This is a genomic window from Streptococcus vicugnae (genome assembly GCF_016461705.1).
GTDB classification, from domain to species: domain Bacteria; phylum Bacillota; class Bacilli; order Lactobacillales; family Streptococcaceae; genus Streptococcus; species Streptococcus vicugnae.
Genome location: NZ_JAEMHW010000001.1, coordinates 1 through 57,671 on the forward strand (window position 1 = coordinate 1; position 57,671 = coordinate 57,671).

General features: G+C 36.4%; 63 protein-coding genes, 2 tRNA genes, 3 pseudogenes and 1 other annotated feature (1 of these 69 running past the window's edge). Of the genes and pseudogenes, 10 read left to right on the forward strand and 58 right to left on the reverse strand.

Annotated elements, in window-relative coordinates:
* Window positions 1-297: 297 nt before the first annotated feature.
* From JG537_RS00005 to JG537_RS09775, 7 genes and pseudogenes are all read right to left on the reverse strand, one after another.
* Window positions 298-522 (reverse strand): hypothetical protein, encoded by a 225-nt coding sequence (locus tag JG537_RS00005; RefSeq protein ID WP_132869777.1) that lies wholly within the window; start codon window positions 520-522, stop codon window positions 298-300.
* Window positions 523-569: 47 nt separating this feature from the next.
* Window positions 570-842: a hypothetical protein gene (locus tag JG537_RS00010; protein WP_132869778.1), complete on the reverse strand. Its 273-nt coding sequence runs from the start codon at window positions 840-842 to the stop codon at window positions 570-572.
* Window positions 842-1,175 (reverse strand): annotated as a pseudogene (locus JG537_RS09650) (ParA family protein); the annotation flags it as partial. The gene JG537_RS00010 and the pseudogene JG537_RS09650, both read right to left, overlap by 1 nt.
* Window positions 1,155-1,640 (reverse strand): annotated as a pseudogene (locus JG537_RS00015) (virulence factor); the annotation flags it as partial. The pseudogenes JG537_RS09650 and JG537_RS00015, both read right to left, overlap by 21 nt.
* Before the next feature lie 13 nt (window positions 1,641-1,653).
* Window positions 1,654-2,301 (reverse strand): hypothetical protein, encoded by a 648-nt coding sequence (locus JG537_RS00020; protein ID WP_132869779.1) that lies wholly within the window; start codon window positions 2,299-2,301, stop codon window positions 1,654-1,656.
* A gap of 2 nt (window positions 2,302-2,303) precedes the next feature.
* On the reverse strand, window positions 2,304-2,606 hold the full coding sequence (locus JG537_RS00025; RefSeq protein ID WP_132869780.1) for a DUF5592 family protein: 303 nt from the start codon (window positions 2,604-2,606) through the stop codon (window positions 2,304-2,306).
* A 184-nt stretch (window positions 2,607-2,790) separates the two neighbouring features.
* A complete protein-coding gene (locus JG537_RS09775) occupies window positions 2,791-2,919 on the reverse strand; it encodes a hypothetical protein (RefSeq protein ID WP_277997075.1) in 129 nt (42 codons plus the stop codon).
* Window positions 2,920-3,058: 139 nt separating this feature from the next.
* Here JG537_RS09775 and JG537_RS09655 point away from each other — a divergent pair, with 139 nt between their 5' ends.
* The 8 genes from JG537_RS09655 to JG537_RS00060 all read left to right on the forward strand — a co-directional run bounded on the left by JG537_RS09655 (window position 3,059) and on the right by JG537_RS00060 (window position 8,013).
* Entirely contained in the window at window positions 3,059-3,421 is a 363-nt protein-coding gene (locus JG537_RS09655) for a hypothetical protein (protein WP_246454246.1), read from the forward strand.
* Window positions 3,372-4,688, forward strand: a complete 1,317-nt coding sequence (locus JG537_RS00030) for a hypothetical protein (RefSeq protein WP_246454247.1) — start codon at window positions 3,372-3,374, stop codon at window positions 4,686-4,688. Before JG537_RS09655 ends, JG537_RS00030 begins: the two co-directional genes overlap by 50 nt.
* Window positions 4,689-4,693: 5 nt before the next feature.
* The gene (locus tag JG537_RS00035) at window positions 4,694-5,212 is read left to right on the forward strand and encodes a hypothetical protein (RefSeq protein ID WP_199542283.1); all 519 of its coding nucleotides are present in this window, start codon (window positions 4,694-4,696) and stop codon (window positions 5,210-5,212) included.
* A gap of 142 nt (window positions 5,213-5,354) precedes the next feature.
* On the forward strand, window positions 5,355-5,798 hold the full coding sequence (locus tag JG537_RS00040; RefSeq protein ID WP_246454248.1) for a hypothetical protein: 444 nt from the start codon (window positions 5,355-5,357) through the stop codon (window positions 5,796-5,798).
* Complete coding sequence (locus JG537_RS00045) at window positions 5,791-6,360, forward strand: hypothetical protein (protein ID WP_199542285.1); 570 nt, start codon at window positions 5,791-5,793, stop codon at window positions 6,358-6,360. The genes JG537_RS00040 and JG537_RS00045 overlap by 8 nt, the downstream gene beginning before the upstream one ends.
* Window positions 6,353-6,916 (forward strand): hypothetical protein, encoded by a 564-nt coding sequence (locus tag JG537_RS00050; protein ID WP_199542286.1) that lies wholly within the window; start codon window positions 6,353-6,355, stop codon window positions 6,914-6,916. The genes JG537_RS00045 and JG537_RS00050 overlap by 8 nt, the downstream gene beginning before the upstream one ends.
* Entirely contained in the window at window positions 6,909-7,454 is a 546-nt protein-coding gene (locus JG537_RS00055; protein WP_199542287.1) for a hypothetical protein, read from the forward strand. Before JG537_RS00050 ends, JG537_RS00055 begins: the two co-directional genes overlap by 8 nt.
* A complete protein-coding gene (locus JG537_RS00060) occupies window positions 7,447-8,013 on the forward strand; it encodes a hypothetical protein (RefSeq protein ID WP_199542288.1) in 567 nt (188 codons plus the stop codon). Before JG537_RS00055 ends, JG537_RS00060 begins: the two co-directional genes overlap by 8 nt.
* Before the next feature lie 114 nt (window positions 8,014-8,127).
* Here the strand turns inward: JG537_RS00060 and JG537_RS00065 are convergent, their stop codons facing one another.
* The 46 genes and pseudogenes from JG537_RS00065 to JG537_RS00285 form a co-directional block, all read right to left on the reverse strand.
* Window positions 8,128-8,568, reverse strand: coding sequence for a single-stranded DNA-binding protein (locus tag JG537_RS00065; RefSeq protein ID WP_132870011.1), 441 nt, complete (start codon window positions 8,566-8,568; stop codon window positions 8,128-8,130).
* Window positions 8,569-8,710: 142 nt separating this feature from the next.
* Window positions 8,711-9,031, reverse strand: a pseudogene (locus tag JG537_RS00070) (cysteine peptidase family C39 domain-containing protein); the annotation flags it as partial.
* Window positions 8,979-9,509: a modification methylase Sau96I gene (locus tag JG537_RS00075; RefSeq protein ID WP_199542289.1), complete on the reverse strand. Its 531-nt coding sequence runs from the start codon at window positions 9,507-9,509 to the stop codon at window positions 8,979-8,981. The pseudogene JG537_RS00070 and the gene JG537_RS00075, both read right to left, overlap by 53 nt.
* A 20-nt stretch (window positions 9,510-9,529) precedes the next feature.
* Window positions 9,530-9,712 (reverse strand): hypothetical protein, encoded by a 183-nt coding sequence (locus JG537_RS00080; RefSeq protein WP_099421067.1) that lies wholly within the window; start codon window positions 9,710-9,712, stop codon window positions 9,530-9,532.
* A 190-nt stretch (window positions 9,713-9,902) separates the two neighbouring features.
* A complete protein-coding gene (locus JG537_RS00085; protein ID WP_199542291.1) occupies window positions 9,903-10,556 on the reverse strand; it encodes a glucosaminidase domain-containing protein in 654 nt (217 codons plus the stop codon).
* Window positions 10,557-10,679: 123 nt separating this feature from the next.
* Window positions 10,680-12,440: a 1-deoxy-D-xylulose-5-phosphate synthase gene (locus JG537_RS00090; RefSeq protein ID WP_199542293.1), complete on the reverse strand. Its 1,761-nt coding sequence runs from the start codon at window positions 12,438-12,440 to the stop codon at window positions 10,680-10,682.
* Window positions 12,441-12,607: 167 nt separating this feature from the next.
* Window positions 12,608-14,464 carry a bifunctional homocysteine S-methyltransferase/methylenetetrahydrofolate reductase gene (locus JG537_RS00095; RefSeq protein ID WP_199542295.1) on the reverse strand — a complete coding sequence of 619 codons (1,857 nt, stop codon included), beginning with the start codon at window positions 14,462-14,464 and terminating at the stop codon, window positions 12,608-12,610.
* A 13-nt stretch (window positions 14,465-14,477) separates the two neighbouring features.
* Complete coding sequence (gene metE / locus JG537_RS00100; RefSeq protein WP_199542302.1) at window positions 14,478-16,712, reverse strand: 5-methyltetrahydropteroyltriglutamate--homocysteine S-methyltransferase; 2,235 nt, start codon at window positions 16,710-16,712, stop codon at window positions 14,478-14,480.
* A 270-nt stretch (window positions 16,713-16,982) separates the two neighbouring features.
* Complete coding sequence (locus JG537_RS00105; RefSeq protein ID WP_199542304.1) at window positions 16,983-18,911, reverse strand: PTS fructose transporter subunit IIABC; 1,929 nt, start codon at window positions 18,909-18,911, stop codon at window positions 16,983-16,985.
* Window positions 18,908-19,819 (reverse strand): 1-phosphofructokinase, encoded by a 912-nt coding sequence (pfkB, locus tag JG537_RS00110; protein WP_199542306.1) that lies wholly within the window; start codon window positions 19,817-19,819, stop codon window positions 18,908-18,910. The genes JG537_RS00105 and pfkB overlap by 4 nt, the downstream gene beginning before the upstream one ends.
* Entirely contained in the window at window positions 19,816-20,568 is a 753-nt protein-coding gene (locus tag JG537_RS00115) for a DeoR/GlpR family DNA-binding transcription regulator (RefSeq protein WP_277997071.1), read from the reverse strand. The genes pfkB and JG537_RS00115 overlap by 4 nt, the downstream gene beginning before the upstream one ends.
* Window positions 20,569-20,733: 165 nt before the next feature.
* Complete coding sequence (locus JG537_RS00120) at window positions 20,734-21,735, reverse strand: NAD(P)/FAD-dependent oxidoreductase (protein WP_199542308.1); 1,002 nt, start codon at window positions 21,733-21,735, stop codon at window positions 20,734-20,736.
* Window positions 21,736-22,248, reverse strand: a complete 513-nt coding sequence (locus JG537_RS00125) for a GrpB family protein (protein ID WP_132869417.1) — start codon at window positions 22,246-22,248, stop codon at window positions 21,736-21,738.
* A gap of 60 nt (window positions 22,249-22,308) precedes the next feature.
* The gene (trmD, locus tag JG537_RS00130) at window positions 22,309-23,037 is read right to left on the reverse strand and encodes a tRNA (guanosine(37)-N1)-methyltransferase TrmD (RefSeq protein WP_132869419.1); all 729 of its coding nucleotides are present in this window, start codon (window positions 23,035-23,037) and stop codon (window positions 22,309-22,311) included.
* Window positions 23,027-23,545, reverse strand: coding sequence for a ribosome maturation factor RimM (gene rimM / locus JG537_RS00135; RefSeq protein WP_132869418.1), 519 nt, complete (start codon window positions 23,543-23,545; stop codon window positions 23,027-23,029). Before rimM ends, trmD begins: the two co-directional genes overlap by 11 nt.
* A gap of 85 nt (window positions 23,546-23,630) precedes the next feature.
* A tRNA-Glu gene (locus JG537_RS00140) sits at window positions 23,631-23,702 on the reverse strand.
* A 26-nt stretch (window positions 23,703-23,728) separates the two neighbouring features.
* A tRNA-Gln gene (locus JG537_RS00145) sits at window positions 23,729-23,800 on the reverse strand.
* A gap of 260 nt (window positions 23,801-24,060) precedes the next feature.
* Window positions 24,061-24,309 (reverse strand): KH domain-containing protein, encoded by a 249-nt coding sequence (locus tag JG537_RS00150; protein ID WP_003065320.1) that lies wholly within the window; start codon window positions 24,307-24,309, stop codon window positions 24,061-24,063.
* A gap of 17 nt (window positions 24,310-24,326) precedes the next feature.
* Window positions 24,327-24,599, reverse strand: a complete 273-nt coding sequence (gene rpsP / locus JG537_RS00155) for a 30S ribosomal protein S16 (RefSeq protein WP_199542315.1) — start codon at window positions 24,597-24,599, stop codon at window positions 24,327-24,329.
* Between the two features lie 136 nt (window positions 24,600-24,735).
* A complete protein-coding gene (locus tag JG537_RS00160; protein WP_199542316.1) occupies window positions 24,736-25,485 on the reverse strand; it encodes a class I SAM-dependent methyltransferase in 750 nt (249 codons plus the stop codon).
* 145 nt (window positions 25,486-25,630) lie between these two features.
* Complete coding sequence (locus JG537_RS00165; RefSeq protein ID WP_199542317.1) at window positions 25,631-26,755, reverse strand: tyrosine-type recombinase/integrase; 1,125 nt, start codon at window positions 26,753-26,755, stop codon at window positions 25,631-25,633.
* Between the two features lie 775 nt (window positions 26,756-27,530).
* Complete coding sequence (locus JG537_RS00170) at window positions 27,531-28,220, reverse strand: cell surface protein (protein ID WP_246454249.1); 690 nt, start codon at window positions 28,218-28,220, stop codon at window positions 27,531-27,533.
* A 6-nt stretch (window positions 28,221-28,226) separates the two neighbouring features.
* Complete coding sequence (locus tag JG537_RS09660; protein ID WP_246454250.1) at window positions 28,227-28,394, reverse strand: hypothetical protein; 168 nt, start codon at window positions 28,392-28,394, stop codon at window positions 28,227-28,229.
* Window positions 28,395-28,460: 66 nt separating this feature from the next.
* Window positions 28,461-28,967: a hypothetical protein gene (locus JG537_RS00175; RefSeq protein ID WP_199542318.1), complete on the reverse strand. Its 507-nt coding sequence runs from the start codon at window positions 28,965-28,967 to the stop codon at window positions 28,461-28,463.
* 48 nt (window positions 28,968-29,015) lie between these two features.
* Window positions 29,016-29,810: a CHAP domain-containing protein gene (locus JG537_RS09805; RefSeq protein WP_343068208.1), complete on the reverse strand. Its 795-nt coding sequence runs from the start codon at window positions 29,808-29,810 to the stop codon at window positions 29,016-29,018.
* A gap of 48 nt (window positions 29,811-29,858) precedes the next feature.
* On the reverse strand, window positions 29,859-30,257 hold the full coding sequence (locus JG537_RS00185; RefSeq protein ID WP_199542319.1) for a hypothetical protein: 399 nt from the start codon (window positions 30,255-30,257) through the stop codon (window positions 29,859-29,861).
* A 187-nt stretch (window positions 30,258-30,444) separates the two neighbouring features.
* Window positions 30,445-31,104, reverse strand: coding sequence for an MIP/aquaporin family protein (locus JG537_RS00190; protein ID WP_199542324.1), 660 nt, complete (start codon window positions 31,102-31,104; stop codon window positions 30,445-30,447).
* 364 nt (window positions 31,105-31,468) lie between these two features.
* A complete protein-coding gene (locus tag JG537_RS00195) occupies window positions 31,469-32,059 on the reverse strand; it encodes a TVP38/TMEM64 family protein (protein ID WP_199542326.1) in 591 nt (196 codons plus the stop codon).
* An 86-nt stretch (window positions 32,060-32,145) separates the two neighbouring features.
* Window positions 32,146-33,375: an ABC transporter permease gene (locus tag JG537_RS00200; RefSeq protein WP_199542328.1), complete on the reverse strand. Its 1,230-nt coding sequence runs from the start codon at window positions 33,373-33,375 to the stop codon at window positions 32,146-32,148.
* A 12-nt stretch (window positions 33,376-33,387) separates the two neighbouring features.
* Complete coding sequence (locus JG537_RS00205; protein WP_199542330.1) at window positions 33,388-34,098, reverse strand: ATP-binding cassette domain-containing protein; 711 nt, start codon at window positions 34,096-34,098, stop codon at window positions 33,388-33,390.
* Window positions 34,099-34,112: 14 nt separating this feature from the next.
* A complete protein-coding gene (locus JG537_RS00210; protein WP_199542332.1) occupies window positions 34,113-35,327 on the reverse strand; it encodes an efflux RND transporter periplasmic adaptor subunit in 1,215 nt (404 codons plus the stop codon).
* A gap of 205 nt (window positions 35,328-35,532) precedes the next feature.
* Window positions 35,533-38,712 carry a carbamoyl-phosphate synthase large subunit gene (carB, locus tag JG537_RS00215; RefSeq protein WP_199542334.1) on the reverse strand — a complete coding sequence of 1,060 codons (3,180 nt, stop codon included), beginning with the start codon at window positions 38,710-38,712 and terminating at the stop codon, window positions 35,533-35,535.
* A gap of 107 nt (window positions 38,713-38,819) precedes the next feature.
* Window positions 38,820-39,908, reverse strand: coding sequence for a carbamoyl phosphate synthase small subunit (locus tag JG537_RS00220; protein WP_132869727.1), 1,089 nt, complete (start codon window positions 39,906-39,908; stop codon window positions 38,820-38,822).
* 72 nt (window positions 39,909-39,980) lie between these two features.
* Window positions 39,981-40,907, reverse strand: a complete 927-nt coding sequence (locus JG537_RS00225; protein ID WP_199542335.1) for an aspartate carbamoyltransferase catalytic subunit — start codon at window positions 40,905-40,907, stop codon at window positions 39,981-39,983.
* Window positions 40,908-40,910: 3 nt separating this feature from the next.
* Window positions 40,911-42,143, reverse strand: a complete 1,233-nt coding sequence (locus tag JG537_RS00230) for a solute carrier family 23 protein (protein WP_199543585.1) — start codon at window positions 42,141-42,143, stop codon at window positions 40,911-40,913.
* Between the two features lie 61 nt (window positions 42,144-42,204).
* The gene (gene pyrR, locus JG537_RS00235) at window positions 42,205-42,726 is read right to left on the reverse strand and encodes a bifunctional pyr operon transcriptional regulator/uracil phosphoribosyltransferase PyrR (RefSeq protein WP_039696718.1); all 522 of its coding nucleotides are present in this window, start codon (window positions 42,724-42,726) and stop codon (window positions 42,205-42,207) included.
* A gap of 284 nt (window positions 42,727-43,010) precedes the next feature.
* Window positions 43,011-43,907 carry an RluA family pseudouridine synthase gene (locus JG537_RS00240; RefSeq protein ID WP_199542336.1) on the reverse strand — a complete coding sequence of 299 codons (897 nt, stop codon included), beginning with the start codon at window positions 43,905-43,907 and terminating at the stop codon, window positions 43,011-43,013.
* Window positions 43,891-44,364, reverse strand: a complete 474-nt coding sequence (lspA, locus tag JG537_RS00245; protein WP_199542337.1) for a signal peptidase II — start codon at window positions 44,362-44,364, stop codon at window positions 43,891-43,893. Before lspA ends, JG537_RS00240 begins: the two co-directional genes overlap by 17 nt.
* The gene (locus JG537_RS00250) at window positions 44,361-45,278 is read right to left on the reverse strand and encodes a LysR family transcriptional regulator (RefSeq protein ID WP_199542338.1); all 918 of its coding nucleotides are present in this window, start codon (window positions 45,276-45,278) and stop codon (window positions 44,361-44,363) included. The genes lspA and JG537_RS00250 overlap by 4 nt, the downstream gene beginning before the upstream one ends.
* A gap of 148 nt (window positions 45,279-45,426) precedes the next feature.
* Window positions 45,427-45,720: a 50S ribosomal protein L27 gene (gene rpmA, locus JG537_RS00255; protein ID WP_004232221.1), complete on the reverse strand. Its 294-nt coding sequence runs from the start codon at window positions 45,718-45,720 to the stop codon at window positions 45,427-45,429.
* A gap of 21 nt (window positions 45,721-45,741) precedes the next feature.
* Window positions 45,742-46,077 carry a ribosomal-processing cysteine protease Prp gene (locus JG537_RS00260; protein ID WP_132869772.1) on the reverse strand — a complete coding sequence of 112 codons (336 nt, stop codon included), beginning with the start codon at window positions 46,075-46,077 and terminating at the stop codon, window positions 45,742-45,744.
* A 12-nt stretch (window positions 46,078-46,089) separates the two neighbouring features.
* On the reverse strand, window positions 46,090-46,404 hold the full coding sequence (rplU, locus tag JG537_RS00265; RefSeq protein WP_004232223.1) for a 50S ribosomal protein L21: 315 nt from the start codon (window positions 46,402-46,404) through the stop codon (window positions 46,090-46,092).
* Window positions 46,405-46,439: 35 nt separating this feature from the next.
* Window positions 46,440-46,515, reverse strand: a sequence feature (ribosomal protein L21 leader region).
* 71 nt (window positions 46,516-46,586) lie between these two features.
* Window positions 46,587-47,144, reverse strand: a complete 558-nt coding sequence (locus tag JG537_RS00270; protein WP_132869771.1) for a GNAT family N-acetyltransferase — start codon at window positions 47,142-47,144, stop codon at window positions 46,587-46,589.
* A complete protein-coding gene (locus tag JG537_RS00275) occupies window positions 47,135-48,340 on the reverse strand; it encodes a CapA family protein (protein WP_132869770.1) in 1,206 nt (401 codons plus the stop codon). Before JG537_RS00275 ends, JG537_RS00270 begins: the two co-directional genes overlap by 10 nt.
* A gap of 225 nt (window positions 48,341-48,565) precedes the next feature.
* A complete protein-coding gene (gene thiI / locus JG537_RS00280; protein WP_199542339.1) occupies window positions 48,566-49,780 on the reverse strand; it encodes a tRNA uracil 4-sulfurtransferase ThiI in 1,215 nt (404 codons plus the stop codon).
* A 41-nt stretch (window positions 49,781-49,821) separates the two neighbouring features.
* The gene (locus tag JG537_RS00285) at window positions 49,822-50,967 is read right to left on the reverse strand and encodes a cysteine desulfurase family protein (RefSeq protein ID WP_132869053.1); all 1,146 of its coding nucleotides are present in this window, start codon (window positions 50,965-50,967) and stop codon (window positions 49,822-49,824) included.
* A 196-nt stretch (window positions 50,968-51,163) separates the two neighbouring features.
* Between JG537_RS00285 and JG537_RS00290 the strand changes: the two genes are divergently transcribed.
* Window positions 51,164-51,616: a DUF6556 family protein gene (locus tag JG537_RS00290; protein ID WP_132869054.1), complete on the forward strand. Its 453-nt coding sequence runs from the start codon at window positions 51,164-51,166 to the stop codon at window positions 51,614-51,616.
* Window positions 51,617-51,682: 66 nt separating this feature from the next.
* Window positions 51,683-52,930: a bifunctional folylpolyglutamate synthase/dihydrofolate synthase gene (locus JG537_RS00295; protein ID WP_199542340.1), complete on the forward strand. Its 1,248-nt coding sequence runs from the start codon at window positions 51,683-51,685 to the stop codon at window positions 52,928-52,930.
* A gap of 30 nt (window positions 52,931-52,960) precedes the next feature.
* On the opposite strand, the gene JG537_RS00300 is transcribed toward JG537_RS00295, so the two are convergent.
* The 5 genes from JG537_RS00300 to aroB form a co-directional block, all read right to left on the reverse strand.
* The gene (locus JG537_RS00300; RefSeq protein WP_074481606.1) at window positions 52,961-53,878 is read right to left on the reverse strand and encodes an L-lactate dehydrogenase; all 918 of its coding nucleotides are present in this window, start codon (window positions 53,876-53,878) and stop codon (window positions 52,961-52,963) included.
* Between the two features lie 92 nt (window positions 53,879-53,970).
* Window positions 53,971-54,309, reverse strand: a complete 339-nt coding sequence (locus JG537_RS00305; protein WP_020916975.1) for a YlbF/YmcA family competence regulator — start codon at window positions 54,307-54,309, stop codon at window positions 53,971-53,973.
* An 11-nt stretch (window positions 54,310-54,320) separates the two neighbouring features.
* Entirely contained in the window at window positions 54,321-55,427 is a 1,107-nt protein-coding gene (locus tag JG537_RS00310) for a prephenate dehydrogenase (RefSeq protein WP_132869056.1), read from the reverse strand.
* A gap of 81 nt (window positions 55,428-55,508) precedes the next feature.
* The gene (gene aroC, locus JG537_RS00315) at window positions 55,509-56,675 is read right to left on the reverse strand and encodes a chorismate synthase (protein WP_074481604.1); all 1,167 of its coding nucleotides are present in this window, start codon (window positions 56,673-56,675) and stop codon (window positions 55,509-55,511) included.
* 1 nt (window position 56,676) lies between these two features.
* Window positions 56,677-57,671 carry the 3' portion of a 3-dehydroquinate synthase gene (gene aroB, locus JG537_RS00320; protein WP_132869057.1) on the reverse strand. 73 nt of this gene lie beyond the right edge of the window, so 995 of the gene's 1,068 nt are visible here — the last part of the coding sequence; its start codon lies beyond the right edge, outside the window; the stop codon is at window positions 56,677-56,679.

Here is a 57,671-nt window from a genome sequence, read left to right on the forward strand (position 1 = left end):
AATAGTAAAACGAACATATTCAACCTCAACTTATTATTTTAATTTACTCAATTATAACATATAACAAAAGACTAGCCTAAAAAGGTCAATTTTAGTGCTAGTCTTCTTTTAGTTTTGCTAACTCTTGATTCTACAATTAAGCCTTACTTTTGTGCTCGCTTGCTTTTGTGGCTTTCATCAAGAAGCCAGTAAAGACTTTATCATCTCATTTTGGTGACGCTCTGTTAGATCACCTTTTATTCGATTTTCTTCTAAAACTAGTTACAATTTTGTCACCGATTACCGCTCCAATAGGAATCAGAATAAATCCCCCCACAAGCTATCCGCAATAAAGGAAAAATCACCTGTTAAATGAACACCAATGGCAATTAACACAATTGGAAGAAACAAGAATGGGGCAAAATAAAGAGCTAATAAACCAATAACCAGAAGGAAAGCCATGCTTAATCCAATTGTCTTATAGAAGACATAAAAGGCTATCGCTACAATGAGCCACCAAAAGGTTTGAACGAGTTTTTTAATGAAACAAAAGTAATCATAGCTTTTATCCTTTCTCCTTAATCAAGAAGTTATTTTTTTAATTTACGTTGCATCTTCTCCCACTCTTTAATAATCAAGCTTTCCAGGTAATCAGAAGCCGATTTAGCGCCATGATACGCAACTAAATCTTCCAATTTCTCATAACGGACGTCCTCATGCAAGGCAAAGGGGTAACGTCCTTTTTTAGCATAACCTTTTGGCGCTGATTGAGCCGCCCCTTTGCGGGATCTAGCGACAGATCGCTCCTTTTTAGGCCCTTCCTCAAAAGCATCCCTCAGCTGAGCAAAACGATTTTCAGTCATTAATGATTATCTCCTTCTAAAACATCTAAGATATGCTGATAGACATATGTGATGTTGTCGTAAAAATTCTGGTGTTTTTCTTGTGCTTTTGGAGTCATCTGCTGCTACTGTTCAAAAACACTTTGGTCATAAACAAGACTCTTAGCCAATAGTTCTTTATAGAAGATCGTTCCAAGATAAGCAGGATCTTCTTCCATAACAGCTAAGAATTGTTAGCGGTATCAGAGACATGGTTGCCAAACAATTTGATGTTATTGCCAATGATGTAAGGTGTTGCTGTCACATAGTTTTTCGAGTAATAACATCAATCGCTTCACTTTTAATGTCATCTACCTTACGAAAGAGTTCCTCTTTTGTTGAGGCAGAGACATAGACCCGAACATACATGCCTAACATGGCAATGTTCTTCTTGCGAATATCACGGTCCAACTCCTGAAGGTCTTTGATTTCATCCAGCTCTTGTTGGTTATCTGTTACCTTACTATTTCCTGTGATACGAGTGGATTTTTCCTCAATAGACTCCTTAATCTCTTGTTTTAGTTCTTTATTACTCTCCCGATACCAAGCTAAAAAGGCTCGGGTCCCTGGAATGAGTAACAATTCTGACAGCACAAAACGGTCCAATTCTTCTGACGGGTACTCATAAAACAAGAGAGCCGTATGATAACCGTCTCCACTGCCCCAATAGCGATCATGTCTGAAATCAATATTGCCTTGGGGTTGAACACGACTTAAAAAAGCTAAATCGTATCCCGCTGCTTTTAGTTGACGTTGGCATTTTTGGGATAATGTTGACATCAAGTTCTCCTCTCTATACCTTTTCATTCATGTTGTTGTACTGTTTGATGATTTGTTCTTTTTTAGCAACACTAATGTCCTGTGGAACAAAGTCATTATTCCCATAAATTTTAGCTTTGCGAACCAGCTCATCCATTTCAAATGTGCTTGGGGCAAACAGCCATAAGATAAACTCGGTATTGTAAATTTCTTGTTGAATAGACTCTTCGACCTGCATATTGTTATGAAGCAATTGTTCTCGGTCCTCCAGTTGACCATAACGGCGAGACGTTGGAGAAAGTTTTGCTTTTTCTTGATGCACCAAGCTCAAATGATGCCGTAAGTCCGCAATCTGAGTGGTTGTATCTGTTGGTAAGGTCGTCACCTCAATTTGAACGTTGGTATTAAAATCGGTAATCCATTTCTCGAAGTTATCTAACGTACGGTTAACCTCGTTATAGGAGAGAGACCCCAGGTCTTTACCAGAAATCTCCATCAACTGCAGGTAGCCGTAATCAACCAATTCGATGTAAGCCTTATGATTATTGATGATATTTTTAACATCAAGTAATTCAACAGCAGAATGCAGGTCATAATAATCTTGTGTTTGGTGTTTGCTTGGTTGAAATCGTCCTAAAGGGCGCTTAACGTCTTCTGAAGAAGTTACTTGTCTAATCGCCACGGTTATTTCCCTCCCCTCTGATAGTTAATACTGGTATAGCGTTTCCGACGGCGTCTAAAGAAGAGCACCATGCTGTGCCAATTTTTCTTGCCACCATTGGTTGGTAAGACCAGATATAAACACATGAGTGGCGTCAGTAAAATAAAGGCAATCATTTGAGGCCACTGATTCGTAGGAAATAGTCGCATCCCAAAGGTTATAGCAGCAACCGCTGAACCTCCAATAAAGATAAAATCAACAATGAATAAGCCAATAATTTTAATTCGTGCCCGAATATCACGAGGCACGCCATATTTTTCGGTCATAGAATGTCTCCTTTACTAGTTGATAAGTTTATCGTAAGGAATAATCAAAAATCGTGCTCTATAGGGACAACTCAATTCCTTATTCAAAAAGTTATATAATTTTTGAGTTAAGATTACTTTAAGATTTCTTTAATTCATGGTATAATACAAAAAATTTAGAAGGGAGACTTATGAAAAGTAAACATTACCAAGCTTTAGGAATTGCCTTATTCAGCAGTTTAGTGTTACTGACACCACAAGTAAAGGGTGTCGCAGCAACAGCTTCTACAGAGGCTGTTGTAGCTTCATAATCATCAACGTCAACTGAAGTCACAACAAACTACACTGATGATAGTCAACTAAACCAAGCTATCTCTGAAGCAACAACTGAGGGAATAACTGCTGTTGAAACCGAAACGGAGACCTTTGAGAATACACAAGAAGCTCAGGCTAACTATGCTGAGCAAACAGAAATGGTTAAAGAGGTCACAAAGGATTATCAAGAGGCTAAAGCCACTTATCAAAAGGCTGAGCAAGATTATCAAAACTACCAAAAGCAAGAGCAGGTTTATCAAAATGAACTAGTTAAGTATCAGGAGTATGAAAAGAAGGTCCAACAATATAACGTTGATCAAAAAACGTATAATCTAGCTAAGGCTCGCTATGATGAAGACTATAATACCGCTTTAGGAAATACTAATAAAACGGGGTACCTTCCTGAAGTTTTGGCTCAAAACCTCATTTTTCGTTCCGAGCCAAATGCTACTCAAACCTTTACAGGTAACATTGCCAACTACAACGGTTACGCCAGCACAAGCGTCAACGACCACAGATAGCCCAGTGGCAAAAACTCAAAAGAAATCCCAAACTTCTCAGAAAAAAGACTGGTTTGGAGAAAATACGGGGATTATAGATACCGCTAAAAATAGTCCACAACAGACAGATTTAATAAGTTTTATCCAGGACATTGGACAAAAAGCTAAGAAAAAATATGGCAATGATTACAATAAAATCAATAGGGATATTGCTTTAACATTAGCATCTCCTTCATATGGAGATGACACTCTTCAAAACTTTTTCAGTACATTTAAAGATTCAATGTTCGCTGTCCCAGACAATATAAAAACTACAATCCGTGACAACCACTCTGATGGAAAAATTGATTTTGCCCATATCATGACGACGCTTGCTTCTTTGGAAGACCAGAAAGTCTCTGATAACTTAATAAAGCATATAGCTTCTCGATCTTTTTTCTTAGATTTTTTACAATATAGTCAACCAGTAAGCAAATTCATCAATAATTATTATCAACGAAACATTATTCTTGAGCAGAATTCGTTACTCGGAGATATATTAACGACCATGCCAGAGTCTGATATTTATACCGATATGGATGCGATTATCCTCGCTAGACATCCTAAGTATAAAAATTTACCGTTAGACGAACGCATCCTTGCTTATTATAATCAAGAAAACCTAGATGACAAGCGGAAAGATCTCTTTTTAGAAGTCTATGGAATGAATCAAGGTAAAGATAAAAATAAAGGTGAAGCCCAACTAGCATCCTTTATGGAAATTGTTGCTAGTTTCCTAACAGTTGGTGGTATCGGTGCTTTAGTTTATTCTGTGGGTAAAAAGAAACATCAAAATATTGGTAACAATATTCAACAATTGGATACTGTACTCTATGACGGTAATCTTGATAAGTTCCGTAAACACCCACTCAAAACAGCGAGCGCTGCCATTGCTAAAACTGTTGAGAAAAAGGTGGTTAAACCAATTGCCAAGACCGTTCAAAAAATCAATAACAAAGTCATTAAGCCTGTCGTACAGACTGTTAAGAAAACAACCGCTAAGGTCGTTAAGGCAACTAAGACTTTTGTGACTAAAACAGTCCCTAAAGCAGTGAAAAAAGTCGTTCAAAAAGTAACCACTACTGCTAAAAAGGCTGTTGAGATGGTGAAGAAAGTAACTCCTCAACCTGTCAAGAAAGTGGTCAAAAAAATAAGCCAACCTGTTAAAAAAGTCGTGAAGAAAGCTGCGCCTAAGAAGAAAGCTGCACCTAAAAAGAAAGCTACGCCTAAGAAAAAGAAAAGGAGATGAGTGACATGTCAAAAAAATGGTTTGCCATTCCAGTAATCTTACTAGCTCTATGGGGCTGTTACACTGTCAGTTTTAACCTTGTTAGACACTCAGGATACTACGCACAGCACCTTCCACATAAGAAAGGGACGAATCCAGAATTGATTTTTACCCTTAAGCATCTCTATTATCTTGAAAAGCCTGATCATTCAAACTTAAGGTATGACTATGATGGTAGTAATACAATTATAGTAAATGAGGAATATTTTATTGATAACCATCAGGATCCTAAAATTCTTTTATCGAGAGCTAATTCCAACTCTACTTCTACTTCTTACCAATTTGATAATAAGGGACAGTTTATAACTAAAAGAATCATTAATCGAACTACCAGTAAATCTCAACATAGTGAATCATCTGAAAGCAAAGAAGAAGCCATGGCCTATGTCGAACGTGCCATAAGACCAATTCTTGATGTACAACCTAAACCAAAACATAATCTTCAGTGGTTGTTTAATCTGATTTATCAAAGGAAATTTCAATAAACGAGAGTAATAAGAAATGAAACGTAAAAAAACACTTAGACAAATACTTCTTACACTATTAATAGTCTTTGTCCTATCGCTATATGGATTTATTTATGTTAGTCAGAATCTAGCAACTTATTGCATATACTATGTTAAACACATGCCTCAAATTCATGATAAGGACACTAACCCTGAGATGGTGGTTATCCTAGACAATTTAGATTATTGGGGAGAATCCACTATTCAAGGATTGAGATACGATACGGATGGTCATAACTCAATCATCAAAGACAGTTCCTATATATTAAGGCAAAGTTACGGTGATGATAAAATGGGATATGAAGTAGGTTTTTTGCAGGGATACAATAGTGAATATTATAGAGCCTATCAATTTGATAAAAGTGGTAAATTTTATAGTTACTATTATCAAAAAGCTGATATATGGAAAGATGTTTATGATAAAAGTGATATAAGAAAACAAGAGGCACAAAGATATGTTGATGAGGTTATCAATCCCATTGTCGAAAAAATGGAGGTAAAACCTAAAGTCAACTTGCAATGGTTATTTAACAAAAAATATCAAGAAAGATTCTCAGATGAATAACAAACTCATGGTAAAAGTTTGGATTACCATATTAGCTACTGCTATCATCCTTTTAGGAGTTGGAGCTATTTATATCCACGATAATCTATCCACTTACTTCATCTATTATGCTAAACATATTCCCCACGCAGAAGGGACTAATCCCGAGATGGTCTTTATTCTGGAACATTTAGACTCAATGGGAGAATCAACTATTGAAGGATTAAGATATGATACAGACGGAAATAATTCAATTATAAAGGAAAACATACTACTGCTAACTCAGGCTCCAGATAGTATTTATATTCAATATGCGGTTATTCCTAAAGATGCCAGTAGACAAGGGAAGGAAAACTATCGAACATATTACTTTGGACCCAATGGTAGGTTTTATAGTTACTATTATCAAAAAGCTGATACTGGGAAAGATGTTTATGATAAAAGTAATATAAGAAAACAAGAGGCACAAGGATATGTTGATGAGGTTATTAATCCTATTGTAGACAAAATGGAAGTAAAACCTAAAGTCAACTTGCAATGGTTATTTAACAAAAAATATCAAGAAAGATTCTCAGATGAATAACAAACTCATGGTAAAAGTTGGGATTGCCATATTAGCTACTGCTATCATCCTTTTAGGAGTTGGAGCTATTTATATCCACGATAATCTATCCACTTACTTCATCTATTATGCTAAGCATATCCCCCATGCAGAAGGGACTAATCCCGAGATGGTCTTTATTCTGGATCATTTAGACGATATGGGAGAATCCTCTATTAAAGGATTGAGGTATGATACTGATGGATATAATGCTATCATTAAAGATGATTCATTTTCTGTAAGGCAGGGGGCCTTTATCACCTCCGCTAAATATGAAGTCTCAATCTACAAAGGTACAGATGAAGAGATGTACCGCCTATATTTTTTTGATAAAAGTGGTAAATTTTATAGTTACTATTATCAAAAGGCTGATGTATGGAAAGATGTTTATGATAAAAGTGATATAAGAAAACAAGAGGCACAAGGATATGTTGATGAGGTTATTAATCCTATTGTAGACAAAATGGAAGTAAAACCTAAAGTCAACTTGCAATGGTTATTTAACAAAAAATATCAAGAAAGATTCTCAGATGAATAACAAACTCATGGTAAAAGTTTGGATTGCCATATTAGCTACTGCTATCATCCTTTTAGGAGTTGGAGCTATTTATATCCACGATAATCTATCCACTTACTCCATCTATTATGCTAGACATATTCCTCATGCAGAAGGGACTAATCCCGAGATGGTCTTTATTCTGGATCATTTAGACTCAATGGGAGAATCAACTATTGAAGGATTAAGATATGATACGGATGGTTATAATGCTATCATAAAAGACGGAAATTTCAGTTTAAGAAATAAGTCTTTTGATAATTCGGCTCAGTATGAACTTTCTTTTCATGAAGATTACCACACCTATCTTTTTGATAGAAGTGGAAAGTTTCTTTCTTACTGGCACTTAGATGAAGATGATGAAGGGGTATACGAGAAAAGTGAAGTAAGAAAAAGTGAAGCACAAGGATATATTGATGAGGTCACTAATCCTATTGTAGAAAAACTGGAGATAAAACCTAAAGTTAACCTACAATGGTTATTTAACAAAAAATACCAAGAAAGATTCTCAGATGAATAACAGAACCATGGTAAAAACAGGGATTGCTATATTAGCTATCGCTATCATCTTTTTAGTAAGTGGATTCGTTTATATCCAGCATAATTTATCAACTTACTGTATTTATTACGCTAAGCATATTCCTCATACAGAAGGGACTAATCCCGAGATGGTCTTTATCCTGGATCATTTAGATGACATGGAAGAATCAACTATTGAAGGATTAAGATATGATACGGATGGAAATAATTCAATCATAAATGAAAAAAATTCACTAATATTGATTCAATCATCAAGTAGTGAATCTGTGCAGTATGAAGCCCATGCCGAAGGTACATATGAAGAATATTATCGAACTTATCAATTTGATAAAAGTGGTAAATTTTATAGTTACTATTATCAAAAGGCTGATGTATGGAAAGATGTTTATGATAAAAGTGATACAAGAAAACAAGAGGCGCAAGGATATGTTGATGAGGTTATTAATCCTATTGTAGACAAAATGGAGATAAAACCGAAAGTCAACTTACAGTGGTGGTTCAACAAAAAATATCAAGAAAGATTTACATTAAATAATTAGTTCATCATATAATAAAACTATTTTTCTTTTAAGAGATATGATAGAATAAACTAAGCGATAAACTTTAACACAAAACTAGCAACCTCATCTGAGATTGCTAGTTTTTTCTATATTCTAAAACGGTTCATCCACATCGACTGGAACAGCTTGAAACGGTTGAGATTGTTGTTGCTCCAGTTGCGCAAAGACGGTTTGTTGACTTTGGCGTCGTTTTTCAGCTACCGTTTTGTTTTCTAAAAAAGTAATACCAGCAATTTGGGCTGGAGCAAGATACTGATGAGTTCTGCGCTGACCATTTTTATCAGTATAAACACGTTGAATAATCTCTCCTTTAATCAAAATAGGTGAAACTTTTGACAAGGTTTGTGCCATCATCTCAGCTTGTTTTCCATAGATTTGAACTGGAAAGAAAGTTGGAATTGGTCTTTGTTGATCATCTAATAAACTAGAGTCACAAACAAAATCAAATTTGAAACTGATATGCCCATTTGCGGTTCTTCCAACCGCATCATCTGGAATATTGGCCACACGAGCATTTGCAATAAATTTTTGCATAAAAGCAACTCCTTTCTTTATAAAAAATCGCTTCACCTGCCTCTAGCAACAAGTCATCAGGGAGAGTAAATCATTTGTTTGTACGGTTAGAAAGATGACTTGCTGATAGAAACAGGCAAAGCCTGTTTTAATAAAGTATTATTTAAATATCTGTGATTTTGACAAATGGATTTCCTAACCCACGAGTATCCACACTTTGCGTACTTTGTTCATTCCAAAGTGAGACAATTGGATACCAACCGTTATTGGCTGAATTGTATGGGTTGTAAACATAAGTATTTCCATTTGAATAGCCTTTAAGAACAATCTCATGGCTTGTTCCCCATCCCCACGGAGAGAATTTGTCTTGTTGAACGGCAGCTACCACATGATACCCTTCTTTAAGAGCACTTGTTAAGGCAGCTGAGGAATTAAGAACAGTCGGTGTCAAGCCCCATTGACGAGAGGCAACCAAGATACCATCTTTTAGGAAGTGATGTCCCAGGTAAATAATAGCCATCACTTAAATCTAACTTTAAATAAAACTCAGTTTCCACCGTCTGAATATAGTCGCTTCGATTCCAATGATTCCTCAAAGTTTGATAGGCAATCGACACTCTTTTTTCAATATCACGAAAACTAAATCCCAATTTTAAATAATTCGCTACAATCTCATCTATGTGTTCTTTAGAGATTTTAGTCTTTGGTCGTCTGAAATATCTATCTTTTCTATTGTCTTCTTGCAAACTAAGTTGATATTGAATATAGAGTTTTCTCATCTCTTCAATTTTTAATTGCCATTTTTTAGAATACGGCTGATCTGAGTATTTATTTCTTAACTGATGCACAGACTCTTTGAACTTCATCTGAACGACGTCAAACTCCCCAAGATCGGTAAAGGGATCAATAAAGCCAAGCGACTCGCTGTTGAGTAATTCTTCATATAAATGATTCTTTTTCATTAGTTTCACTCTCCTATAGATCAAGTTGAATTTTCAGCAAATATTGATTCAAATAAATTCAACTGAACCACGACATTTGAATCATGTGTGTCAGGAAAATCAGACTTTTGAAATTGCACTATTTCATCATGAATTTGATCATGGTCAATCACTTCAAAAATTTCTAACGTTTCAATATCCATGACAATTTCTAAACCATTCATGTAAAAAATTCTCCTTTCGTAAAAAATTTAAGAGAACAAAAAAAGAGAACAGATTTCTCCGTTCTCTATATTTTTATTATAAATTATTTTTGATTCTAAAAACTCTTACTCTTACCACTTACCTTTGAACTTTGAAACAATACTGACAATTCTTTTCATCAATCAAAAAAGCATACTTTTAATAAGATTATCAACTGTCATAGATGGTCAAATCATATTCTGAAATAAGCTGATTTAATTTGCTACCATAGGACGTATCTGTGGCATAAGCTCCAGTTAATGCTGCTGTAGCATCTTGATAAGAAGCGGTTTGTGATTTGTGCACTCCAGCGTACAAATCTTTTTGAAGAAAAAGCGCATAATCTTGCAACGATTCTTCCAAACTGCCATACGAGCGAAACTGCGCATCAATCCTATAATCATTCCCACTGCCATCATCTTCCCAGGTTTGCATTGTCACTGTTTGCCCATTATAATCACCTTTGATTCCAAAGAAATTATAATAAGGTGGCTGACTCAGTCCTGACTGACCGCTATTTGATTCCAAAATAGCTTGCGCAATCATAACTGAAGCATAAAGATCATTTTGAGCAGCTATTTGACGAGCTGATTCACCGATTGTTTGAATAAATGATATAGTCGTCATGTCTTGTGATGATTGACTCGTATCAGCAGAAGCTGGCTGAGCTTCATCTTGTGAATGATAGGCATAAAGAAGCAAGGTCGAACAAGCTAAAAATGCTAGAAAACTCATACCATACAAAACTGAACTGGGTAGACTTTTCCGACGTCGTTTTCCACTAACTTTTCTTCTCTTCCTTTTTCTTACACTTGCCAAATACAATACAGTCCTTTCAAAAAGTCACCTCTCAGTATAACAAATTTTCACCAAAAAAGAGACTCTTAGCCATCAAAGATTCCAACTCATAAAAAGGACCTGAGACAAGTATGCCCCAGGCTAATGTTATTAATCTAAAACCTTGATAATATTTTTGACGATATTGTCAACAGTGATACCATTTTCAGCTAAAAGTTCTTGAGCATTGTAGCGATCGTGGAAGGCTTTTTCAACACCATAGTTTTGAACTTTAAGGTCAGCATCACCAAGATAGCTTGCGACCATTTGACCGTAACCACCTTCAAGGACACCATCTTCCAAAGTTACAACAACTTGGTGGTCAGATTCCAAACTATCAAGTAATTCTTCATCTAGTCCAGTGATAAATTTTGGATTAACAATTGTTGCTGTAATGCCATGTTTGGCAGCCAACTCTTTAGCTACTTCCTCTGCTAAAGCATAGAAATTACCAAGTCCAAAAATCGCAACTTTGTTACCATTTTGAGTCACTTGGTTTTTATTAAGAATTGAATAATCTGTTGTGTCCACAAGACCAGTTTCACGAAGTGGACCAACTGGGATGCGGATAGCTACCGGATGTTCATTTTGCTCAACAGCCCAATCAAGCATAGCTAAATGTTCTTCTTTGCTAGTTGGCGCAAGATAAACCACATTTGGAATATGTGCTAAAAATGGAATATCAAAGAAACCCAGATGACTTTCGTCATTCATCGCACTAACTGACGCTGAGTAAACCAAGGTTGTCACCGGAAGATTATTCAAAGCGATGTCATGTGACCACTGGTCATAAGTGCGTTGCATAAATGGTGCTGCTACGTACCAGATTGGTTTTGCACCGTTTTTTGCCAACCCAGCTGCCATAGTTGCTGCTTCTTCCTCAGCAATTCCGACATCAACAAATTGTTTTCCAGCTTGTTTACGTTGGTCTTGATTCAACATAAACATTGGTGTGCCAGCATTGACAGCAACTACTGTTGAATCATTTTTAATCTTATCTAAAACAAAGCTAGTTGTGATGCTATTATATGTTTCAGAAGTATTTGAAGCTCGAAGATATTCTCCTGTTTCAGGATTATATGGTCCACCCGCATGGAAAGCTTCGCGATTTTCTTCCATGAATGACACACCATGACCTTTTTGTGTATGAATATGTAGCAAAACAGGGTGATTAGCATCTTTAACTTCTTCAAATAAAGCAATTAATTGGTCGAGATCATTTCCCGCATCAAGATAATAGTAATCAAAACCAAGAGCTTTGAAAAGATTATTGTCAGCTTGACCCTTGCTTTCACGTAAATCACGAAGAGCTGTGTAAATACCACCAGTTGGATTAACGGCGATTGATTGCTCATTATCATTAACGATGACAATGGTATTTGTCCCTTCTGTTGCGATTTGGTTTAACCCTTCGTATGCCATACCACCTGAAAGAGAACCATCGCCAATGACAGCCACAACATTGTAGACTTCATCTTTCAAATCACGCGCTTTAGCCACACCAGAAGCAAGTGACAATGACGTAGAAGTATGCCCAATGGTGAAAAGATCGTGTTCACTTTCTTTAGGATTTGTATAACCTGACACATCATCATAGTGTGCTGAATCAAGAAAAGCTTGCGCACGCCCAGTTAACATTTTATGAACGTATGATTGGTGTGACACGTCAAAAATGAATTTATCTACTGGTGAATTAAAGACATAGTGCATAGCAACTGTCATTTCAACCATGCCAAAGTTTGGTCCATTGTGTCCGCCATGCTGACTTGTTTTTTCAAGAAGCGCTTGTCGTGCTTCATCAACAACACGGTGCAAATCTTTACGAGATAATTGTTTTAAATCTTGTGGTAATGAAATTGTTTCAAGTACCATAAATTCTCCTTTTATTCAAAAATCATCATTGAAAGATTTCTTAAAAGGAAACTTTCAAGAAATCCTCCACCTTTTTCAAGTATTCTTATCATACACCCTGGAGTTAACTCTAAGTCAAGCAAAAAAATAAAATTTTAGACAAAAAAAGAGAGATAGATATTATCTCTCTAAGGTATTATTTGGTTTTGTTGTTCAACTTTTTGATGGATATAATCAATTAGTTCAACCGTTAAATCATAGCGCATAAATGGTGTAATGAGGTAAATTCCGTTAAAGAATTCTAAAGCGTGGTCAATTAATACCTTACTCTCTTCTAATGCTAGACGTTGACATTTTTCCTTATCATCTTTCACTGCTTCTAATTTAGCTAAGAAGTCATCTGATAATTGAATACCAGGAACTTCATTGTGAAGGAAAACGGCGTTATTGTAGCTAGTAATGGGCATAATTCCAACAAAAAATGGCGTTTCATAATCTCGTGTTAAATCCGCTAGATTTTCAATAATTTCACTGTTAAAAATAGGCTGTGTAATAAAACAATCGGCTCCAGCAGCAATCTTTCTCTCAATCAAACGACCGCAACGTGATAGATTTTTGACATTAGGATTGAAAGCCGCAGCTGCTGTAAACGTTGTTTCTTTTTTAATACTGGCACCACTGTAGCCTTTTCCTTTGTTGAGTTGCTTAATCAACTCTAATAGTTTAAAGCTAGTGGCATCGTATACGCTGGTTGCTCCCGGAAAATCTCCTATCTTAGATGGGTCCCCTGTAATCGCTAATACCTGATGAAATCCCAACACATCCATCCCCAAAAGACGTGATTGAAGTCCAATCATATTATGATCACGACAAGATAAATGCAGCAAAAATGGCGTTGAAATCTCATCTTTTAAAAGCGAAGCAATGCTCACATTACAAATTCGAGTTTTTGCTAAAGAATTATCTGCCAAGGTAATAGCGGATATCCCCGCCTCATCTAATGCTTTTACCCCTTCAGTAAACTTTTTAATATCAAGCGTTTTTGGTGGGTCAAGCTCAACTATAATGGTCACTTTTCTTTTGACTTTGTCAACGATTGTTTCTGACTGCTTAACTGCTTTAATCAGCTCTGCTTCTTCAACCATTGGCGTAACGAATTTTCGAGTAACTGGTTTTAAACCTTTAATAGCTCGTTTGACTGCTCTGATGTGGTCAGGAGTTGTTCCACAACAGCCGCCAATCAAACGTGCGCCTTCTGCAACAAGCAGCTCTGCGCTTTTTCCAAAATAATCTGCATTCTGGCTAAATCCATACTGCCCACTGCCATTGTCATCAACGAAAGATAACAAACTAGCATTTGGATAAACAGCTAAATAAGATTGGGCAAAAAGAGGTACTTGTTTCAGAGATTGAATCATATGATATGGTCCCAAGTGACAATTCAATCCCACAACATCTGCCCCAAGCATGACAAGTTTACCAAAGATTTCGACCAAAGGACGACCATTTTCAGTAATTCCAGCTTCATGAAGAGAAATATTAGTAATAATCGGTAAATCCGTCAAAGGCCTAACTGCTTTTAAGACCTCGATAATTTCTTCTTCATCATAATAAGTTTCAAATAAAAGGCCATCAATGTCATTAGTTTCAAGTAGATAACCGACCTGTTCCAATGTTTCTTGAATGATTTCATCAAGTGTTAATTCACATTGTTTAAGACCTCTGAGTGCCCCAACCGTTCCCAAAACAAAGGTATCCTCACCAGCTGCTTGTCTAGCAATTCTGACACCGGCTTGATTGATTTCTTTGACTTTATCATCATAGCCATATCCATCCAGTCGGTGTCGCTTAGCTGCATAGGTGTTTGTCTGAATGACATCAGCACCAGCGTCAATATAAGCTTTATGAATCGCTAAAACTTTTTCTGGATGCGTCAAATTATAAGCTTCGTAACAATTATCAAGACCATTAGCGTAAAGAAGAGTTCCCATAGCACCGTCAGCGACTAAAATATCTGTTTTTAAACGTTCTAATAATCGTGACATAGCTCAACCTTCCTTATTTTCCGTATTTTGCTCGAACTTCCTTAGTTGCTTCTACTAATACTTTAAGTGAGGCAATTGTTTCTGGTTCGCGACGTGTTTTAAGACCACAGTCAGGGTTTACCCAGAATTGTTCTAATGACAATTGACGAAGTGGACGTTCAATATTTTCAATCACTTCTTCTTTTGTTGGTACACGTGGTGAGTGAATATCATAGACACCAAGACCAATACCAAGTGGGTAGACAGCTGTTTCAAATGATTCAATCACATCACCATGACTACGGCTTGTTTCGATTGAAATGACATCCGCATCCAAAGCGCGAATAGAATCAATAATTTCATTGAATTTAGAGTAGCACATATGCGTATGAATTTGTGTGTCATCTTTTACAGATGATGTCGCAATGCGGAAAGCATGAACCGCATCATCAAGATATGCTTTTTGCTTAGCTTTACGAAGCGGTAATCCTTCACGAAGAGCAGCTTCATCCACTTGAATAATGGCAATTCCAGCATCTTCAAGCAATTTGATTTCATCTTTGATAGCTAGTCCAATTTGATTGAAAAGATCTGCGCGTGAAATATCAGAACGTTCAAATGACCAGTTAGTAATTGTAATTGGTCCTGTTAGCATTCCTTTAACCGGACGTTCTGTTAGGCTTTGAGCATAAACCACTTCTTTCACTGACAATGGTTGAATGTGTTTAACATCACCGTAAATAATTGGTGGTTTAACTGCACGTGATCCGTATGATTGCACCCAACCAAGTTTTGTTGTAGTAAATCCAGCTAGCTTTTGACCGAAGAACTCAACCATATCCACACGTTCAAACTCACCGTGTACCAAGACATCAAGATCAAGGTCTTCTTGAATTTTAATCCAACGTGCGATTTCCGATTTGATAAATTCTTCATATTCCGCATCTGAGATGTCACCACGTTTCCAAGCCAAACGAGTGCGACGAATTTCTGGTGATTGAGGGAATGATCCAATCGTTGTTGTTGGAAGAGTTGGCAAACCAAGTTTTTCTTGTTGGACTTTGCGACGAATCTTATAGTCAACGCGTTCTGTTGGTACGTTGTCCAAGCTTTCAAGCGTAACATTACGGAAGTCTGCTGCTTGCAAGGCATCAAAATCAGCCACATGCTGTTTATAAGCTTCAGTTTCTTGACCATCTAGGTATTGGCTCAAAAGTTCAAGTTCTTGTAGTTTTTCATCAGCAAATGCAAGACCATTTTTCAAAACTGGATCTAGGGCAGTTTCATTTTTAGTTGTTACCGGTACATGAAGAAGTGAACAAGATGGTTGAATCACAAGATTACCAACTTTTTCTTGGATTTTTTTAAGCAAGGCAGATGTTTTTACAAAATCAGTTGCCCAAATATTACGTCCATCAACAACCCCGGCAAATACTTCTTTTCCTTCAAAATATCCAGCTTCAATAGCTTCAAGGTTTTCTTCAAGACCATGAACAAAATCAAGACCAAAAGCAGCAACAGGAAGTTCTGACAAATCTTTAGCATCAATCAAGGCTTCAAAATATGTTTGGAAAATAATTTTAGCTTGAGGAACTTCTTTAGCAAAATAAGCATAGACGCATTTAGCAGCTTCAAGAAGATCCGCACCTTCATCCGTTACAAAAATTGGTTCATCAACTTGAATATAAGTTGCTCCTGCTTCAACTAATTCTGCAAAGACTTGTTTGTAAAGTGGTAAAAGTCTTTTGACTGCCGATGTAAAATCACTTACCTCAGCTGATAAAGCCACATAAGTAATTGGTCCTGTGATGACTGGTTTTGCTTTATCACCAACCACTTCTTTTGCTTCAAGATACAAATCAAGCAAACGTGTATTTGTCAAATGTGGTTTAACTTTTGACCATTCTGGCACAATGTAGTGATAATTTGTGTTGAACCATTTTTTCATTGATGATGCAACATTTTCTTTATTCCCACGCGCAATAGCAAAAAATAAATCAAGATTGATATCTTCTTTAGCAAAACGATTCGGAATAACGCCAAATTGAACTGACAAATCCAAAATATGATCGTAAAGAGAAAAATCACCAACAGGGATTAAATCAAGACCTGTATCAGCTTGTTTTTTCAAGAATGACAAGCGCAATTCTTTGGCTTGTGCTTGAAGCTCGTCTTGTGAAATATTGCCAGCCCAATATGATTCAATCAATTTTTTCCACTCACGATTTTCACCTAAACGCGGATATCCCAAATTCGAAACCTTAACCATAGTTACCTCCTATAACCGTATTAGTTAAAAACTATACAATCCAAAAATTTTATAGTTAAGATTTTAACCGATAAACCCTTATTTTTCAATGGTTCTAGCCATTCTATCTTTTTATGTTTTGCTATAGTTTTTAACTATGCACTTAGAATTAGTCATAGTTTTTAACTATAACAAGAATCTTCTAATACTTAAAAAAGAGATTCCCGAAGGAATCCCTTTATCGTTGTTAGATTAATAATTTTTGTATGAGTTGTATTGTAATGACTTTGATTATTTAGCTTTTTTAAGGGCTCCGAAGAGAAGACCAGCGACGATTGCACCAATGATAACAAAGACAAGGTAAAGAATTGGAGCACTTGTCAAAGCAATAACAAAGATACCACCGTGTGGAGCCATCAATTTAATACCAAATGCTCCAACAAGACCACCAGCTACAGCTGAACCAACCATAAAGCTTGGAATAGCACGTGCAGGATCCGCTGCACCAAATGGGATAGCACCCTCAGTAATGAATGAAAGACCCATGATAATATTTGTCAAACCAGAGTTACGTTCTTCTTCAGTAAATTTATTTTTGAAAAGAAGAGTTGCAACAAATACTGCCAACGGAGGAACCATACCACCAGCCATAACTGATGCCATAGCAACTGAACCACCTGTTGCTACTGATGCAGCAAGTGTACCTGTACCAAAGACATACGCAGCTTTGTTAAATGGTCCACCCATATCGATAGCCATCATACCACCAAGAATAGCTCCAAGAAGAACTGCTGATGCACCTTGAAGACCTCCAAGGAAGTTATTCAAACCAGTGTTAATTGCTGCCATTGGAATATTGACAAACAACATTGCAAAACCAGTCAAGAATACACCAAGTAATGGGTAAAGCAAGATTGATTTAATTCCTTCAAGTGAACGTGGTAAACCAGAGCAAGCTTTTTTAACAAGGTTAACCAACCAACCAGCAAGGAAACCACCTACAAGAGCACCAAGGAAACCTGAAGGTGTTCCTTCTAGATTACCCCAAGCAAATCCTCCTGAAGCAATAGCACCAGCTACGAAACCAGCTACAAGACCAGGTTTTTCAGCAATTGAGTAAGCAATGTAACCAGCCAAGATTGGAAGCATGAAACCAAAAGCAGCATTACCAATTGTCTTGAAGTAAGCAGCTGCTTGGTGGTAAGTACCCAAGTTAGATAATTGATCTTTTGGCACACCCAAGATGTTATCAATCAAGAAAGCAAGAGCAATCATGATACCACCACCGATAACGAATGGCAACATTTGAGAAACACCACTCATCAAGTGTTTATAGAAAGCAGCACCAAGGCTAAGTTTTTCACCTGATTCTTTTGATTCAACCGCTGATTCTGCAGAAGCTTTGTAAGTTTCTGCTTTACCATCAAGGATGATGTTAATCAATTCTTCAGTTTTCTTGATACCGTCAGCAACTGGACGAGACACCAATGGTTTACCATCAAAGCGAGCCATCTCTACTGCTTTATCTGCAGCTACAATAACACCTTTGGCACGTGCAATTTCGTCTGCTGTCAATCGGTTACCAACACCAGATGCACCATTTGTTTCAACACGAACAGTGACACCCATTTCATCACCTTGTTTGATAAGAGCTTCTTCTGCCATGTAAGTGTGAGCAATACCAGTTGTACATGCTGTTACAGCAACGATAAGTGGCTTGTCATCTGAAACAGGAGCTGCTTTTGCAACTTCTTGAGCTTTATTATCTTCTTCAGCTGCGTTGAAAGTTGCAATGACTTCATCAGCTGTAGTCACTTGACGCAATTTATCAGCAAAACCATCTTTCAAAAGGTATTTTGACAATTCAGCAAGAGCAGCCAAGTGAGTATCGTTTGCTCCGTCTGGTGCTGCAATCATGAAGAAAAGGTAAGTTGGTTGACCATCCAAGGCTTCATAATCAACACCCACAGCAGATTTTGCAAACAAGACTGTTGCTTCTTTTACAGCTGCATTTTTGCTGTGAGGCATTGCAATACCATCACCTAGACCAGTTGATGTTTGAGCTTCACGATTCATGATACCTTGTTTGAAAGTATCAAAATCAGTTACAACTCCGTGTTCAACAAGGCTTGTAATCATTTCATCGATAACAGCTTCTTTTGAAGTTGCTTTCAAATCAAGAATCATGACATCTTTTCTGAGCAAGTCTTGAATTTTCATAGTTTTTCTACCTCTACTTTTTGATATGTTTCTTTAATAAATTCAGCTGTCGCTAAATCATCTGAGAACGTAGTTGCTGTTCCACATGCGACACCCCATTTAAGAGCTTCGATTGGATCGCCAGATTTGACATATTCACCAGTAAATCCAGCTACCATTGAGTCTCCAGCACCTACAGAGTTTTTAACAGTACCTTTGATAGGTTTTGCAAAGTAAGCCGCTTCTGGTGTAACTAATAATGCACCATCACCAGCCATTGAAATAATAACGTTTTTAGCACCTTTAGCGAGAATTTCACGGGCGTATTTTTCAATATCAGCAAGACCGTTTAATTCAACACCAAAAATATCAGCTAATTCATGATTATTTGGTTTCACCAAAAGTGGTTGATAGTTTAAGGCATCTAAAAGTGTTTGTCCTTCAAAATCACAAACAACTTCTGCACCGGCTTTTTTAGCAATCGGAATCAATGTGTTATAGACTTGGTTTCCAAGGCTACTTGGAGCTGAACCTGCAAAAACAACAGTATCTTCACTTGAAAGACCAGCAAGAATAGCTTCCAATTCTTCAAGTTTTTCTGTTGAGATGTGTGGACCTGCACCGTTGATTTCTGTTTCTTCACCCGCTTTAACTTTGACATTAATACGTATGTCCTCAGAAACTTCAACAAATTTTGTTGCAATGCCTTCATCTACCAAGCCATCTTTCACAAAACGCCCTGTAAATCCACCGATAAATCCTGTGGCTGTATTTTCAATATCAAGACGTTTTAAAATACGGCTAACATTAATCCCTTTACCACCAGCGAATTTATCATCGCTAGTCATACGGTTAACACTTCCAAGTGCTAAACTATCCAAGCGAACAATAAAATCGATAGATGGATTAAGAGTTACTGTGTAAATCATACTTCAATTACCCTCGTATTTTCTTTTATTTTTTTCATCAGTGCTCTGCTAGATTGATTGGTAATAATTGTAGCATTCTCAACCTTATCGACCTTGGCAAAGGATACACGACCAATCTTCGATGAATCTGTAACGATGTATGTCTTTCTGGCATTTTCAATGACAGTCTTTTTGATAACAGCTTCTTCCATGTCAGGCGTTGTTAAGAATTCTTCATCAATCCCATTAATGCCCAAAAACGCTTTATCAAAGTTTAACTGTTTAATCTGCTCATAAGCCACAGCTCCAATACTGGCATCGGTTGATTTTTTTACATGACCACCAATAATAATGGTCTTAATATTTTTATCAACCAGTTTGGCTGCATGGTGAATTGAATTGGTTACAACAGTCAAATTGTCTTGATTCAAATAACCTAGCAACAATTCATTTGTTGTACCCGCATCTACAAAAATAACATCATCATTTGAAATCAAGGACGCTGCTTTTTCCGCAACTAGCATTTTTTCTTGAATGTTTTTGATAGATTTTTGTTGATTGGTAAATTCCTCTTGGAGAGAGTGCGGAAGTTCTGCTCCACCGTGTACTCGATGAAGTTTACGCTCACTTTCAAGTTCGTCTAAATCCCTGCGAACAGTGGATTCAGAGGTATCTAGTAAGCTAACTAAATCATCTAGCCGAACATATTTATCATGGGAAAGTTTCTCCATGATTAACTGCTTTCGTTTAGATTTTAGAATCCTCGCCACCTCCTTTTGAAATCGTTTACAGATAGAATTATACTATATTCCCAGTCAATGTCAAGCACTTTCTATCAAATTCTATCATTTTTCATTCTAACCGTCAATTTCCTGAAAATATTCTTGATAGTTACAAAAAAGCTCTGTAAGACAATTTCTTACAGAGCTTTTTTCTTATTCGTTAATCAAGGATGTTGAGTGAACCACACGATTATCACGATCAGGGAAAATGTAGTTGATAGCTTGATTAATGGCAGTTGGTGCTTCACCAAAACCAGTTGCAATCAAATCAACTTTACCTTCATAGTCAGCCGCATCACCAATAGCATAAACACCTGCTTGACTTGTTTCAAACAATGGTGAAACAGCAATACTTGAACGTTTGTAATCAACGTTCCAGTTTTTAAGATTTTTATTTGAAGTTGAGAAGCCAAAACTAACAATCAAAGCATCCAATGGCAATTCAATAGTTTCATCAGATTTCACTTTTTGAACAGTCAGACTCTTAACAAATTGTCCATCACCAGAAAGTTCAAGTGGCACATAAGGTGTTAAGATGTTAACATTTGACTCTTTCAAAACTTCAACGCTGTGTTCATGAGCACGGAAAGCATCACGACGGTGTACAATTGTAACACTTTTAGCTAAACCATCTAAATGATTAGCCCAGTCTACAGCAGAATCGCCACCACCACAGATAACCACATCCTTGCCAGCAAATTGGTCAAGCTTGTGAACATTATAGAAGAGATTATTATCAGCATAAGCTTCTTCACCTTCTAAACCAAGTGTACGTGGGGCGAAAGCTCCATTACCACATGCAATCACGATTGCACGTGAAAAATGTTGTCCTTTAGTTGTTTCAATAGTGAAAATATCACCATCTTTTTCAAAAGTTTTAACTTCTTCCTTAAGGCAAATAGACGTAGTATCTTTAAAACGATCTAATTGCTTGATAAGATTTTCAGTCAAATCAGCTGCCGTGATTCCCGGGAAACCAGCAACGTCATAAATCATTTTTTCCGGATAAAGAACCGCGGGTTGACCACCGAGTTCAGATAAACTTTCAATAATTTTCACTGAAACTCCACGTAAACCAGCATAAAATGCCGCAAACAACCCAACAGGTCCACCACCAATGATGGTAATATCATAGATTTCGTGATTTTCTGACATTTATTTTTCCAACTCCTTGTATATTTCTTCAATAATTGATGATTTATAGGCAATGTAGCTGTCAATATCTTTAGGAAATAGCTTTGCTGCTTTTTCTTTAACGTTACCATAAGCTAAAACAGCTTCAGGATGACTTCGCAAATAATCACGAAAAGCCAGATGACGCTTTAACTCAGGTGAATCTTCCGGACAAACATAGAGATGATGAACTTGAAGATGCTCTTTACCTGAATAAGCAAAAGCTTCCCTGCCTTCAATCCCTAGATTTCCTTCATGAATGTAGCCAATCGCTGCTAAAGCCTTGATAACCTCAGATAAATCCGTATCACAAGCAATCACCAAGTCAATATCAATAATTGGCTTAGCAGAAAGTTCTGGAACCGAGGTGCTACCTACGTGTTCTATTCTAAGAATTAAATTTCCAAGAGCTTCTTGCAACTCTTTTGCAATCTTCTCAAAATCATCTTTCCAACTCTCTTGATAGGAAAGAACAAGAACTTCCTTCGTTCGCATAAAACCTCCATAAAAATAAAGAGACATACAGCCTGCATGTCCTCTATTATATCACATATTCTATTCTTTCGCGTCTTTCTCTTTGAGAATCTTACAGAAAATAGCCTCTTCCTCTTTAGTGAAAGCATAATTTTCTAGTAAATCTGGTCGACGTTCCAAAGTCTTACGAAGACTTTGTTCAATACGCCATTTGCGAATATTTTCATGGTGGCCACTCATCAAGACATCTGGAACTTTCATTCCACGGAAATCATAAGGGCGTGTGTATTGAGGAAATTCTAGTAAACCTGATGAGAAAGAATCATCTTGGTGACTCGCTTCTTTTCCAAGAACCTTGGGAATCAAGCGAACAGTTGCATCGACAATCGTCATCGCTGCTAATTCTCCACCGGTCAATACAAAATCACCCAACGAAATTTCATCAGTCACCAAAGTCTTAATACGTTCATCATAACCTTCATAGTGACCACAGATAAAAATCAACTCTTCTTCTTGCGCCAATTCTTCAGCGTAGCTTTGATCAAAAGTACGTCCAGCTGGATCTAACAGAATAACGCGAGGTTTTTTGGCATCAATTTTATCAATTGTGTCAAAAATTGGCTGAGCACGAAGCAACATTCCTTGGCCACCACCATAAGGTTCATCATCAACATGACGAGCTTTTTCAGCATTATCACGGAAATTATGATAATTAATGTCAAGTAGACCTTTTTCTTTAGCTTTACCAACAATAGAATATTGCAGTGGTGCAAACATTTCTGGAAAGAGGGTTAAGATATCAATCTTCATCATCAAGTCCTTCCAACACATCTACATCAACACGGTTACCTGCAACATCAACGTTTAAAACAACTGGTGGAATGTATGGCAATAGCAAATCGCGTTTGCCGTTACGTTTAACCACCCATACGTCATTGGCACCAGGTTGTAAAATTTCTTTAACTTGCCCAATCAAGACATCATTTTCATAGACATCAAGTCCAATAATTTCATGATAATAAAACTCACCATCTTCGAGATCTGACAAGTTTTCCTCAGCAACTTTCAAGGTACAGCCTTTATATTTTTCAATATCATTAATATGATACATGCCTTTAAACTTGATAATATCGAAATTCTTTTGTTTACGATGGCTAGCAATTTCAACATCAAGCAAAAGACGGTCTTTATCATCAAAAACAGATAATTTTGAACCTTTTTTAAAACGTTCTTCAGTAAAATCAGTCACTGACAATACTCGCATTTCCCCTTGAAGGCCTTGAGTATTAACAATCTTTCCAACATTATAGTATTTCATTTTAACTCCACATAACTTAGTCTTTATCATTTTACCATAAAAATGGTAAAGAAAAAACCAGCTGCCTCTCTGCAACTGGTCAAGATAGTCCGTACGGGATTCGAACCCGTGTTACCGCCGTGAAAAGGCGGTGTCTTAACCCCTTGACCAACGGACCATATTAACAAAAACCTCTGCGGTTTACTGGGGTAGCTGGATTCGAACCAACGCATGAGGGAGTCAAAGTCCCTTGCCTTACCGCTTGGCTATACCCCATAAACAACATAGACTATTCTATCGCAATTTCAATTGCTTGTCAAGAGCTTTTTAAAAACTTTTTAAATTTTTTGAAGCTCACATAGTCATTGGCTGAAGTCAGAGCTTTTAAACATTCCCTAAATCAGCACAAAAAATATTCTATCATAAACACTATAGTTTGAAAAGCCCTTTTTTCGAATTTTTTTCAAAAAATTTTTCATTTTTGATAAAAAACTAAAATCCACTTATTTTAAAAAAAGAAAAAGAGTAGCTAGTTGCTACTCTTCTCCTTTTTCGTCAATAACGAGTCTTACTTTTTTACCTTGCGTTGGTACCGAATAGACAATCGATCTTATCGCTGTAATGGTACGACCTTTTTTACCGATAACACGACCGATGTCCTGTGCATCCAAATCAAGATGATATTCTAAAAACTCAGGTGTATCTTCAATTTTAATGGTAAGATTATCTGGTTGTGAAATCAAAGGTTTCACAATAGCGATAATAAGATTTTCAATGGTATCCATAGGCTTAGTCTACTCTATTATTTTGAGAATTTTGAATCGTGGAATTTTTTCATAACGCCTTCTTTTGAAAGGATGTTACGAACTGTATCTGAAGGTTGTGCACCTTTTGACAACCAGTCAAGAACACGATCTTCTTTCAATGTTACTTGGTTTTCTTCGATAAGTGGGTTGTAAGTACCAACTGTTTCGATGAAACGACCATCACGTGGAGCACGTGAATCAGCTACGTTGATACGGTAGAAAGGTTTTTTCTTAGAACCCATACGAGTTAAACGGATTTTTACTGCCATTAGTATAAAGTCTCTTTTCTATATTTTTTGTTTAGGTTAATAGCTCTGCTACTAACTCACTTAACTTATTATATCATAAAAAGATAAGGTGTCAAGAAAAAAACTTGACACCTTTTAAAATTTTTTTAATTACTATTTAAATCTCAATTACACCATAATGGAACTTCTGATTCGGTCGTACAAATTGCTTAAAGCCATATTTTTCAAAGACTTCATCTCTAAAGTGTGCTTTAATGATAATCTTCTTTCTAGCCACGCGCATAGCCTCTTTTAGAAATTCATTTGAAAAGGCTTTCTCATTAGCGTATTGACGTAGTCCATCTAAATTTTTAGATTCTGTGATTCTTTCCGAAAATATTGGATCACAATAAATCACATCAAAAGAATTATCTGGCATCTTTTTAAGATAGGCTAAGTTTTCAGAACACACTGTCTGAATTGAGCGCATAGCTTGATTTAAAGCATCATAGTCAGATTGATAACTTTTTAACCCTTCTGAAACAATGAAATGAATCAAAGGATTACTCTCTACTGCTGTTACATCGTGACCAGCGTATGCCATAACAATACTATCACTAGCTAAGCCCATTGTAGTATCAAGAATTTGTAAAGATTCTTTTCCCAGCAAATCAATTAAAGCATCATGCGAGCTCTTAATACGTAACATTGCAGTATCTGGATGAAATACAAGCTCACTGCCATCTTGGTTAACCAAGCAAAGCTTAGTTTCATAAACCAGAAGCACTCCCTCTCTTCCCTTTAAAAGTTTTGTTACAGATTGTTTTTGTCGCTTAATGACTGGTAAAGAAAGCTTTTCACCAATAGCTTGGGCTTTTTTTAACAAGTCGTTATTTTCTCTTAAACTCGTTGTAATTGCAATTGTCATACTCATATTATAGCACCTAACACAGTTTCACAAAAACACTTACTGCTAAATACTACTATTTTCTGCTATTTCACAATTTATCATCAACAACTAACTACCACTTATTTATACTTATTTATTTAATTTTTGGTTAGTTTTTGGTTACTCATATTGCAACAAATTCTAACTTTTCAAAACTATTTTGTTTCATTTTTTCTGTCACGTGAGTATAAATTTGAATCGTCGTTTTTTCATCACTATGTCCAACTCGTTCCATAATTTCACGAACATGAAAACCTAATTCCGCCAACAAGCTAACATGAGAATGCCTAAAAACATGACTAGTTAGTTTAAAATTATCTGACTTACCAATTTCTTGATTATCAAAGTAGCGTTGAATATATAAATTAAATGTATCCAAAAGGAAAAAATCTCCTTGACCATCTGTAAAAACCAAATTTTTGTCGCTTTCTATAAAAGTTAATCGTTTTAACTCACACAATAACTCTACTACCCTACTATTAAAATACACTTTTCGATATGAATGAATTGTCTTAGGTGTTGTAATCTTATAATCTGATTTCTTATTTCCCTTCTGAACGGTGTGTTTTACTGTCAATAGTCTATCCTCAATATTAATATCAGACCACATTAACGACTGAGCTTCACCTATACGCAACCCTGTTAAATACAAGAATTCAAACGATATATTAAATATTGGATTTGTTCCATATTCATCAAGAACATCTAAATAAAGTCGAATCTGATGTCTTGATAAATAATGTTCTCTCTTTAACTCTACTTCTTCCTGTGTGACTTTATGCTTTGGTAAAACAACTCTATCCATTGAATTATCTTCAAGATAACCAACAGTTTTAGCATATCTAAAAAAGGAAAATAAGTAAACCCTAACTAAATTCCGATAGCCATATGACCAATCTTTAGCTAATAAATATGTTTGCAATGCAGATGATTTAACTTTTGTTGTTTTTTTATTGCCAAAAACTTTTATAAAAACGTTCATTATCTGCGTTTGAGTTCTTAGTGTACTAGGCTTTATATCACGAATGACTAACCATTGCGCAAACACTTCTTCTACAGTTTCAGCTTGTAATAAATGAACACTATTTTTCTCATTAATTTTATCTTCTAAAATCCGTTTTGCTTCTGCCTGCACAGTCCTTGTCTTTGACTTTAAAGTAACAGAAACTTGTAACCACCGCTCCTCTTTTATATTCCAATTTTTTTGATAATAGCGATATTTACCATTATCCAATTCTTTATAAAACATATGGCCTCCTATCTTAACAATAGCAAGCATATCTTTAATCAATGCTTACATTATATCATTTAACTCTTCGTTCTTCACACCAACGTAAATATAGGTAAAAACCTCTAACATTAATCATTGTCATCCGAGTTGATGGACGTAATATCACATGTTTAAACTGTTCATTATCAGCAATATTTAAAATATACTTGTTCAATGTTCCAACCTTAAAATAAGGAAAGTACTTTTAATTAACTCCTGCTTATTCACCATAGCATCAGGAAAGTTATTAATATTTTTTTCCATATTTTTTACCTCGTTTCTAAACAAAAAAACAAGTACTAATAGTTATACTTGTTTTAAACACTATAATTTGTCATATAGACAATAAAAACCATTACAACAGATCTAGCCAGTTAACTCAAAAAAATTAACATAAAAAAATGCGCTATTTTCATAGCGCAAAGCAATTAATGGAAGAATAAAAATTAAAAAGAGATTATTATGTCACTTCTAATAATTTTTACTCCACAACTAAAGATGGTTAGTGTGTATTTTGATACAAATCAAAACACAAAAAAAGATTTTTGCCACCTCCAAAGTTATTGTTTTGATATTTAATTAAAAGAATCATTCTTAAAAAATATTGGGGAAGAATAACTTTGGATTAATTAAAGTTTACCACAAATATCTTTCTTAAACACACCTTAAATCAATTTAAATATTGTCACATAGACAACATAATTCATTGCAACATAAATAATAAAAGTCATGATTTTTAATCATGGCTCAATTTTTAGTTATCTTTTACTTTTGATAACAACTCTTTCAGTTTATCTTTAAAACCAACACCTACACCAAAAATAAGAATCAGAATTCCTACAAAAGCTGAAATACTTTCTTTTTGACCTGTTTCAAGGAGAGTAACCATTTCACCATCACTTGTTGTTACCGAAAATGTACCATCTTCATTTTCAACAGCACCCAACTCAGTTAAAGCCACTTTTGAACCATCTGACAACATCGCAACACCAGATTGAATATCAAGCAATTGTTGACCGCTTGCAAGAGTCACAGGATTATCTGTAGTAACATCACGAATAACTTGTCCTGTTACTTGACTTGTTGTTCCGACCTGACTTGCACCAGCCTCTTTTGCTGTTTGAGCTGAGATATTTGGATTATCTGTTGCTTGTGTTTTATCTGGTGTTAGTGTTGATTGCCCACCATCTGTTGTTGGTACAGTTACTGTACCATCTTCATTTTGCTTAATTTCAGTTGTTTTATCACCTTCTTGAACAACATCTGTTTTATTATCTTCAGATGAACCTGATTGTGTTTCTGTATTTGTTGTTTCACCAACTTTATCCTCACCTACTGTTGATACAGTTTGATTATTTGAACTGTCACTTTGTGTAGTAGAAACATCAATAACAGTTGATGAGCCATCATCAATCGTACCACTTACATCATCACCTGCTGTCACTTCTGTTTAACTTCCTGTTGATGAACCAGATCCAGACATTGATGGTGTCACCACAACTTCTATTGAATCATCTAATGTTCCACTAACATCATCTGTATCCGCAAACGCTACATTAGACATTGTCAATGCCAAACCACATACTGTTAACGCTGATAAAATTTTTGCTTTTTTCATTTGTATCTCTCCTAACATTTAATATTGAATACTTGTTGGAATACCATGCAGACTTGCTAATTCCAACTATTGAGTTCCTGTTACATAATTTCCAGCAATCGAAAGATTATCTGACCCCTCTTTAATTAATTCAACTGTAAATTGATAAACATTTTCGTTATCACTTTCATAAACTTTAACCGTTGATAAATCTAATTGATAACCAGCTTCAAGCATTGTTACCATTGTTTGTCCCATTGACAGATTTGTTATCGATAATTTATATTGATAACTCATTTGCACGTCAGAATGTTGATTAACTGAATTTAAATAATCAAAAGCAACTACCAATGACTCTTTAACTTGTTGACTTTCTCCATCAGACAGTGGCTTATCTGCTCTTTCAAGAGTATTTGTCGCTTCTTCATTAGCTGACAGATAACTTTCTTCACTAACAGAAGACTGCTTATAATGCTTCAACTGACTAATAACCCTTTTTTCAGCCTGTTGTTTTTGACGTGAACAAGACTTAAAAACCGTAAAAGCAATTCCAGCTAAAAATATCAATAAAACAATAATGACTTTTTTCTTCATTTTTTAAACTCCTATATGAATAGCTTAGAGACTTTAGTTTGACTATTTTTATCCTACTGATGAAGCACTACTTACAATTTTATAGCCTGATTTTGACAAATCATAAAACATCCAACCATTAGCATATTGACTTTTAGGAACATAGTGATAATTCCACGTATACTGTCCAAAACCACCGTTTTCACCTGATAAATTAGCATAATTTTGTTCAACAACCAAAATATCTCCATTTTCAGACACATGACTAACTACGCCCGTATATCCAACATCATTTCCCGCAGAAGCTGGTGTTTGACTAAAAACTGCACCTGCTGTTGGTGACGTTGTTGGTTTATCTAAAAATTTATTAGCCCAATTTTTAGCAATATCTTGCCAATTTCCTAAAGTCATAGTAGCATGAGAACCATTCTTCTCCCACAAAGCATACATGAGACTTGTGGACAAATCTGTACATTGTCCACCTGAATAAGCAATAGCATTCCAGCCAGAACTACTTCGATATTTTAATCCTACACTTTCAGGATTAAGCGCATAAGGTTTTAAATCAGCTGGTAAATCATCTTTCTTCCAAGCATTATGAGCACTATAAGAAACACTACCACCATCTTTAGACCAAGAACCAGTTCCACCACCAGATGATGAGCAACCTTCAAAGCTAACCGTTGATACCTTAAAGTTTGAATCCGAATTGGTTTTATCAGGTTTGACACCAAAAGCTTGACTAAATTTTATTTCATCGTAATGAAACTCGACAGAAAAAGGCTTAATATTTATTAAGCCTTTTTTCTGTATATTGTGGTTGATGTAAACTAGTATATAGTTCCCAAAATTAAAATATAACAGAACCGAAGAATACTAAAAATAAAATGACTAGAATTTTATCTAGTCATTTTATTTATATTTGCCTACTGCTTTATAACCGTTTTTCTTTAAGGCTTCTTTACAAGCCTTTGAATCCTTTTTGTAATATGAAACCTCTGCTGAACTACCATACATAGAATCTTCAGTTAATGTTAAAACACCATCTTCATATGTATAAGGTACCACATAATTTCTACCATTTGCATTAACTACTAATTGTTGCTTATCCTTGTATATCTCAGCAATGGCATAATCAGTTCCATCAACGTCAATTGAGCCACTATTATCATTTGTTATTGTGACCCTTAATTCATTAAAATATTCATTAATCAAGTAATACTCACCACTCATATCATTTTTTGATGAACAGGCAACTAATAGAAATGCTGAAAAAAATAATAGCAATAAACCTAAAACTTTCTTTTTCATAATCTTCACCTCGTATCTTTAAATACACCATTACTATAACACAAATTCAACTGATAAAACCCTTTAAAAATCAAAAATATATTGACAATCAGTAAATAACAAAAATACACCTCAAAACTGAAGTGTATTAATTCTATAACTAAGGTAACTATAAATCTTATCAATTTTTCAGTAGGTACTAAATACTTTATTCTTCTGTATCAAGTAAAGTTTTAGCAACAAGTGCTGCTAAAACACCACCTACGATTGGTGCTAAAATAAAAATCCAAACTTGACTCAAAGCTTCTCCACCAACCAAAAGTGCTGGTGCTAAACTACGTGCTGGATTAGCAGACATTCCTGTTACTGGAATACCAACAAAATGAATCAATGTCAATGTTAAACCAATAACTAATCCTGCTAAATTCGAATTTCCTTTTTTATCAGAAGTCACTGTCAAAATAACCAAAATAAAAATAAATGTTAAAATTACTTCAACTAGGAATCCTGTAAAAAGACTGTATCCATCAGCAACTACATTTTGTCCTAGTGCTGAATTATTACCAGTAATAGTCAACAATGCTAAGCTACCAAATAGCGCTCCGACAACTTGTCCTAAAATATAAATACCAAGATTTTTACCATCAATGCGCTTATTCAAATACATTGCAATAGAAACTGCAGGATTCAAATGAGCACCAGAAACTGTACCTATACTGTAAGCTGAAGCTACGATTGTTAAACCAAACGCCAAAGCGATAGCTGAAAATCCAACAACACTATCTGCTCCACCACCTAAGACAGCTGCTCCTGTCCCCAGAAAAACAAGTACAAACGTACCAATCAATTCTGCAAAGAATTTCTTCATAATCTTTACCTCTTATCTATAAAATTATAATTAACTATAACATAAATTCATTCAATAAAACCGCCTACTTTTCAACAATATCTTGACAATGCGTAAACCTCAGACTAAATCTAAACAACTTATAAACTTCAACCCTAAAAACATTGGTTAAATCCAATAAAAAATTTTTTTAATACTTAATTTAGACATACAATAAAATGCACTAGTAAAACTAATGCACTTTATTCTATACCTAATTGATTAAAAATATGTTGCTTGGTTAATTTTGTGTTAGTTTGCTTACTACAACAATAAAAAGTAGCTCAAAACTCTTTTAAATTAAACTTTTGTATTTTCACACCACAATACTCATATTATAGCAAAATCACAAGAAACTTCGGATAAAACGACCACCGTAAATCCAGAAATAGCTAAAAGCAACAATCGAAATTGGTTTACAAATCAAAATAATATAAAGAAATCGTTTGAAAGACATCTTCGATAAACCAGTAATCATAACTAAAATATCAGCTGGTGAAATCGGAGAGGCCATATTCAACGCAAAAACTGTTTCGTATGTTGACGAGGCCAGCTTTTGCTCATATTTTGAATAAGTATCTTCATCAATAAAGAGCATGATGAATGGTTTTCCGTAGCTACGTGTTAATAAGAATAGAATAATACTCCCAATGACTATTCCAACATAATTTAAAATGAATCCTAAAATGGGACCAAATGCCATGAACCCTACAACAGTGGTCACTCCCCCAGGAATAATCGGAATAACAACTTGAATAATTTGTAGAAGAAGAAAAGCGAAACTTCCAATGATTAAATGACCTTTTAAAGCTCTTGTCAAAGCATGCGGATCATTTAAAATATCCAAATTTTTAAACAGATAGACTAGAAATAGAACTGTTAAAACAATTGAAAAAATTCCTAAAAATTTTATCAGTTTTTTTAAAGTACCATACATCGTATCACCCTTTATTGTTATTTGTCACTTTAAGTCCATTATACAAGTGTCACTCCCATTAAACAAGAATTCTTATAACTTTCTCACTACTCATAACGAAGCGCTTCAATTGGATCCAATTTACTTGCTTTATTAGCTGGTAAAAGACCAAAGACAATACCAATCAAGGCTGAGAAAATCAGACTCCCTAAAGCGATATTTAATGAAATTGATGGTTTCATGTTTGGAATGCTGCTACCCAATAATCCTGTTAAACCTACTGCCAGAGCAAGCCCAATCAAACCACCCAAAATCGTTAGAACCATTGATTCAATCAAGAATTGTGTTAAAATCTTTTGACGTGTTGCACCTAGAGCTTTTCGTAAACCAATTTCCCGTGTGCGCTCTGTAACAGATACCAACATAATATTCATCACACCAATACCACCAACTAGAAGTGAAATACCAGCAATGGCTCCAATAACTGTTGTCATCATGCTATAGGCAGATTTGATTTGAGAAACAATTTTTGACATGTCATAGATTGTAAAGCGACCAGTTCTCACAGCTGATAAACGCGTCATCATGCGAGCAGCCTCTTTCCCAACTTTTGTTGATGTTTTTACATCGCTTACATGAACAAATGCTGCTTGCACCTCATCTACATTAAATTCAGCTGCTAATTGAGTATTAGTCATCACGGCATTACCACCAGATTGCATGCCATACTGTTCAGAACCAGCATTTGGATCTTTATACACTCCGACTACCAAATATGTTTTTGAGCCAATAGAAACGTGCTGATTTAGAGCATTTTCATTGCTACCAAATAATTTAACAGCAAGTTTTGTATCTAGCATGACAATTCGTGAAAAACTTGAATAGTCATTGGTTTCAAAACTTCGTCCAGCAAGAACTTTGTATTTTTTAACACTGAAGTAAGTTCTATTAACCCCTGTTATATTAACATTTTTGGATTTTTTCTGATTTCCTTCAACTGTTGAAGTGGTTGAATTTGTTAAATAGTAATTATTGACCCCAGGAAGTTCACTTTTGATTTTTTGAAGCCATTCTTCCTTAATTGCAGGGCCTTTATCAGCCGTTGTTGGGTCTTCATCATCAAAAATATCAACATCATCAGATTTCTTAGTTGTATAGTAAATTTGAACATCTTTACTATCTGATGCAAACATATTAGTGATTTGATTTGTCATTCCTTGACCTAAAGCCATAATAACGACAACTGACGCCACACCAATAATAATTCCTAATGTCGTCAAGAAAGAACGCATTTTGTGCCCCATGATTGATCCAAGGGCGAATTTCCAGTTTTCCATCATATTCCTCCCTTAGTCAATTCTGACACTTTCTGTTGTATCACGTGTGATTTCACCATCACGAATGACAATTTTTCGTGTCGCAAAATCAGCAATTTCTGGTTCGTGAGTAACCATAACGATTGTCTTTCCTTCACGATTAAGTTCAGTCAATAACTGCATGATTTGAACACTTGTTTTTGTGTCAAGGGCACCGGTTGGTTCATCCGCAAGAATAATAGACGGATCATTCACCAAAGCACGCGCTATTGCAACACGCTGTTTTTGTCCACCTGATAGCTCTGATGGCAAGTGCTTCATTCGTTCACTTAACTCAACTTTTTCTAAGAATTGCTTTGCTAATTGACGACGTTTTGAGGAGCTTACTCTGGCATAAACTAGAGGAAGTTCAACATTTTGCAAAGCTGTCATTTTTGAAAGGAGGAAAAATTGTTGGAAAACAAAGCCGATTTCTTCATTTCTGACTTTAGCTAATTCTTTTTCTTTTAAGTCTTCAACTTGTGTTCCATTTAAACTATAATCGCCCGAAGTTGGTCTATCAAGCAGGCCAATGATATTCATAAGAGTTGATTTACCTGAACCAGAAGGTCCCATAATTGCTACGAATTCTCCCTCATAAACAGTTAAATCAATTCCCTTTAAAATGTTCAATTCCTGATCACCATTACGGTAGGATTTTATAATATTATTTAATTGAATTAATGGTCTTTTTTCATCTCTCACTACTCACTCACCTCTTAATCTTTTTTTGCAGCGGCATCATCAGTAGTTACGTTATCTAACTTTTCACCATCCTTCAATGTTTTGGCAGGATTTGAAATAACAGTTTGTCCGACTTCCAACCCACTCAAAATTTCTTGTTGCGAAGCATCAGCATTACCAACAGCTACTTCAACTTTGCTTACTTTCTTAGATTTCTTATCGTAAGTCCAGACAAATTTCTTATCACCTTCCGAAACAACTGCGTTGACTGGAACTAATTTATTTTTATTTTCGTTAACAACTTCCACAGAAACCGTAAATCCTTGCTGTAGATTTGAAGTGTCCCCTGTCAAATCAATCTTGTAATCATAAGAAGCGGCGTTATTTGATGAGCTACTTGAATCAGATGCAGCAGCATCAGCTGTTTGATTTGGATAGTTTGAAATGTATGAAATCGTACCAGTCCATTCTTTATCAGGATAAACTTTTGATTTAATTTTGACGTTTTGACCAGTTTTAATATTTGCCAAGTCATATTCTGTCAAAGTTCCTTTGATTTGAAGTTGACCTTCTGTAGCAACGTGAACAAGTGTTTGACTATTTTTAGATGATGGATCAATATCGTTGTTAACTTCAACAACAGTACCTGAAACATCACTTGTAATAATCGTTTCATTTAATGCTTGTTGTGCCTTATTAACTTCCCCTTGAGCATCAGCGTAAGAATCATTCAAATCTTGTAGTTGTTGGTTATAACTAGCATTTTGCTCTGGACTTGGTTGCGTCGTAACAGTTTTTTCTTCCCCAGTTTCTTCATCAGTAGTTGTTGAGGTAGCTGGCAAATTACCATATTTCTTCAGATAATCAATTTGACGGCCAACCTTATTCAGATTACGAACAGCTGAGTCATATGCTGTTTGAGCAGTTGTTGTATCGTATTGTACTAACTGCTGACCAGCTGTAATTTGATCACCTACAGCAACTGTTGGTTTTGCTGAAGTCCCCTTGCTGCTATCAAAGTATACATACTGTTCTTGAAGTGCTGTTACTTTTCCTGTCAACAAAGTAGATGATGAAATAGTACCTTCTGTTACATTAACCGCATCATAAGATACATCAGCTTTTGAAGCAGATGATTTTGAATTTTGTAATAGCATTAATCCACCACCAGCAATAACAAAAAACGCAGCAGCAGCGCCAATCATAATCTTAGTCTTTTTTGACATGCTTGATTTACTTCTTCTAGACATAATTATCCTCATTTTCTTTTTGTATAGTTGTATCACTCAGATAGAACAATTATACATTTTTGATTTTTTACTGTCAAGAACAAACCTAAGTTTATCTTTATCACCCATTATAGAAGGTTTTTCAGGTTTTAACCTTACAAGTTTGTAAGCAAAAAAGTCTGAAGCATTTTTGCTTCAGACCTTCTGCTGTATATTAAGAATTAAACTAGATGGCTTGTGTTGTAAATCCACGACTTTCAAGTACGCGAATCATCGCATCAACAGTATCAAGTGCCGTAAAGAGTGGAACGCCATGCTCAATAGCAGAGCTACGAATAATCGCTCCATCTTCATCAAGTGTACGTTTTGTACCGACAGTATTTACAATAGCTTGTACTTTTCCTGTACGAACAAGTGCTGGAATATCATTATCGTCATCAACACCAAGTTTATCGACAATAGTAGAATCCAAACCATGTTTTGCAAAGTAAGCTGCTGTACCATGTGTCGCAAAAATGCTGTAGCCAATATTTGCAAAACGTTTGGCTAAACCAAGTGCTTCTTCTTTAGTATCATCAGAAACCGTAAAGACAACATTACCAAATGATGGCAAGTGGAAGTATGAGGCTTCAAAGGCTTTGTAGAGAGCTTTTTCAAGCGTTAAATCAGATCCCATAACTTCACCAGTTGATTTCATTTCAGGTCCAAGTAAGCTATCAACCTTAGCAAGTTTTGTGAATGAGAAGACCGGAGCTTTTACATGCACATAATCTGATTCTGGGTATAGACCGTCTTGATAACCAAGGTCAGCAAGACTTTGACCAAGAATCAATTTTGTAGCAACTTGCGCCATTGGAATGTTAGTGACTTTAGATAAGAATGGAACTGTACGACTGGCACGAGGATTAACTTCAATGACATAAACTGTTTCATCTTTGATGACAAACTGAATATTCATCATACCGTAGCAGTTCAAACCAATCGCCAAACGTTTTGTGTAATCTGCAATTGTTTCTTGTACTTTCTTAGAAAGTGTTTGTGGTGGGTAAACCGCCATTGAGTCACCTGAGTGAACACCTGCACGTTCAATGTGTTCCATGATACCTGGGATAAGCACATCCTTACCATCAGAAATGGCATCAACTTCACATTCTCGACCAACGATGTATGAGTCAACAAGAACTGGATGATCTGGGCTAGCTTTTACAGCAGTACGCATGTAAGAACGAAGATCTTCTTCATTTTCTACGATTTCCATCGCACGTCCACCTAATACGTATGATGGACGAACAAGAACTGGGAAGCCAATCTTACGCGCAGCTTCAACCGCTTCTTCTTCATTTGTTGCAGTTTGTCCTGGTGGTTGAGGAATATCCAATTCTTTCAAAGCTTGTTCAAAGAGGTCACGGTCTTCGGCACGATCAAGATCAGCAACCTGTGTACCAAGAATTTTGACACCAGCCTTAGAAAGTGGCTCAGCCAAGTTAATAGCAGTTTGACCACCAAATTGAACGATAACACCTTTTGGCTGCTCAAGCTCGATAACATTCATAACATCTTCAAATGTTAATGGCTCGAAGTAAAGTTTATCAGAAATTGAGAAGTCAGTTGATACTGTTTCAGGATTTGAGTTCATGATAATAGCTTCATATCCTGCAGCTTGGATAGCTTTAACAGAGTGAACAGTCGCATAGTCAAACTCAACCCCTTGACCAATACGGATTGGTCCTGAACCAAGTACAATAATTGATTCTTTATCTGACTTGATTGATTCATTTTCCCATTCATATGTTGAATAGAAATATGGTGTAGCTGATTCAAATTCAGCCGCACAAGTATCAACCATCTTGTAAACAGGGATAATTTTGTTTTCTGTACGAATAGCACGTACTTCATCAGCGGTTATGTTCCATAGCTCAGCGATTTTAAGATCTGCAAAACCATTACGCTTAGCTTCTTTAAGAACATCAACATCTCCAATATGACTGGCTAACTCTTGCTCAAGTTCAAAAATGTGAAGTAATTTATCAAGGAAGAAGAGATCAATTTTTGTCAATTTAGACAACTCTTCAATCGTATATCCGCGACGGATAGCTTCAGACAGATAGAATAAGCGATCGTCTTGAGCACGAACAATCTTATTAACTAATTCATCATCAGTAACATTTGTGAGCTCTGGCATTTCATTATGATGAACACCAATTTCAAGTGAACGACAAGCCTTCAAGAGTGATTCTTCAATGTTACGACCGATTGCCATAACTTCACCTGTCGCTTTCATTTGAGTTCCCAAGCGACGTTCACCATTTTCAAATTTATCAAATGGGAAACGTGGAATTTTAGCAACCACATAGTCAAGAGCTGGTTCAAACATAGCATATGTTGTTCCAGTTACTGGGTTGACCATTTCATCAAGTGTCAAACCAACGGCAATTTTAGCAGCCAATTTAGCGATTGGGTAACCTGTTGCTTTTGAGGCAAGAGCTGATGAACGTGATACACGTGGGTTAACTTCGATAACGTAGTATTTGAAACTATTTGGATCGAGTGCTAGCTGAACGTTACAGCCACCTTCAATTTTAAGGGCACGAATGATACTTAGACTAGCGTCACGCAACATTTGGTTTTCAATATCTGAAAGAGTTTGTGTTGGCGCAAAAACAATTGAGTCACCAGTGTGAATACCAACTGGGTCAAAATTTTCCATGTTACAAACAACAAGGGCGTTATCTGCAGCATCACGCATTACTTCATATTCAATTTCTTTAAAACCAGCAATTGAGCGTTCAATCAAACATTGTGTTACGGGTGATAATTTCAAACCATTTTCAGCGATTTCGCGAAGTTCTTCTTCATTATCACACATACCGCCACCAGTACCTCCAAGGGTGAAGGCAGGACGAACGATAACTGGATAACCAATTGATTCTGCAAATGCAACAGCTTCATCAACAGTATTGACAATTTCAGATTCTGGAATTGGTTGATTAAGTTCTTCCATCAACTGTTTGAAGAGATCACGATCTTCTGCTCGGTCAATAGCTGATAATTTTGTTCCTAACAACTCAACACCGAGTTCATCAAGGATACCAGCTTTTGACAATTCCATTGCCATGTTAAGACCAGTTTGTCCTCCCAATGTTGGAAGAAGGGCATCTGGACGTTCTTTGCGAAGAATACGAGTAACAAACTCAGTTGTCAAAGGTTCAATGTAAACCTTATCTGCAATCTCTTTATCAGTCATGATTGTTGCAGGGTTTGAGTTAACAAGAACAACGCTATACCCTTCTTCTTTGAGGGCTAAACAAGCCTGTGTTCCGGCATAGTCAAATTCTGCTGCCTGACCGATAATAATCGGACCAGAACCAATCACCATAATTTTTTTAATATCTGTACGTTTTGGCATTATTTTCTCCTATTTGTCAACTCTCTGATTGACTTTAAATATGTTAATGACCTTGCTGTCAGTCATTTTGCAATTTACCGACAAGATTTTGATGTCGAATGACTTTTTTAACGATTAGCTTTTTCAGCTTGGAAAGCATCAATCAATTCGATGAAGTCATCGAAAAGATAGCTTGCATCATGTGGTCCAGGCGCAGCGTCTGGGTGGAATTGAACTGAGAAAGCTGGGAAATCACGGTGACGAACACCTTCAACAGATTTATCATTAATTTCTTCATGTGTTACCATAAGGCAATCAGGAAGTGTGTCGCGATCAACTGCATAACCGTGGTTTTGACTTGTAAAATCAATACGTCCAGTTGCAATTTCTCGAACAGCATGGTTAAATCCACGGTGACCAAATTTCATCTTATATGTCTTAGCTCCATTAGCTAAGCTGAACAATTGATGTCCCATACAAATACCAAAGATTGGAATTTTGCCTTGAACACCACGAATCATATCAAGCGCACCAGGAACATCTTCTGGGTTACCAGGACCATTTGATAGCATCACTCCATCAGGATTAAGATGAAGAATTTCTTCAGCTGAAATATTGTAAGGGACAACTGTCACATTACATTTACGTTTTGAAAATTCTCGTAGAATGGAATGTTTAAGTCCAAAGTCCACCAAAACAATATTTTTACCAACACCAGGTGCTGGGTAAGCTGTTTTTGTTGAAACTTGTTCAATATTATTTGTTGGCAACACTGTAGCTCGCAATTGATCTTGTAAATGCTCAATTGTATCTCCAGCATTTGCTAGAGTTGCTTTCATTGTACCGTGTTGACGAATAATTTTTGTAAGGGCACGGGTATCAATTCCTGAAATACCTGGGATGTTTTTTGCTTTCAAAAACTCATCTAAGGTCATTTGGTTACGCCAGTTATTTGCTCGACGAGCATTTTCAGAAACTACGACACCTTTACAAGTTGGTGTAATTGATTCGTAGTCATCTCGATTAATACCATAATTACCAACTAGTGGGTAAGTAAACGTCAAGATTTGACCATTGTAAGATTGGTCAGTGATTGATTCTTGGTAACCAGTCATACCTGTGTTGAACACAATCTCACCAGTCACATCGAGGTCAGCTCCAAATGCCTTCCCTTCAAAAATTGTTCCATCTTCTAAAATTAAAAGTCTTTTTGCCATTTTTATTCCTCTCGTTTGCTCTCACGGGAGCACTTTAACGTTTATTAGCAGACACTTCAAAATAATAAGTTATCAAGCCTTACCATTAAGTACGGCTTCTAGAATTGCCATTCGTACAAAAACACCGTTTTGCATTTGTGTAGCAATTCTTGATTTTGGCGCTTCTACCAAGCGATCAGCAATTTCAACATCTCGATTAACAGGTGCTGGGTGCATGATGATGGCAGAAGACTTCATTTTATCATATCGATCATATGTTAGACCGTATGCTCTGTGATAAGTTTCTTTTGAAAAACCACGTTCACTATCATGGCGTTCATGTTGAACACGCAACATCATCATGACATCAACTTTGTCAACAATTTCATCGATTGCAACGTATTTTCCATAAACATCAAATTCACTTGAATACCATTGCTCTGGACCTGCAAAATACAACTCTGCCCCTAAACGTTTTAGGATTTGCATGTTTGATTTTGCAACACGTGAATGCGTAATATCACCAACGATAGCCACTTTTAGATTTTCAAAACTACCAAACTCTTCATAAATTGTCATCAAATCAAGTAAACACTGACTTGGGTGCTGACCAGAACCATCACCACCATTGACGATTGCTGTTTGAATTGTTCGACTATCAATCAATTCCTTGTAGTAATCTTCCATTGAATGTCGAATCACACAAATATCAATGCCAAGTGAACTCATTGTGAGAATCGTATCATACAAAGTTTCACCTTTGTTAACTGAACTTGTTTTAGCATCAAATTCGATAACATCCAAACCAAGTTTTCTTTCAGCCACTTCGAATGATTTATGTGTACGCGTTGATGGTTCAAAGAAAAGATTTGCCGCAAAATATTGTCTGTCCAAACTAAAGTCGACTTCATCATTCTTAAACGCAATACCACGTTTAATTAAGCCAAGCACTTCTTCATTTGATAATGTTTCCATTGTTACCAAATGCTTTAGTGAAACAACACCATCTGTAATTGCCATTTTTTAGTCCTTTTCTGGAAGAATTTGATACAAGATAATACCTAGAAGTGTTGAGAAAGCAACACCTGTAATTTGTAAACCAGCAACTTGCAATGTCAAACCACCGATACCAGATACTAGGATAACACTTGCAATCAAAAGATTTTTCTTATTATCAAAATCAATTTTGTTTTCAACTAAAATTTTAAGACCACTTGATGCAATAACACCAAAGAGGGCAATTGAAATACCACCAATTACTGGTGTTGGAATAGATGAAAGAAGAGCTGATATTTTTCCAATAAAGCTCATCACTACAGCAATAACAGCTGCTCCAGCAATAACATATACTGAGTAGATTTTATTAAGTGCCATAACACCAATGTTTTCACCATATGATGTTACCGGTGGAGCACCGAAGAAACCAGCGATAATTTGTGCCAAACCATCACCTGTAAGCGTACGGTCAAGACCTGGATCTTTAAAGAAGTCACGTCCTGTCAAACTGTTAAGAACCATTACGTGACCAAAGTGTTCAGTCATTGTTACAAAAGCGATTGGAGCCATTGTCAAAATTGCACTTGGATAAAGTTTGAAGTGATAATCCACAAAAAGAATATCAAAACTTGGAACTTGGAACCAAGCTGATTTTGCCACACCTGACAAATCAACAATGCTTTGACCTGTCACAGCACCAACTACAAAGGCAAAAATGTAACCAACAATCAAACCAAGTAAAATTGGAATAACACCGATAATCTTTTTACCGTACATGTTAAAGAGAATAACCGCAAGAAGAGTTACCATCCCAACTAAAAGGTAAGTAAAATTGTAGTCGCCGTTTTTAAGCATCACATCATTAACAGCCGTTGTTGCAAGGCTAAGTCCGATAACGATGATGATTGGACCAACCACAATTGGTGGAAGTACTTTATCAATCCATGCATTTCCGGCAAATTTTACAATCAAGGCAACGATTAAGTAAACCAAACCACCCGCGATAGCCCCCTGTGCTACCGCAGCAATTCCATCTGTTTTCATTAACATTTGCATTGTCGCAATGTAAGCAAAACTTGAACCCATGTAAGCTGGAATTTTATATTTGGTTACTGTCAAATGCGCTAAAGTACCTAAACCACTTGAAAATAGGGCAATTGCAGGATCAATTCCAACCAAGATTGGAACCAAAACTGTTGAACCGAACATTGCAAACAAATGTTGGAATGATAGTCCAAACAGCATTCCTGGTTTTGGCATATCATGCACATCATATCTTACGTTTTCCACTTTTTATCATCCTCCTCAATTCTAATACTGCTTAGCTTGGATCTACAATGCTAACGCGATCTTTACCATCTACTTCGATCACTTCAACAATGATTTCCTCGATAGCACTTGTTGGGATGTTTTTACCAACATAATCAGCACGAATTGGGAGTTCACGGTGTCCACGGTCAACAAGAACAGCAAGGCTAACACGAGCTGGACGACCAAGACTTACTAAGTTATCAATAGCCGCACGAATTGTACGTCCTGTATAAAGAACATCATCAACCAAAATGACATCTTTACCAGTAATATCTACTGGCATATCTGTTGTATCTTCTTCAACTTTCATATCATCACGGAAAGGTTTTGTATCAAGTTCCCCAAGAGGAATATCAATGCCTTCCAATTGTTTCAAGCGATCTTGAATACGGCGAGCAATGAAGACACCGCGTGTCTTAATTCCTGCTAGGACAATATTGTCAAGATTTTTATTTCGTTCAATAATCTCATAAGTGATACGTGTAATCGCACGTTTCATTGTTACGTCATCAACAATTTCTTTTGTTTTCATAAACAAACCTCTCTTAATATACAAAAAATCTCCTCGTTACCAAGGAGATTCCACAAAATATAGGTACAACTATGCTAGTTGCACGCTTCTTTTACCGTTCTCTCCTTGCCTGCCTCACGGGACAGTATTAAAGGATAATATTTACTCTTATATAATACCAAATCGTTCATCATTTGACAAGGAAATTATGATTTTCGACAAAAAATATCTACCACTTTTTTGCAAAACGAATAAAAAAGTAGAACTCCTAAAAAAGTTTTGTTCTACTTCTTTGCGATTATTAATTATGCTTTTCCGCTTCTTAGCTTTTCAAGTGTTTCTTTAAAAATTTCTGGAACTTCAGCTGTAAAGGTCATTGTTTCACCAGTTTTAGGGTGTGTAAAACCTAGTGTTTGAGCATGCAAGAATTGACCATTCCCCTTTAAAGTTTTACGTGGTCCGTATAATGGATCTCCAGCTACAGGATGGCCAATGTAAGCCATGTGTACACGGATTTGGTGAGTACGTCCTGTTTCCAAAGTCAATTCAACTAAAGTATAACTTCCAAAACGTTCCAATACTTTGAAATGCGTTACTGCAGGTTTCCCTTTAGCCGTAACAGCTTGTTTTTTACGATCTTTATCAGAACGACCAATTGGCGCTTCAATGACACCACGATCATTCGGGATGTTACCATGAACAATTGCTACATATTTACGAAGTGATTTTTTTTCCTTCAATTCCGCAGCAAGTGCATTGTGAGCGGCATCATTCTTAGCAATCATCAAAAGCCCTGAGGTATCTTTATCAATACGGTGAACAATACCTGGTCGAATCACACCGTTGATTGAAGATAAATCTTTAATATGATACATCAAAGCATTTACCAAAGTCCCTGAAGTGTGACCAACAGATGGGTGAACTACCATTCCTTGTGGTTTATTAACCACTGCAACATCTTCATCCTCATAAACAATGTCCAGCGGAATATTTTCAGCTGTATACTCTAAGACTTCTTCTTTTGGAACTTCATAAGTAATAACATCACCGACTTTAACAGCATATTTTGCTTTAACAGCTTTGTCATTTACCAAAACAGTTCCCTTTTTGATTTCATCATTTGCTTGGCTACGTGACAATTCTGTCAAATCAGCTAACGCTTTATCCAAACGCGCGCCAGCTTCTTTAATGATTAATTCCATTTTCCTCCTCTTTCCATAGGGCAATAAACAAAATCACTACCCCAACTGTTAAATACGAATCCGCCACATTAAAAATAGCAAAATTCATAAAATCCAAATGAACCATATCAACAACGTAACCAAGTCGCAAACGGTCGATAAAATTGCCGATTCCACCCGAAATAATCAACATAAGTCCAAATAAGAACCAAAAATTGCCATTAATATTTTTAATAAAATAATAACAAGCTGCACCTACAACAGCAAGCGTGATTACAGTAAAGAACCACTGCTGATTTTGTAAGATTGAAAAAGCTGCTCCATAATTACGCAAATAGGTTAGGCTAAAAATCCCAGGTAGACACTTGCGAATGGTATTTAAAGGAATATGATTGACAATCCATAACTTACTTAGTTGATCAATAAGAATCAAAATCAAAGCAGCTATTGGAAAATAAAGTTTTCTATAGTTTTTCATTTGGTCACCTTTGGACTGAATTTTTCAAAATAATCTTTCATGACAGCGATGAATTTTAAAGCACAGACTGATAAATTTTTATCACGGCGTTTGATATAAACCATTTTGTTATCTAACTTATCCTCAAGCGGAATAACCGTAATGCCATTTACACTGCGACTATCAAGGAAACCAGAACCTGTTGCGTAGGCATCCGTACGTTCCAAAATACCATTTAACGTTGCACGGTCCGTCACATTAAAGACATGTGGACTGTCACTGGTATCTACAAAGTTTTCTGAGTAATATAGGTATTCATCCTTTTCTTGAGTAAAGCGAACAGTTGCGAAATTTTTCAAATCATCCATCTCTAAATTTTCTTTTTGAGTAAGCGGGTGATTCTTAGCAAGGTAAATATGAGTTTTAAAAGGAATTAATTCTACAAATTCCAACCCAAGTTTTTCCATACGCTGTAAAAGGCCCTTACGATTTTGATTATTTAAATAAATAATCCCAATTTCACTATCCCCTTGAGCAACCTCATCAAAAATTTGAATCGTTGTGGATTCAAAAATCCGAAAATCTTTATGCTCTGGATGAGCTTTTGAAAAAGCAGTTATCAACGGTGGCAAAAAATCATAGTGTTGACTAGCAATTGAAAACTCATCAGAGTCAGAAGCTGATTGAGAAAATTGCTTCTCAAACGAATCAAAACTCTTAACAACTTCCAATGCTTTTTCATAAAATGTCATCCCATGACTTGTTAAAACAGCACCTGTTGTTGTACGTGTGAAAATTTGAAAGCCTAATTCACCTTCAAGGTCTTTAATAGCTACTGACAAACTTGGTTGACTGACAAAAAGCTTTGAAGCTGCTTCACGAAAGGTCCCACTGTTTGCAATAGCTACAACATATCGTAATTGTTGTATATTCATTGTCAATCATTCTTTCTAAAAAATCAATCACCTTTATTATAGCAAATTATAACTAATGGCGCTATATCAAGTAAAGCAAGACAATTACCATAAATCTCACTTTTGCGGTAAATCAAAAAAAGCCTGCGAAAGCAGACTTTCTGTTAAATTATTTTGCGATTGGATAAACTGATACTTGACGTTTATCGCGACCTTTACGTTCGAAACGAACAACACCTTCAACTTTAGCGAAAAGTGTATCGTCACCACCGCGACCTACGTTCACACCTGGGTAGATGTGAGTACCGCGTTGACGGTAAAGGATTGATCCACCTGAAACAGTTTGACCGTCAGCTGCTTTAGCACCAAGACGTTTTGCTTCAGAATCACGACCATTTGATGTAGAACCTCCACCTTTTTTGTGGGCGAAAAGTTGCAAGTTAGCAAGATTCATTTTTAACATATGTAGTGTCCTCTTTTCAAATTAGTTTGCAATGACCTTAACTGACACAAACTCTTTCGAATTTTCAGCCAAGTTTGTCATTCCTAAAAGAAAGCTTTCAAATAAAAGTTGAACTTTCTCATCTGTCTTTTTAGTTATATGAGAGATATCAATCTTCATATAACCACCATCAATCTCATTGATAGCTAAATCAACGTCACAATCTGTCAAAACTTCTAACGAATTAACTAGGTTAATTGATAGGGTTGAAACAGCTGCACATACGATATCAAAGCCATATTCACCACTGCCGGCATGACCAGTCAGTTCAACACTTTCTAAGTTGCCTTTATGACGAATAAAAGTTGCTTGAATCATGAGAATGCTAAATTAAGCGTTGATAGCGTTGATAACAACTTTAGTGTAAGGTTGACGGTGACCTTGTTTACGGTGTGAACCTTTTTTAGGTTTGTATTTGAAAGTAACAACTTTCTTTTGTTTTCCTTGTTTTTCAACAGTACCAACAACAGAAGCTCCTTCAACAACTGGTGTACCAACAACAGTTTTTTCACCACCAACAAGAACAACTTCGTTAAATGTTACTTCTGAACCAGCTTCAACATCAAGTTTTTCAACATAGATAGCTTGACCTACTTCAACTTTAACTTGTTTTCCACCAGTTTTGATGATTGCATATGTGCTCATCGTGCACCTCCTATAAAATTTTGTTGCGGATTTTTCCGCTTGTGAAGACTCGCCTAAATCGTGAACCTCTAGAGTTGCTTAATAACGATTTTCGTGCGGTTGCACAGGATGTGCATTTAGTCAACGTTCATATTTTAACACGTTAAAAGGATTAAAGCAAGAAATATGCTGGCTTTTTTTGTTTATATTGCGTTTTCATTGATTTTTTGATCAAAAGAGACTGGAATTAAACCGAGTACTGCTTTTTCTGTCAACTTTTCAACCAAATGAATATCAATATCACTCTTGGTTGCCATCATTTGATAAACTTCTGCTCCTTCATGATAATAGTAGTCAGTAATTGAAAAGCCATTTCTTTCATAAAAGTTGACACGTTTCAGACGTTGCTCATAATTATCTGCTTTCTCATCTAAAGGTTCCATAGCTAGAATTATTGGTCTTTTATTAGCTAGATGTTTGATATCTTGTAAAATAGCAGAGCCATAACCGCGAGAACGGATTTGCGTGTTAACAGCTAGAAAGAAGAGGTAAACAACCTCTTCATTTTGCAACAGGTAAGCCAAGCCAACAAAGGTATCACCGTCGTAATAAGCATAAAAATCAGCTAAACTTCTACATGTATTTAAAAATAGCGGAAAATAAGGTAGGCGCTCCACAGCCGGAAACGCTGTAAAATATAAGTTTTTGACATCACGATAGTTCTTAGAAAAGAACTTGACCTTTTGTCGTTTTAATTCCATTGTAAATTCACCAATTCATTCATTTCTTGATAGGCAGTATCAACTTTTTCTTGCATATTAGCATCAAGTTTATCACGATACTTACCACCCTTGATAAAATCTTCTAAAATAAGCGTGCGATAATCTGAAAGCACAAAACCTTCTGATCCTATCACGCCCTTGCTCCAAACCCAAACCATTGTCGGGTGAGCTTTGACAGTTTTGATTTTGGTTTTTTGATTTTTCTTTTCAAATGTCACATCCATCAACAGACCACGTTCTGTCCAAATGTCATCTACTGTTTCTAACCGTTGATTCGAAATAAAGTTCCCCATTGAGTAGATAATGAATTTCTTTTCACCGTCCTTTTCAACGGTCTCAGAAGACTCAACAACATGTGGGTGTCCACCAAAAATAACATCTGCTCCCCACTCGATCATCTTATGGTAAAGCGTAACTTGTTCTTGAGTGGGTTCACGTTGATACTCCACACCCATTTGTGGCATGACAATCGTTACATCTGCTTTCTTTTCAGCTTCCTGAATTTCTGCTTTCATCTTATCTTCATCCAAATCAGACATATGTTTTTCATAGTCTTCAGATGACAGATTTGCTTCTAAACCATTATAAGCATAAGAATAACCTAAAATAGCGATTTTGATACCATTAACATTTTTAATTAAAATATCTTCTTTGTCACGGTCTTTCTTATAAACACCGATACTTGGCATGCCCAACTTATCAAATGTTTTTACCGTATTAATGGCACCAGAAAGACCTGAATCTAGGATATGATTGTGAGCCAAATCAACCACATCATATCCTGTGTCTTTCATAGCGTCCGCAATTTCACTGGGTGCATTAAACAACGGATAGCCAGCTAAAGGATAATCTGGGCTGATTGTTCCCTCGTAATCACCAATAGCTAAATCAGCACTTGAAATCCAGTCTTTGGCATATTCAAAGAAAGGCTTGAAATCATAAGTCCCATCAGCCTGTTCAGCACTACCGTAAAGACCATTATGAATAAGAATATCGCCATTAGCCATGACACGCGCCGTTTTCACCCGGCTTGGATGAGCTTTTGACTGGTGAGTCTTATCACTTGGGGAATGCTTTTCAAAAGCTAAACCATAAAAAGCTGCTCCCAATAAGCTAAGCAAAATAAATGCCAAGCAAGCAAAAGTTGTCTTTTTATAAATTATCCTATCTAACATCCTTAATCACACCTCCATGTGGTTATTATACCATTTTATGATTAGGCTTTCAGGATTTCACTGGCACTGAAAAAGTTGTTAAATAAGTAAGGTATTCAAGCTTAAAGATTAAAAAGCGAATCGTTAATTTAATAAATCTTCGAAGCTCAAGCTACTGTGTTTTATAAAACTACACTTTCACAAACAAAGAGACTAAGATTTTATGTCTCAGCCTCTTTTTATCAATTATAGTAAGCCATCAATCAAGTCATCAACTTCATCATGTTCTGCTTGTGGTGTAATTGTTGTCACCTTAATTCCAGCAACCGCACGTTCAACAAGTCCTTCAACATCCATACGTTTTTCATATTGTTCAACATTCTTGATTTTTGGATTAGTTTTTGGACGATCTGGTGCAAAAATCGTACAGCAATCTTCGAATGGTTGAATAGAAATGTCAAACGTATCGATTTTTTGTGCAATATCAATGATTTCTAATTTATCCATTGTTACAACTGGACGAATAATTGGTGTTGCAGTTACGGCATTAATGGCGCGCATACTTTCAAGCGTTTGACTAGCCACTTGTCCAAGACTTTCACCGTTAATGATAACCAAACCATTACGCTCTTCACGAATGCGGTCTGTAATGCGCATCATGAAACGACGTGTCAAAGTCATCAAGTAAGCTTCAGGAGCTTTTTCTTTGATTTCTTCTTGAATTTCAGTAAATGGAACTTCAATGAAATCAATGTTACCACCAAATTTTGTCAATTTACGTGTCAAATCTTGAGCTTTTTTAAGAGCACCTGGACTTGTGTATGGAGGGCTAGCAAAGTGAACAGCTTCGATATCAACACCACGTTTAAGGGCAAGGTAACCAGCAACTGGTGAATCAATACCACCAGACAGCATCAACATCCCACGGCCAGCTGTTCCAACAGGAAGACCACCAGCACCTTTAATATTTTCATATGAAAGATAAGCTGCTTCTTCACGAATCTCAACTTTTAGGTTGACATCTGGACCTTTCATTTGAGCTTGAATATCCGGTAAAACTTCAAATACTGCTGAACCAAGGAATTGGTTCAATTCGCGGCTGTCCATTTCAAAATTGTGGTCACTACGTTTACTTGTGATTTTAAAAGTTAATCCTTCATGATAAACGTCTTTCATGACATCTTGAACAGCTTTTTTGATAGTTTCAAGATTCTTTTCAACTTTGTAAGAAGGTGAGAATGCTTGAATACCAAAGATTTGTTTTAATGATTCAGCAACTGGGACATAATCTGTTCCATTCAAAAAAATGTGAGCGCGGTCACGATCAGCCACAACACGCACATCAGGATAAATAGAAAGAACGTGTTTCATGTTACGTTTCAATTTGTTGATGAAACGCATGCGGTTCTTTCCTTTAGTTGATAATTCGCCGTAGCGAACCATAATTTCTGAGTATTGCATAATTTATTAAAGAGAAGACTCTCTTTATCCTTTCTTATTGATTATCTTACTTTTTTTGTCTTTTCGTAAACTTGTTTGAAAATTGTTAAGAATTGTTCCACTTGTCCCATATCATTGTCGTCATCAAGACTAATGCGAACAGCTGATTGAGCCAATTTTGTTGGAACTCCCATAGCAATCAAAGTACCTGCTGGTTTTCCAGCTTTTGATGAACAAGCTGAAGTTGTTGAAATATAAATTTCATGCTCTTCAAAGGCATGAACCACAACTTCTCCACGAACACCTTTAATGCCAAATGTTAAAATGTTTGGTGCAAATGTATCATCCTTACCAGAGAAAATGAGGATATCCTCGTGTTTAGCAAGTTCATCATAGATGATTTCTTTCATTTTAGCAATTTTTGGAAGTGCATAGGCCTCTTTGTCTGTAACCAAACGAAGAGCTTTAGCTGTCGCTGCAATACCAGCAACATTTTCAGTAGTTGAACGAAGATCGCCTTCTTGACCACCACCAGCTAGCAAAGGGTTGAGTTTTTTACCTTCTTTTTTATAAATAAAACCTACACCACGCACACTGTGGAATTTGTGCCCAGAAAAGCTTGCAAAATCAACACGATCTGTTAGATAATCAGCAGCTGGAATTTTCCCAATTGCTTGGACAGCATCCACGTGGAATGAAATTCCTGGTTTATCAGCCAATAGTTCTGAGATAGCTTTGATTGGTTGGATAGAACCGATTTCGTTATTAACAGCCATAATTGATACAAGAGTTGTATCTGGACGTAAAAGCTCTGCTAATTTTTCAACATCAACAAACCCTTTTTCATTAACAGGTGCATAAGATACTTCAAAACCGTGTTCGCTTAGCCATTTTGCAGACTCTTTAACAGCAGGGTGTTCGATATCAGAGACAATAATGTGTTTTCCATAACGCTCTTTTTCAAAAGCAACACCTTTAAGAACCCAGTTGTCACCTTCTGTACCGCCAGAAGTGAAAATAATCTCTGTGCTCTTAACCCCAAGTAGATCAGCAATTTGTTTACGACTGGCTTCTAAGATACGACTAGCTTTTGTTCCTAGATTGTGTAGACTTGAGGGATTTCCGTAAATTTTACTTGCCACTTCCTGATAAGTTCTTAGCACTTCAGGATAGGGAATTGTTGTGGCAGAGTTATCAAAGTAAATCATTTTTTCTTCCTTCACAAAAAAATCAATACTACCATTATAGCACAGTCTCTTATAAGTGTGAAAGCTTTAATCCTAAGTTTTTTAAGGCTATTTTTAAGAAAATGCTTTAAAATATTTTCTGAAAGAGCCCCATCTCATACTGGACTTTTAAAATGAAAAAACTATAATAGAATCATACGCGAAAAAGGAGTTAAAAATGTCTCAACATTATTCAAGACGTCAAAAAAAATCACAAAAAGATAAGGAACAAGCCCCATCAAAGCATATTAAAAAAGGCTTCTCCGCTTTTCAAAAAACAATTGCACTTATTGGTTCTATCCTTAGTATTATCGTAGCCAGCATTACAATCACTAACGCTGTGAAGGGATCTTCAAATCAGAAACCAACTGAAAAGTCAACTACAACTGTTGTTATTAAAGAAGGCAACAAGGGTAACAATAGTAAAACTGATACATCAGCATCAACCACTTACTCAAGTTCAGCTTCAGACAATACAACTTATAACGACGATGCTGACACAACCTACGATTCAAGTTCAGAAACACCAACCTATAGTTCAAGTGTTGACACAACTCAAGACAACACTCAAACAAGTTCTCAAGCAACATCTGATACTACAGCAGGAAGTGCTACTGAAACAAATCAATAATATCAAAGAGGAATGGGCTAATAAGAATTCCTTATCAGCCCACCTCTTTTTTACTAGGAAAATCAAATGACGACTTATATTGAAACACTAAATTGGATTCACTCTCATAAAGCTAACGGACGCAGACCAAGTTTAGAGCGTATGCGATACCTTCTGGATTTACTCAATAACCCACAGGATAAATTTCCAGCAATCCACGTTGTCGGAACAAATGGAAAGGGTTCAACAACAAGTTTTCTACAACATATTTTAACAAAGTCAGGTTACAAGACAGGAACGTTCACTTCTCCTTTTATCACGCGCTTTAACGAGCGAATCGCTATCAATAGCAAGGAAATTTCTGACCAGGATTTGGTAAAAACTGCGCAGGCTATTAAGCCTATTGTCGAAAACTATGATTTTCAAAATAAAGTCGGTAAAGTAACAGAATTTGAACTTGTTACTGCGCTCATGTTCTACTATTTTGCTAAAATCAATCCAGTCGACATAGCTGTCATAGAAGCAGGTATCGGCGGAACTTACGACTCAACTAATGTCTTTACAGCTAAAGCCGTCATTTGTCCGTCAATCAGCATTGACCACCAAGATACCCTTGGAGATACTTTGACAGAAATTGCTAGTCACAAAGCTGGCGTTCTAAAAACTCATGTTCCTTTTATCTTTGGTAAAATGGCACCAGACGTTCAACAAGTTTTTTATCAAAAAGCCAAAAACTTGAATTGTCCGACCTTTGAGATTAATAAAGACTTTTCAATCAGTGAAAACGGCAGAGCTTTTTCTTTCACCTACCAAGATAGAACTATATCAGACATCACTTTGTCAATGCTTGGACACCACCAAAGAGCTAATGCTTCATTAGCAGCCATGGCGGCTACCATCCTTAAACCTGATTTTGCTAACATTACCGAAAAAAGTATTAAAGATGGTTTACAATCAACAATGTGGGCTGGACGTTGCGAACTTATCAGAGATAACCTCATGCTAGACGGTGCCCACAATGAAGATTCCATCGCTAAATTAGCCGATCTTCTAAAAAAAGAGTTTTCAAATAAAACCATCCATATCCTTTTTGCAGGAGTAGGACGTAAACCACTCAATCAAATGCTTGAGGAATTGTCAGTTTACGACTTATCTGTTACAAGTTTTGACTTCTATCAGGCACAAGCTTTATCGGATTATCCTGAACAATACACCAAAGTGGCTAATTACAAAGATTGGCTTACACAAGCTAAACTGAAATCCGATGACTTATTTGTTGTCACGGGTTCGCTTTACTTCATTTCTGAGGTTCGAAATTACTTGCTTAATCAATAATCCCACCTGATTTTCAGATGGGATTTTTCTTTATTTTAGACTTTCAGCAAATTTACGTTTGATAAAGTTAGCTGAATTTTCAAGCTTGGCTTCTTCTTCTGCAGGTAATGTCAATTTAATTTGTTCAATAATACCTTCTCGTCCAACAATAGCTGGATAGCTAAGGTAAGTATCTAATGGTTCATAGTAATTTGAAACAGGAAGTTCTTCATGACTATCTGAAACAACGGCAAGTGCTAAACGAATCGCTGCGCTTGCAATACCATAACTAGTGTATTTCTTACCATAAAAGACAGTATGACCACCAATCATAGCCTCATGAGCAATTTCGTCAAGTGTTTCATCGTCAGTAAATTTTGAAATAGGTTGACCTTTAACCCGAACTTGACTCCAAGCTGTAAATTGTGAATTACCATGTTCACCCAAATTGTAACCATAAACACTACGAGCATCAACACCAAATCGTTCTGAAACAGCACGTTTCATACGAGCCGTATCAAGTAGGGTACCAGTTCCAATAACACGTTCTTTTGGAAGTCCAGAGTAGTGTTGATAAAGGCTAGTAATCACATCAACTGGATTTGAAATAGCAATAATAATGCCTTTAAAACCAACTTCTTTCAATTTTTTAGCAACACCAGGCACTTCTTTTGCAGTAAATGGCAACTCAGCAAAACGGTCTGCATTAGGATTATCTTGGAGTTTAATATTCCCTAAAGCAGAAATCACCACATCAGCATCTGCTAAAGCTTGATAATCATTAATTACAATATTAGCATGTTGATTCAAATTTGCTGCTGCATCACGAAAATCGACGGCATCAGCTGTCACTTTCTTTTCATCTATATCAATTAGTACATAATCATCAAATGCTCCCTGAGCAATCAGCCCATGAGCAACTGTTGAGCCGACATGACCCATTCCAATAATTCCGACCTTACGTGACATAAAACAACCTCCTTATAAAGTTATCAATCATTATAGACCTTTCATCCTGAAAATACGAAAAGAACCTAACAAGAAATGTTAGGTTACAATAGTTATTTCAAAAGATCTTGTAGTGGTCCAAAAATGATTTTTTCAAGATCTGCTACATACACTGATAATGATTGTTGCGCACCAAGATAGGCTTTCAAAACTGGATTTGCTTCAATTTTAGCCCCTAGTTCTTGCATTTTAGTTTGTTCATCACCTGTAGGCATTTGGCCAGATTGCAATTTTGCATAAAGCCCTTGTTGGAATTCAGTAAATTCTTTAAACAAGGCTTTGGCTTCTTCATCAGCATCAATGGCTGCGCGGCACTCTTGTGCTTTTTTGTATTCTGGAAGAACACGGATTTCGCGTTCCAATTCGTTTGCTAAATCATAAATATTTGCCATAATATATCTCCTTAATTAATATGAACTTTATAATCAGTATTTTCACTAATAACCTTTTTAGCATGCTCTAAATCTTTAGCATTCTTAAACGAAATCTGTAAGATACCATTGATATCTTCACGATTTTCCTCGTTAACGTGAATGTTAACCAAAGACGTTCCACGAAGTAATTCCAAGATTCTTAAGATAACATCTTCTTCGTCAGGAACATCCACAAAAAGATCAAAGGCGCTTTCTACACCACCACGTTTATGAATTTGCATTTCCTTACGTGTCTCTTTAGCATGGTTGAAGTAATTCCAAATGGCATCACCATCACTCTTAGAAATAAGTTCTTTAACCGCATCAAGTCTCTCTTTAAAATCATCAATGCGGCCTATAACTGCTTCTTTATTTGTCAAAAGAATGCTGGTCCACATTCCTGGCTCACTTTCGGCAATACGTGTCATATCTCGAAAAGCACCAGCTGCAAAATGATTAGCCATTTCGTGTTCAGTCGCATAATCACCCGCTTGTTCCATCAAACTTGCAGCAAGAATGTGAGGAAAATGCGAGATTTGACTGGTCACACGATCATGCTCAGCTGCATCGATTTCCACATAACGTGCGTGCAAGCCAGACAAAATTCCTTTAAGTTCATCGATTGTTCCATCAAGCGTTAAAGAAGATGGTGTAAAAATATAATAAGCATTCTCAAAAAGATTAACATCGGCAGCAATAGCACCTGATTTGTGTGAACCTGCCATTGGATGTGAGCCAACAAAACGAACCTTTTTACCAGCTAAGTACTTTTCACCTGCTTCAACGATTTCACCTTTGGTTGAACCAGCATCAGTTATGATGACATTATCTTTCAAATCCATTTCAGAAAGGATCTTAATAAATTCAATCGTTTGTTTAATTGGAACCGCCAAGATAATCACATCAGCCAATGGAGCAAATTCTTTAAAATCTGCTGTCGCTTGATCGACAATACCACGTTCAAGAGCAACATTACGCGATTTGTCAGAACGGTTGTATCCTAGGATTTTATAATCAGGATGGTCTCGTTTAATCCCTAAAGCAAGGGAGCCACCAATTAAACCTAAACCTGCTACGTAAATCACTTTATTTTCCATAGTTTCTCCATTTCCGGATTACAATTCCTTATAGAAAGAAGCTGAGCACCCTAGTCTCAGCTTCAGTCAACTGTTTATGCATTAAAAATGTTTGACATAATCACGATGACGAGCGACAGCTTCTTTTAATTCTTCGAGATTGTCAGAAGAGAATTTTTCAAGAATCTCATCAGCCACAACTGTTGCTACAACAGCTTCCATAACAACACCAGCTGCAGGAAGAGCCGTTGGATCTGAACGTTCAACAGTTGCTTTGTATGGTTCATGTGTTTCAATATCAACTGACATCAAAGGTTTATAAAGCGTTGGAATAGGCTTCATGACACCACGAACAACGATTGGTTGTCCATTCGTCATTCCACCTTCAAAACCGCCAAGATTATTAGTGCGACGAGTGTAACCTTCTTCTTCGTTCCAAAGGATTTCATCCATTACTTGGCTTCCTTTAAGGTAACCATCTTTGAAACCTAAACCAAACTCTACACCTTTAAAGGCATTGATAGAAACAACCGCACCAGCAATCTTAGCATCAAGTTTTTTATCCCATTGAACGTAAGAACCAAGTCCAACAGGAACGCCACCAACAACTGTTTCAACCACACCACCAATGGTATCCCCATCTTTCTTGATTTGGTCGATATAATCTTTGATTTCTTGCTCACGTTCTTGGTTAACAATTGAAACTTCAGATTGACTTGCTAATTCTTTAATTTGTGAAACCGTAAGGCCTTCTGGAACATCGATTTCTTTGCCACCAAATACCACCACGTGGTTAGCAATTTCGATATCAAGTTCAGCCAAAATACGTTTAGCAACTGCACCAACTGCCACACGCATTGTTGTTTCACGTGCAGACGAACGCTCTAAAGAATTACGCAAATCTTCAAATCGATATTTCATACCACCAACAAGGTCCGCATGACCTGGTCGTGGATGAGTAATTTTACGTTTTGTTTTTAAGGCATCATCAATATCTTCAACAGCCATAATATCTAACCATTTTTGATGGTCTTTATTAATAACGTTGAGGGTAATTGGAGCACCAGTCGTCTTACCGTGACGTACACCAGATGTGATTTCAACTTTATCTGACTCAATTTTCATACGTCCGCCGCGGCCATAGCCGCCTTGGCGACGTTTTAAATCAACATTAATGTCGTCAGCAGTTAAAGGAAGTCCTGCAGGAACTCCTTCAATAATTGCAGTTAAACGCGGTCCGTGAGATTCACCAGCTGTCAAATATCTCATATTACTTCTCCAAATACTCTTTCATCTCTTCAAGGGGGATCTGATTAATCGCTGCACTACCAAGCTCTGGTACGATGACGGTCTTAATCATTTTACCGCGAGCTTTCTTATCATGTACTAAAGCACCATAAAGCTCATCAACATTCCAAGGGTGATAGTCTGTTGGCAAACCAAATTTTTGGCACATATCAAAAATGTCTTTAGTAATGCCTTTAGGCATTAAACCTTTCGCTTCGGCAACACGAGAAATTTGTACCATACCAATCGCTACAGCTTCACCATGCATCACTTTACCATAACCTGCTGTTGCTTCCACAGCATGTCCAATGGTGTGACCAAAATTAAGATAAAGTCGAACGCCATTATCAAGTTCATCTTCCACAACGACTTTACGTTTTACATTACATGAACGGTAGATAATGCTCTCAGCATGATTTAAAATGCTTTCTGGTGAACCATCCATAGCAGATAGTTCATCCCACAATTCAACATCATCGATCAAACCATATTTGATCACTTCTCCCATCCCTTCAATGAGCTCACGTTTTCCAAGAGTTTGAAGAGTTTCAGGATCAATTAAAACACCATCCGGTTGCGTAAAAGTACCAACCATATTTTTGGCAAATGGCGTATTGACACCAGTTTTACCACCAATTGATGAATCGACTTGAGCAGTCAAACTTGTTGGAATTTGTAAAAAATGAATGCCACGCATATAAGTAGACGCTACAAAACCAGCTAAATCTCCAACGACACCACCACCAAGTGCAACAATACCATCGCTACGTGTCATGCCGTTTTTAACCAAGAATTCATACGCTTTATTAACTGTTTGAAGATTTTTTGAAGCTTCACCTTCTAGAAAATCAAAAACAATCACTTCAAACCCAGCATTCTCAATGCTAAGTTTAACTTTTTCGGCATACAAACTTCCAACATGGTTATCTGTAATAAGGGCGATTTTTTGAGGTTGCCATAATGACTTTACCCAATCAC

Bases quoted from the DNA above. Each gene is read 5' to 3' on its own strand.
- trmD (WP_132869419.1), bottom strand. From the start codon at position 23,037: ATGAAGATTGATATCTTAACCCTCTTTCCAGAAATGTTTGCACCACTG.
- JG537_RS00080 (WP_099421067.1), bottom strand. From the start codon at position 9,712: ATGAATGGTTTAGAAATTGTCATGGATATTGAAACGTTAGAAATTTTT.
- JG537_RS00010 (WP_132869778.1), bottom strand. From the start codon at position 842: ATGACTGAAAATCGTTTTGCTCAGCTGAGGGATGCTTTTGAGGAAGGG.
- JG537_RS00220 (WP_132869727.1), bottom strand. From the start codon at position 39,908: ATGGCAAAAAGACTTTTAATTTTAGAAGATGGAACAATTTTTGAAGGG.
- JG537_RS00275 (WP_132869770.1), bottom strand. From the start codon at position 48,340: ATGTTAGATAGGATAATTTATAAAAAGACAACTTTTGCTTGCTTGGCA.
- JG537_RS00090 (WP_199542293.1), bottom strand. From the start codon at position 12,440: ATGGTACTTGAAACAATTTCATTACCACAAGATTTAAAACAATTATCT.
- JG537_RS09655 (WP_246454246.1), top strand. From the start codon at position 3,059: ATGGTTAAAGAGGTCACAAAGGATTATCAAGAGGCTAAAGCCACTTAT.
- JG537_RS09660 (WP_246454250.1), bottom strand. From the start codon at position 28,394: ATGAAAAAAGCAAAAATTTTATCAGCGTTAACAGTATGTGGTTTGGCA.
- JG537_RS00125 (WP_132869417.1), bottom strand. From the start codon at position 22,248: ATGCGAACGAAGGAAGTTCTTGTTCTTTCCTATCAAGAGAGTTGGAAA.
- JG537_RS00295 (WP_199542340.1), top strand. From the start codon at position 51,683: ATGACGACTTATATTGAAACACTAAATTGGATTCACTCTCATAAAGCT.
- JG537_RS00150 (WP_003065320.1), bottom strand. From the start codon at position 24,309: ATGGATACCATTGAAAATCTTATTATCGCTATTGTGAAACCTTTGATT.
- JG537_RS00025 (WP_132869780.1), bottom strand. From the start codon at position 2,606: ATGACCGAAAAATATGGCGTGCCTCGTGATATTCGGGCACGAATTAAA.
- carB (WP_199542334.1), bottom strand. From the start codon at position 38,712: ATGCCAAAACGTACAGATATTAAAAAAATTATGGTGATTGGTTCTGGT.
- JG537_RS00040 (WP_246454248.1), top strand. From the start codon at position 5,355: ATGCCTCAAATTCATGATAAGGACACTAACCCTGAGATGGTGGTTATC.
- aroC (WP_074481604.1), bottom strand. From the start codon at position 56,675: ATGAGATATTTGACAGCTGGTGAATCTCACGGACCGCGTTTAACTGCA.
- rplU (WP_004232223.1), bottom strand. From the start codon at position 46,404: ATGAGCACATATGCAATCATCAAAACTGGTGGAAAACAAGTTAAAGTT.
- JG537_RS00195 (WP_199542326.1), bottom strand. From the start codon at position 32,059: ATGTATGGTACTTTAAAAAAACTGATAAAATTTTTAGGAATTTTTTCA.
- JG537_RS00260 (WP_132869772.1), bottom strand. From the start codon at position 46,077: ATGATTCAAGCAACTTTTATTCGTCATAAAGGCAACTTAGAAAGTGTT.
- JG537_RS00290 (WP_132869054.1), top strand. From the start codon at position 51,164: ATGTCTCAACATTATTCAAGACGTCAAAAAAAATCACAAAAAGATAAG.
- JG537_RS00200 (WP_199542328.1), bottom strand. From the start codon at position 33,375: ATGGAAAACTGGAAATTCGCCCTTGGATCAATCATGGGGCACAAAATG.
- lspA (WP_199542337.1), bottom strand. From the start codon at position 44,364: ATGAAAAACTATAGAAAACTTTATTTTCCAATAGCTGCTTTGATTTTG.
- JG537_RS00175 (WP_199542318.1), bottom strand. From the start codon at position 28,967: ATGAAGAAAAAAGTCATTATTGTTTTATTGATATTTTTAGCTGGAATT.
- JG537_RS00065 (WP_132870011.1), bottom strand. From the start codon at position 8,568: ATGCAAAAATTTATTGCAAATGCTCGTGTGGCCAATATTCCAGATGAT.
- JG537_RS00190 (WP_199542324.1), bottom strand. From the start codon at position 31,104: ATGAAGAAATTCTTTGCAGAATTGATTGGTACGTTTGTACTTGTTTTT.
- JG537_RS00285 (WP_132869053.1), bottom strand. From the start codon at position 50,967: ATGATTTACTTTGATAACTCTGCCACAACAATTCCCTATCCTGAAGTG.
- pfkB (WP_199542306.1), bottom strand. From the start codon at position 19,819: ATGATTTACACAGTAACTCTTAATCCATCTATCGATTTTATTGTTCGC.
- JG537_RS00230 (WP_199543585.1), bottom strand. From the start codon at position 42,143: ATGCCAAAACCAGGAATGCTGTTTGGACTATCATTCCAACATTTGTTT.
- JG537_RS00050 (WP_199542286.1), top strand. From the start codon at position 6,353: ATGAATAACAAACTCATGGTAAAAGTTGGGATTGCCATATTAGCTACT.
- JG537_RS00055 (WP_199542287.1), top strand. From the start codon at position 6,909: ATGAATAACAAACTCATGGTAAAAGTTTGGATTGCCATATTAGCTACT.
- JG537_RS00225 (WP_199542335.1), bottom strand. From the start codon at position 40,907: ATGGCAATTACAGATGGTGTTGTTTCACTAAAGCATTTGGTAACAATG.
- JG537_RS00310 (WP_132869056.1), bottom strand. From the start codon at position 55,427: ATGGAAAATAAAGTGATTTACGTAGCAGGTTTAGGTTTAATTGGTGGC.
- JG537_RS00120 (WP_199542308.1), bottom strand. From the start codon at position 21,735: ATGTCAGAAAATCACGAAATCTATGATATTACCATCATTGGTGGTGGA.
- JG537_RS00240 (WP_199542336.1), bottom strand. From the start codon at position 43,907: ATGGAATTAATCATTAAAGAAGCTGGCGCGCGTTTGGATAAAGCGTTA.
- JG537_RS00060 (WP_199542288.1), top strand. From the start codon at position 7,447: ATGAATAACAGAACCATGGTAAAAACAGGGATTGCTATATTAGCTATC.
- JG537_RS00045 (WP_199542285.1), top strand. From the start codon at position 5,791: ATGAATAACAAACTCATGGTAAAAGTTTGGATTACCATATTAGCTACT.
- JG537_RS00095 (WP_199542295.1), bottom strand. From the start codon at position 14,464: ATGTCACGATTATTAGAACGTTTAAAAACAGATATTTTAGTCGCTGAC.
- JG537_RS00300 (WP_074481606.1), bottom strand. From the start codon at position 53,878: ATGTCACGTAAGGTCGGAATTATTGGAATGGGTCATGTCGGCTCAACA.
- pyrR (WP_039696718.1), bottom strand. From the start codon at position 42,726: ATGAAAACAAAAGAAATTGTTGATGACGTAACAATGAAACGTGCGATT.
- JG537_RS00305 (WP_020916975.1), bottom strand. From the start codon at position 54,309: ATGGCAAATATTTATGATTTAGCAAACGAATTGGAACGCGAAATCCGT.
- rimM (WP_132869418.1), bottom strand. From the start codon at position 23,545: ATGAAATACTATAATGTTGGAAAGATTGTTAATACTCAAGGCCTTCAA.
- thiI (WP_199542339.1), bottom strand. From the start codon at position 49,780: ATGCAATACTCAGAAATTATGGTTCGCTACGGCGAATTATCAACTAAA.
- JG537_RS00185 (WP_199542319.1), bottom strand. From the start codon at position 30,257: ATGAAAAAGAAAGTTTTAGGTTTATTGCTATTATTTTTTTCAGCATTT.
- rpsP (WP_199542315.1), bottom strand. From the start codon at position 24,599: ATGGCAGTAAAAATCCGTTTAACTCGTATGGGTTCTAAGAAAAAACCT.
- JG537_RS00160 (WP_199542316.1), bottom strand. From the start codon at position 25,485: ATGACAATTGCAATTACAACGAGTTTAAGAGAAAATAACGACTTGTTA.
- JG537_RS00250 (WP_199542338.1), bottom strand. From the start codon at position 45,278: ATGAATATACAACAATTACGATATGTTGTAGCTATTGCAAACAGTGGG.
- JG537_RS00270 (WP_132869771.1), bottom strand. From the start codon at position 47,144: ATGGAATTAAAACGACAAAAGGTCAAGTTCTTTTCTAAGAACTATCGT.
- JG537_RS00165 (WP_199542317.1), bottom strand. From the start codon at position 26,755: ATGTTTTATAAAGAATTGGATAATGGTAAATATCGCTATTATCAAAAA.
- rpmA (WP_004232221.1), bottom strand. From the start codon at position 45,720: ATGTTAAAAATGAATCTTGCTAACTTGCAACTTTTCGCCCACAAAAAA.
- JG537_RS00105 (WP_199542304.1), bottom strand. From the start codon at position 18,911: ATGAAAATTCAAGACTTGCTCAGAAAAGATGTCATGATTCTTGATTTG.
- metE (WP_199542302.1), bottom strand. From the start codon at position 16,712: ATGGTTAAGGTTTCGAATTTGGGATATCCGCGTTTAGGTGAAAATCGT.
- JG537_RS00035 (WP_199542283.1), top strand. From the start codon at position 4,694: ATGTCAAAAAAATGGTTTGCCATTCCAGTAATCTTACTAGCTCTATGG.
- JG537_RS00210 (WP_199542332.1), bottom strand. From the start codon at position 35,327: ATGTCTAGAAGAAGTAAATCAAGCATGTCAAAAAAGACTAAGATTATG.
- JG537_RS00075 (WP_199542289.1), bottom strand. From the start codon at position 9,509: ATGAAAAAGAATCATTTATATGAAGAATTACTCAACAGCGAGTCGCTT.